The organism is Nocardia amikacinitolerans NBRC 108937, from assembly GCF_001612615.1.
In the GTDB taxonomy this organism is placed as follows: Bacteria; Actinomycetota; Actinomycetes; order Mycobacteriales; family Mycobacteriaceae; genus Nocardia; species Nocardia amikacinitolerans.
In genome coordinates this window covers 341,124-397,142 of the sequence record NZ_BDAU01000011.1, presented here as the reverse complement: position 1 = coordinate 397,142, position 56,019 = coordinate 341,124, and the positions used below count along the sequence as shown (strand labels likewise).

Below are 56,019 nucleotides of genomic sequence, written 5' to 3'. Positions count from 1 at the left end.
TGTCCGAGATCGTCAGGCCTGCGCGCTGCAGAGCGTGTTCGGTGGCGGGTAGGGGAGCGGTGAGGATATTGACCGCGTCGTCGCCGAGCACCGAGATGTGGTGGATGCGCGCCCGCGGAGTCAGGCCGTGGGTTTTGACGGCGTGCTCCGAGGCGACCAGTACGGCGGAGGCGCCATCGGAGATCTGGCTGGAAACGGCCGCGGTGAGTTGTCCGTCCGGACGCACGGTCCGGAGGCGGGCCATCTTCTCCAGGGTGGTGTCCGGCCGTGGGCCTTCGTCTGTAGTGACGCCGGCGAACGGGGTGATCTCGCGATCGAAGCGACCCTCTTGTTGCGCGACGGCCGCACGCTGGTGGCTGGTCAGTGCGAACTCCTCCATATCCAGTCGGGAGAAGCCCCAGTCCGAGGCGATGCGTTCGGCACTGGCGAACTGGGAGACCTCGCCGGCGCCGAAGCGCCGGATCCAGCCGGGCGAGCCGCTCCAAGGATCGGTTGCGCCGTAGGGTTCGCCCGCGGAGTAGGACGAACCGATCGGGAACTGGCTCATCTTCTGCACGCCGCCTGCGACGATCAGATCGGACGTGCCACTCATGACCGCCTGGGCCGCGAAATGCACTGCCTGTTGCGAGGATCCGCACTGTCGATCGATAGTCACCCCCGGCACCGTCTGCGGTAATCCGGCGACCATGGCGCAGGTGCGTGCGATATTGCCGGACTGGGAGCCGATGGTGTCGAGACAGCCGTAGATGACATCGTCGATCGCGGCCGGGTCGAAGTCGCCTTGCTGGACCAGGACGTTGATCGGGTGCGCGCCGAGATCGGCCGGATGAATGGCGGCGAAGCCGCCGCTGAGTTTGCCGACGCCGACCGGTGTCCGGATGGCGTCGACGATGTATGCCTCGGGCATGAGGAACTCCGTGATTCTTGTACTGGGGGTGAACCGTCAAGCGGTGGGTTGAGAAAGGCCGAGGTCCTGGCTGCCGAACGTCTCGCGCAGGACGGTCTTCAGGACCTTTCCGCCCACATTACGAGGAAGCTCGTCGACCACAACGAGATCCTTGGGGTGTTTGAACCGCGCGAGTCGAGCCCCGAGGAATACGCCGACCTCGTCCAAGTCGAAAGTCTGGTCTTCGTGCAATGCCACTACCGCCACGGCGATCTCGCCCCAGCGTTCATCGGCGCGCCCGATGACGGCGACCTCGGCGATGGCGGGGTGGTCCATCAGTGCGTTCTCGACTTCGGCGCAGTAGATGTTCTCGCCGCCGGAGATGATCATGTCTTTTTTCCTGTCCACGATGTACAGGAATCCGTCGTCGTCCTGACGGCCGAGGTCTCCGGAGTGCAGCCAGCCTCCGGCGAACGCTTCGGCTGTGGCATCCGGCCGCTGCCAGTAGCCGGCCATCACCGTCGGCCCTCGGAAGACGATCTCGCCGACCTCACCAACGGGTACATCACGCATCTCGTCGTCGACCACTCGCACCTCGAGCGCTGACGTCGCCACCCCCACGGAGCCGAGCTTGCTGAGGCTGTAGCGACCGTCCAGATAACAGGCGAAGCCGGTACTTTCGGTTTGCCCGAATACCGCGACCGTTTCGGCATCGGGGAACGCCTCGCCCATCGCCCGCAGCAGAGTGTCGGAAGCGGGGGCCGCGCCCCAGCTGAGCACGCGCAGACCTACTGGGCGCGGTCGTCGCAGTTGGGCGTTTGCCACGGCCTGCCATTGCGCGGGCACCAGGAACACCCACGTCGTCCCCTCTTGCTCGAAGACGTCGAGGGTGCGGTCGCCATTGAACTCCCCGATCGGATGGATCACCGACGGACCGCCGAAGTACAGCTGCGGTAGCACCGAGGCGATTCCCCCGATGTGAAAGAGCGGTACTGCGACCGAGACCACATCGCCGCGGCGGCAGGACAGTGAATCGATGAACGCCATGCAGATAGCGTTGAGATTCGTGTGGGAAATCATCGCGCCCTTGGGTTTTCCCGTGGTGCCCGATGTGTAGAGGATCAAGGCGGTGGAGTCGTCGGGCACATCGATGTCGGGCAGCTTGCCCGTGTCGTCAGCGATCAACTGCTCGTAGCTCAGCTGCTCCTGCTCTGCGTCATCGACCGCGACGATGAACTCGATGGCGAGCGAGTCCGCGGCGACGGCTGCTGCCGGTTCGGCCATGGCTCGGTCCGTGACGACGGCCTTCGCGCCCACGTCGGTGGCTATGAAGACGGCCTCGGCTGGGCTCGTTCTGATGTTGACAGGTACTGCGATGGCACCGGCGGCGGTGATCGCGAGGAGCGTCTCGACGTACTCGGGCCGATTGAGCATGAGGACCAGGACGCGGTCGCCGGTCTCGACTCCGCGCTGTCGGAGGGCTCGCGCCAGTGCGGTCGACCGATCGTGGAGTTCTCGCCAGGTCACGGTGCGACCGAGATACCGCAGCGCGGGATGGTCGGGGATCATCCGGGCGTGGCGACAAACCTGGTTGTTCCAATGGCGTCGACGTGAACGGGTGAGGTCGATGCCCGCCTCAACCTCTGGGCGTTGACCTGATGTCGTGATCATTGCTTCTCCACTTCGCCGACCGCCGTCGGCGTCAAATGTCTTTTCAAAAAAGCGACTTGGTCGTTGACATTGGGTGTCCGCCACGGTTCCACGTAGACGTCGAAATGGCCTGCCGGGTAACGGCATACCTCGGCGCGGCTGCCTACTCGTCGCGCGACGCGCTCGAGCGTCGCGGGCGGCGCCACCGCGTCGTGCTCGCCGATTTGGAGAAGTACCGGACACCGTAGTTTGCCGACTTTGGTGATCGGACGGTTGAGCGGTATCGCGAGTAGTTCTCGGGCCGCGAACTCGTTGCGCCACGTCGGCCCGGCGAAGGCCCGCATACCCGACACGGCGTCGGGCGAGTTCATCGCCGCGACGCTACCGGGCGGTCCAACGACGGGCACCAGCAGTGGCGGTCGGCCCATCAGGGACCTCGCGACGTCGCGTATTGCGGCGAGGTTGACCTTCAGGACGAAACCGAAACCGTTCGATTTGACGGCACTTGCCAGCGACGCCATCCCGTCGACGGCGGCCACCTGCGCCACAACCGCGGCGACCCGGGGATCGTCAGCCGCGACAGCAAGAGCATGACCACCGCCGTAGGACGTCCCCCACAAAGCGATTCGGTCGGGGTCGACGCCGTCGAGCGCACGCGCGAACTCGACCGCCGCGAGGTAATCGCGGCGGTGGCGTCGGAACGAGACCAGCTGGCGCGGGGTCCCCGCCGAATCGCCGAAACCGCGGTAATCGAAGAGGAGAACATCGATTCCGGCTCCGGCAAATGCTCGGGCGAACGGCAGCAAACCGCTGTCGCGTGTTCCACCGAATCCATGCGCCATCACCACGCAGGGTCGTCCGTCGCCGACGTCGAGCTCCGAGTCCGCACCAGGCAAATGCCAAGCGGCGCAACGCTGTCCGTCACTGATGAACTCGACTTCGTTCATCTGCACATTCCTTTCTGAAACCGTTGGCCAGGTACCGGTCGCACCCGCTACCGGAAGGCCCGGTCGGTCGGGCCCTTCCGGTCCGCGACGTCGGATCGCGGGCGGGTGAAAACCGGGACTCAGCTGTTGACGGTGACGACCTGCTGCGCGGTGTCGTCCGCTGCGGTGAAGGCGAATCCGGGAAAACCCGCTTCGGCTTCGCTCTCGAGCCGGTCGAAGTACGTTCCCGCGCCACCGAAATAGGCCAGAATTCCACGAGGTTTACCGGGAATATTTGCCCCGAGGAACCAAGAGTTGGCTGTCGCGGCATTGGCCAGGACTGTGCCCTCGAGGATCTCTCCGGCATGCTGGACCCAGGAATCGACCGATTCGGGGGTCGGCTCCATCGCGACCGCGCCGTGTCGCTGCATATGCGAAATGGCGTCGGTGACCCATTCGACCTGTCCCTCCACCATGGTGGGGCCGTTGGCGAAGGGGCCCAATGGACCCGCCACAGTGAACATGTTGGGGAACCCGTCGACTGCCATTCCGAGATAGCTTCGAGGGACGCTCTCCCACACCTCGCTCAGACGCCGACCGTCGCGGCCGCGGATATCGACCCCCTGCGCGGGACCGGTGATGGCGTCGAACCCCGTAGCGAAGATGATGACATCGGCCTCGTAAACATCGGTGGCCGTGCGCAGGCCCGTCGGGAGGATCTCCGTGATCGGGTTCTTACTCACATCCACGAGTGAAACGTTCTCGCGGTTGTACGCCTCGTAGTATCCGTGTCCGCAAGGCGGTCGCTTGGCGGCCAACGGGTACTGCGGGCACAGCAGCTCCGCGGTGGCGGGGTCCTTGACGATGGCACGGATCTTGGATCGAATGAACTCCGAGGCGATCTCGTTGGCCTGCCCGTCGAGCCAGAGATCGTTGAACGTGTCGAACAGGAAGCGGAAACCGCCGACCTCCCAGGCTCGTTCGAGTACGCGCTGCTGGTCGGCCGGACTGTAGTCGGCGGCCCCGTGCTCGCACACCGGCAGATCCATCGCGTAGAACTGGCGGCGAGCCCGCTCCCAGATGTTGTCGTAGTCGGCTTTGATCGCCGCGCGCTCGGCCTCGTCGAGCGGCCGATTCCGCGCGGGCAGTACGTAGTTCGGGGTCCGCTGGAACACGGTGACCTCCGCCGCGGACAGAGCGACCACGGGAACGACCTGAACGCCTGAAGCGCCCGTCCCTACGACGGCGACTCGCTTACCGGTGAAATCGATGTCGTGCTTCGGCCAGAACGCGGTCTGATACCACTCGCCGGCGAAGGAGTCCAATCCCGGAATATCGGGCAGGAAAGGCTTGGAGAGCGGACCTGCGGCGGAAACGAGATACCGGCACTTGAGCGATTGCCCGTCGTTTGTCTGCACCAGCCAGACGTTGGCCGATTCGTCCCACGTGGCACCCGTCAATCGCGTCTGGAATCGGATGTGCTTGCGCAGATCGAGCCGATCCGTGACGAACTGGAAGTATCGCGACATTTCGTCCTGGGTCGGATACCGCTGCGACCAATCCCATTCGGCGAGTACTTCTTTGGAAAACGAATAACAGTAGTACCAGGCTTCGCTGTCTGTCCGTGCTCCAGGATAGCGATTCCAGTACCACACACCGCCGACATCTGTTCCGGCCTCGAGGAGTACCGTCGACAAATCCATTTTCCTGAGATCGTGCAGTGCCCGCAGACCGCCGAATCCCGCCCCGATTACCACAGCGTCGAAGTCGATCGAGTCGCTCATCATTTCTCCTTTCGCGACGTCCGCCGACGCTACGCGTGACCGGCGTCACTCCAGAAGTGTGCGTTGCCCAGAAATGCACCGGGTTGCTGTGCAAATGCCCAACCGCAATTCGGTCAGCGCCGCCCGCCCGACCAATGAACGAGCTCCAGCGCCAAGCCCACGCTGAGATGCCGACCAGACAGCGGCTGCGGTAGTAGCCGCTGCGCGCGTTCCAGGCGGTTCAACACGGTGTTGCGATGGGTGAACAGCCGTGCCGCGGTACGGGCGGTGTTGCCGTCCTCCTGCAGGTAGACCCGCAACGTCTCGCGCAGGTCGGTGTCCGCGTCGGCGAGCTCACCCAACGTGTCGGAAACGAACTGCGCGGCCGTCTCCTCGTCCTGCGATGCCAGCACCGCGATACGCACATCGTCGTAGGCGGTGAACCGTTCCCTCCCGGGGTTGCGCTCGGCCACGCGCCGCGCGGCGACAGCCTCCCGGTGGGTTCGGCGGAATCCGGTCATGTGCGGCCTGCTGGACCCAGCGGTCGCCAGCACTCCCTCCGGCGCCTTCGCCATCGCCTCGCGCAACAGGCGTACATCGAGCCTGTGGTCGCCGCTCAGCCACACCCACGTAGTTGCGGTGGTGGCGGGAAGAATCAGCGGGGGTCGCAGCCCGGCTTCCAGCGCGACGAGGCGGGCCGCCTTCTCGAGTAGACCTTGCTCGTGATCTTCGGCGGCTGACCAGAACACCATCCCCGTGTGCCAGGCCGACAGGTCGTATCCGAGGCGTTCACGTGCCACGTCTTCCCGAATCGGCGCGCCGTCGATGATCAACGTGACCGTTTCCAGACGGCGGGTGAGTACGCCGCCCATCAAATCATCGCGCTCGCGCTCGATCTGGCGATCGATCGAAGCCAGCGCCGCGTCGACCCAGTCGTTGATGGAACGCAGGCCGAAGTCGGCGACGGCGGCGACCTCCCGCGGAGGCACCGCCCCCGCCGCCGCCAGCACCCAACGCCGGCACCCGATATTCTCGGCGCACCGGTAGCCGGTCAGCAGCTGCTGAAAGTCGACCCCGTGCCGGATCAAGTCACGGGCGACATCGAGGGCGGCGGGGGGAACATCGACGGGCACCCGTCCGCCCGGTCGGCGGCGCTGGGCGTCGACCCAGCGCAATGTCATCGCCCGGACGCTCGCGCGCACGCTCTCTTCGAGCGCGGAGTCACCGGCCAGTGCGGGCGCCGCGGTGATCGCCGCCGCCGTCATCTCGTCGACAAGCCCATCCAGATTCGCCACAAACCCGTCGACCGTCGCGGTGATCAACCCGGACAGGTGCGCCGACGGTGGCTCCCAGCCCAACGCCGCGGTGGACATCAACTCACACTATCCCTTCGCACCGCGCGTCCCCGCCGGGATCAGGCGATTGGACCGACGGTCTCGTTCCGGTCAGGGGCAGGCAAACAATCGTTCGCACGGTAGGCGTGGCAACAGTCGGCGCTGCTCGACGGTGCTGCCGATCAGCTCGGCCGAATGCCGGTGCTTGCGCCGCTGCCATTCGTCGATCAGGTTGCGTGCCGCTTTGGCGGTGGCGACATAGTCGAACACCATGTCGGCAAGCCGGATCCGCAGGTGCACCTCGACTTCGGGTGGCTGCCATGCTGCGGCTGCGGTCATGGGTGAACTCCTCGGACGGCGAGTGGTGAGTGCCGGTCGATCTATCCGGCGGTGGCGGTGAGTAGTTCCGCGAACCGCTGTTGGGCCTGGGCTCGGCGGGTGGGCACGTGCTCGGTGGGCACACCTCCCACGGGGGGCGTGTAGCCGCGCAGGATCAGCTTGGCGACGCTGTCGCGGTGCACCTCGTCGGGGCCGTCGTAGAAGCGCGCCGCGCGCGCCGCCCGGTACATTCCCTCCAGCGGCAGATCGGCGGAGTAGCCGAGGGAGCCGCAGGTCTGGATTGCGCGGTCGATGACGTCGTGCAGCACCTTCGCGCCGTAGTACTTGATGAAGGCGATTTCCTTGCGTGCGGCCGCGGTGCCGAGCTGATCGATCGTCCACGCCGCGTTCAAGGTCATCAGGCGGGCGGCCTGGATCTCGGCGGCCGAGTCGGCGATCCAGTTTCGGATGGTCTGCTTGTCCGCCATCGTGCCGGCGTGCAACTCGCGGGAGACGGCGCGTTCGCACATCATGTCGAAGGCGCGTTTGGCTTGCCCGATCCACCGCATGCAGTGGTGGATACGGCCGGGCCCCAGCCGCTTCTGGGCGATTTTGAAGCCGTCGCCGACACCGCCGAGCAGCGCGGTTGCGGGCACCCGGACGTTGTCGAACCGCACCTCGGCGTGGGATGGATAGTGGTTCGGCTGGGTGATCGGGTGCTCCATGGTCGCGAGATCGCGCAGGATCCGCACGCCGACGGCGTCGATCGGGACGATGAATTGCGAGGCCCGCCGGTGCTTCTCGGCTTCCGGGTCGGTCACGGCCACGACGATGACGAAATCCGCGGTCGATGCGTTGGAGACGAACCACTTGTGCCCGTTGATGATCCACTCGTCGCCGTCGCGCACCGCCGTGGTGGACAGGCGAGTCGGGTCCGAACCGGCGTGGCCCGGCTCGGTCAGCGCGAAGGCCGAATACATCTCACCGGCAAGCAGCGGCGCCAGCCACTGCTTCTTCTGCTCGGCAGTTCCTGCGGCGGCGAGGATTTCGCTGTTGCCCGAATCGGGCGCCTGATTGCCGAACACCAGCGGCGCCAGCCAGCTCGAGCCGATGATCTCGTGCATCAGGCCGAGCTTGACCTGGCCGTAGCCTTGGCCGCCCAGTTCCGGATCCAAGTGTGCGGCCCACAGCTCCTGCTGCTTCACCTGCTCCTGCAGTGGCGCGATCGCGCGACGCAGCTGTGTCCAATCCAAGCTCAGCGTCTCCAGCGGAAGCACTTCGCTGCGAACGAAATCCTGGATCCAGTCCAGCTTCTTCTGGAATTCGGGGTCGGTGGAGAAATCCCACGCCATGACGGTCCTCGATTCGTGAATACGGTTAGTGGTGGTCGATGAGGTTGCGTGCCCGGGCGAACAGGGTCGCGGCGGAGTCGTGCAACCGTTGCCCGATGTCGGCGGGGGCAAGGCCGGCGCACGAGCGCGCGTAGGTGCCCTCCAGAATGATGCCGAGTTTGAAACAGGCAAGGACGGCATACCAGTCCGCGGCCGACACATCGAATCCGGTGCGTTCGCCGTAGCGCCGGACCAGTTCTTGCGCCGATGGCAGTCCGCCGGCGCGGGCCAGCGCGGAGCTGAGGACATCGTCGCTCCGATCCGGTTCCGACCAGGTGGCCAGCAGCCAGCCCAGATCCAGCATCGGGTCGCCGATCGTGCACATTTCCCAGTCCACGATCGCCGCGACGTGCGGTCCGTCGGGCGCGAACATGACGTTGGCGATGTGGTAATCGCCGTGCATGAGCCCGATCGGTCCGCTGGTCGGCCGGTTGCGGGTCAGCCACTCGGACACGAGCTCGACTGGTAGGCCGTGGCCCGGGTAGTTGTCCAGCTGCGCGTAGGAGTCCAGTTCCTGCAGCCAACGCGGCACCTGGCGTTCGAGGAAGCCGTCGGGCCGCCCGAAGTCGGCCAGCCCCGCCTGCTTGTAGTCGGCCGTGCTCAAAGTGGCCAGAGCATCGACGAGTGCGAAGCCCATCCGGTAGCGAATGTCTGCGTTCGAGGCATGGAGCGCGGGCAGTTCCACCGCGGCGTTGAAGCCATCCAGCGGCTCCATGAGGTAGAACACCGACTCGCCGAGCACCGATTCGTCGGGACAGGCGGCGATCAGCCTGGCATGCGGTACCGCGGTGCCTGCCAGCGCCGCGAGCAGCCGCATCTCGCGGCGGAGGTTGTCGTTGGTGGTGGCGCGTGGATGCAGCGGCCCTCGACGCAGGACGAACTCCCTCGTGCCGCGGGTGAATCGCAGCATGATGTTCTGGGTGCCGCCGCCGATGGATCGCAGCTCTGTCAGTGGCCCATGCTCGAGGTTCTGGAGGTCCATCCAGCCGGCCAGCGCGGACAACTCGACCCCGGGAACGCCGAAGGTCGGGTTCACGATGGCGCAGGTCATCGGACACCGCCATCGAGCCGTAGGACGGCACCCGTGCAGAAGGACGCCCTTTCACTCGCGAAATACAGGGCGGCTCCGACGATTTCGTCAGGGTTGCCGCATCGGCGCAGGGCCGCCTGGTTGTCGAACAGCACCCGCATCTCGTCGGTCCACGCGTTGGAGATGTCGGTGAGGAACGGACCGCACTGGATCGCGTTGACCCGGACGCCGGACGACCCGAAGGTCTGCGCCAAGCCCTCGGTGAGGTTGTTGAGCGCGGCCTTGGCGGCCGCGTAGGGAATGGCGCTGGGATCCGGGCGAATCGCTTCGATCGAGGAGATGTTGACGATCGAGCCGCCTCCGCTCGCGGCCATCCGTGCACCGATAACGGATGCCAGCCGGAAGGGGCCTTTGAGATTCACGCCGATCACCTTGTCGAAGTACGCCTCGGTGATCTGATCGACCGACGGATACAGCGGTGACAGTCCGGCGTTGTTCACCAGCACGTCCACCTGGCCGAACTGCTGGTAGACAGAGTCGATCAATGCGTCGCACTGCGCCCAATCGCTGACGTTGCACGGAACCGCGAGCGCTCGACGGCCGTGCAGGGCTTCTGCTGCCTTGGCCACCACCTGGCAATCATCGAGCTTGCGGCTCGCCACCACGACATGGGCGCCTTCGGCGGCGAAAGCGCGGACCATCTCCTGGCCCATCCCTCGGCTGCCTCCGGTGACGACTACCACCTTGCCATCGAATTCCATTGTGACCTCGTTGTTTCCGTGGAATTTGGGTTCGGGCCGACGCGGTTTCGTTGTCGGGATCTTCCTCGGTGGTGCGTCCCGGGAGGGACTCCCTTCCATGCCGTGATCCCGATGCGTCTAGCAGACAGTGTATTGAGTGTTCACTACATTATCAACAAACTGGGATTGCTCGCCTAGGGCCCCGGCGTGGCGTCTCTTCCGGGTATGAGAAGCGGCTATCCAACTCAGGTGGCTCACCGCACTCCCGCTGGGTACATCGGTGCGATAGGCAGGAGGCATACGCACACCGATCGAATCGCCGGCTGTGAAGTCGGCGTAGTTGACGAGGAGCTGGCGCTTGGCCGCGTCGATCGGGCTCGACCTTCGAACTCGCACACCCGAGGAGACTGCAGTGGCGATCGGCGCGGAGATCATCCGGTGCCGGCTGCGACGCGTACGCGACTCGACATCAGTGCGGGTGGCGAACCGGTGGCCGGGATCGACTCGGTGAGGTGGCGGTGGCAGCAGCCCTGATCAGGATCGTTCGGATGTGCGAGGGCGAGGCGCGCGGAGGCAAGATTCTCGAAGCCTGACTCTAGACTGTGTCGTCGTGGGTGCATCTGATCAGTCGACTAGCAGCGGTCCGCGACGTCCGGGTCGGCCGCGGGGCAGTGTTGCCAGCAATACCGAGGCGACGCGGGAACGGATTCTCGATGTGGCGATCGAGCTGTTCTCCACGGTGGGCTATCACGCGACGAGTGTCGCGGAGATCGGGAACCGGACGGACCTGCAAGCCGGGGCGCTGTACTACCACATCAAGTCCAAGGAAGAGCTGCTGTGGGAGATCCTCCGGAGGTATACCGAAAAGGCACTGGCAGGGGCGCAGCGCGTCGTCGCCACGGATTCCACCCCGGTCGAGAAGCTCGGACAGCTCATCGACTCTCACGTCCGCATCATCGCGCGGCACCAGAGCGAAGTGCTCATTCAGATGCGCGATGCGGACGCCCTCAGTGACGAGCACATGCGGCAACTGCAGTCGCTGCGGCAAGAAGTGCAGGACTGTTGGGAAAGCGTGCTCGAAGAGGGGTATCGCGCGGGCGAACTGACCCGCGGCAATCGGATCGTGGCCAATGGCTTACTGGGAATGGTGAATTCGGTATCGCAGTGGTACCGGCCCCGACGTGGTGAGAGTGTCGATGAAATCGCACGGGAGTTCCGGGCGATGGTCATCGACGGCCTCGCGCGCTAGGCGGCTTACGCGGCCACGCCGCTGAGGCGCCCATCGGATCGGCGACTCGGACAGGCCGCCGTGCGCGGTATTTAATAGAGTGTACACTCACTATAAATTGAGGGCACAAAACGGACCCGACTAGACATCTTCAGGAGAGCAAGCACATGAGCACTGACACCGTCCGCGCAGCGATCGTCACCGGTGCCGCACGCGGCATCGGCGCGGCAACCGCGAAGCGGTTGGCGGCCGAGGGATTCGCCGTCGCCGTCCTCGATCTGGACGAAACGGCTTGCAAAGCGGTTGTTTCGGAGGTCGAGGCGGTCGGCGGCACCGCGCTCGGTGTCGCCGCCGACGTCGCGGACGAAAGCAGTGTGGAATCCGCGGTGAACCGGGTGGCCGGCGAACTGGGAGCGCCGCTGGTGCTGGTGAACAATGCCGGCGTCATTCGCGACAACATGCTGTTCAAGATGAGCGCGAACGACTGGGACTCGGTCATGAACGTTCACTTGCGCGGAGCCTTCCTCATGAGCCGGGCCGCGCAGAAATACATGACCGAGGCCAAATGGGGTCGGATCGTCAACCTGTCCAGCACCTCGGCGCTGGGCAACCGAGGCCAAGCGAACTACTCGGCGGCGAAGGCTGGACTGCAGGGGTTCACCAAGACTCTGGCTCTCGAGCTCGGCAAGTTCGGTATCACCGCGAACGCGATCGCGCCCGGATTCATCGAAACCGAGATGACCCAGGCGACGGCCGAACGCATGGGCGTGCCCTTTGAGCAGTTCCGTGACGCCGTAGTGAAGGGGATCGCCGTCGGCCGCTCGGGTCGGCCCGAGGACATCGCGAACGCGGTGGCCTTCCTGGCGGGAGATGGAGCTGGATTCATCTCGGGTCAGACCCTGTACGTGTCCGGCGGTCCGGCGGCTTGAGCGAGCAGGAACGCGAAATGAAGGTTTTCGACGGAATCGCCCAGTTCCAGCAGGCGGTCGGCAGCCATCTGGGCTACAGCGACTGGTACGAAGTCACCCAGAAACAGGTCGATCTGTTCGCCGACGCCACCGGTGACCTCCAGTGGATCCACGTCGATCCCGAGGCGGCCGCGAAAGGGCCCTTCGGTGCGCCCATCGCGCACGGTTTCCTCACCTTGTCGCTGCTCCCGGTGCTCACCGAACAGATCTGGCGTATCGACGGGCTGAAGATGGGAATCAACTACGGCTGCAACAAGATTCGCTTCCCGTCATTCGTGAAAGTCGGTGATCGGGTGCGGGTGGGCGCCGAATTGACCGCCACCACCGCGACGCCCGCAGGCACTCAGATCACGATTACGGCGACCGCCGAGATCGAAGGCGGCGCAAAACCCGCGTGCGTGGCCGAATGGGTGCTACTGCTGGTGGATTGACGGCGTAGGCGTCTCGCGGAGTACGAGACCTATATGGAGGCATCGGGCCATGGACTGCACCGAATTCGGATATGTCCTCGCCGGTTCGGCGGCAATCGTTTCCTCGCGGTGCCATGGCCACCCCGACGCGTCGATCCCCACGATTGCGGGCGGGCACTCGCAGCGATACCGGCGTGGTCGGCGTGGTGGGATCGACCGGCCATGACCGAGTCTATGGTCAGGCGGGGATGTCACCACGCGGCGGAAAGCATCGGCTTTCGTGAGACAGGCCGGCGCGCAGCCGACGGTATAGAGAGCACACATCGTGTCCGAGTCGGGCGAGACGCTGTCCACCACGACATCGGTTCCAATGAAGAGCTGCTGTTCGAGATACTGCCCCACTACACCGATCTGCGGGCCAGTCACATCCATCTGATCTCGATCGGTGCCGAACAGCCAGGTGACAGGGTCCTGAATTCGGCAACACTCCGGCACCGCGAAGACGGCGAGCGCTGTCCGCACTGGAACTCTGAGATCCTCACGGTCGCCGGATCGGACGGGTTGATCGGCGACGAGGGGACGTCGTGCGGGTCCCGCCGGCGTCGTCTCGATCACCGAATACTCATCCCGATCATCGCCTTCGGATTGGCGATGATCTTCCTCGTTCTGGCCTTCATAGTACTGGCCCGAGAAGTTGCCCACACCAGCGAGAACGGCCCCGGAGCGGCCGAGCTCGGGAAACGCGCCACGCTGACAGCGACGCCGCTGATGGGTTCGCCGGTGCGGCATTCCTGGACAGGGTCGAGCTGAAACCGCAGCGGCACACCCGACCCGCGCAGACCGCGACCGACCAAGGTGCGGCCACCGAGATTCGCCAATGGCAGATGGGTGATGACCGACAGCAAAAAGTACGTCCGCCCCCGCACCATGCGGGCCGATGCCACCCGCAACCGTCGGCGCATCCTCGAAGCTGCCGACGAACTGCTGGCGCAGTACGCGAGCATGTGACGCTCGATGATGTCGCCAAGGCCGCGGGAGTGGGTGTTGGCACGGCGTATCGGCATCTCGGGAAAAATCTGATCACCGAAATTTTCGAGCACTACCTCGGGCGGATCCGCGAGATCGCTGAAACCGCAGCCCAGCTGGACAATCCGTGGTGCGGTTTGGTCGAAATACTAGAGGACATGTACGAACTCGTCGCCGGGAACCGGGCCTTCATGGCCGCTGTGACGGGATCGCCAGAGCACTCAGCACTTTTCGACCGATAGAAGGCTTTGATCAGTCACCCACTCGGCGAACTTCTCGCCCGTGCACGGGTCGACGAGCTGGTGCGTCCGGAGATAGCGATAGGTGACCTCTTGGCTGTCATCTCGATGGTGCATGGCGTGGCAGTCTTCACCTCAGGTAGTGGACCCGAACCAATGGTGGCGATATTTGATGTTGCTGCTGAACGGAATTCGATCGGATCGCAGCGTAGGACTGCCCCTACGACCGGTGGCGTTGAGCGCCGAACAGGTGAGGCAAGCACGGACGATCGCGGTAGCGGGGCGTCGACGGTGACCGGCTTCGAGGCAACGACCGTGCCCCCACTGACAGTAGTACGGCGAAGTCATCGGCCCGGTGATGGCTGCGCGGGTCGACCGGTCTTCCTCTCCTGTAAGCCCTCTCTCGGCACACGAAACAGAACTGCCGCCACCGCGGGGATAACCGCGGCGGCGGCAGGCGCACCACGGAGGCGGATTACACGGGCGCGGCGCGGGTTTGCGGGGTGTGCCGTCACCGCGCGATGCGGGTAACGCGGTGACGGCACGGCGCGCCACTGACGGGTGTGGCGCGGGCTTCGGATGTGTTTCCTATAGTGCTTTGAGTTCTTCGGTGACGGCGCCGACGGACTTCTTGGCGTCGCCGAACAGCATGGAGGTGGTGTCGGCGTAGAACAGCGGGTTGTCGATGCCCGCGAAGCCGGAGTTCATCGAGCGCTTGAGCACGATGACGCTCTTGGCCTGGTCGACGTTGAGCACCGGCATGCCGTAGATCGGCGAGGACGAGTCCTCGCGGGCGGCCGGGTTGGTGACGTCGTTGGCGCCGATGACCAGGGCGACATCGGTGCGGCCGAACTCGCCGTTGATGTCGTCCATTTCCTTCATCGCGTCATACGAGACCTCGGCCTCGGCCAGCAGCACGTTCATGTGTCCGGGCATGCGACCGGCGACCGGGTGGATGGCGTATTTGACCTCCACACCCTTCTTCTCCAGCAGCTCGGCCATTTCCTTGACCGCGTGCTGAGCCTGCGCGACGGCCATACCGTAACCGGGAACCACAATGACCTGATTCGCGTAGGCCATCTGGATCGCTGCGTCCGCGGCCGAGGTGGCCTTGGCCTGCTTCTGCTCACCGCCACCGGCGCCGGGCGCGGAGCCGCCGCCACCGAAACCACCGGCGACGATGGCCGGGATGGAACGGTTCATGGCCTTGGCCATCAGGTTGGTCAGGATGGTGCCGGACGCGCCGACGATCATGCCCGCCACGATCATCGCGGTGTTGTTCAGCGCCAACCCGGCTGCGGCGGCCGACAGACCGGTCAACGCGTTGAGCAGCGAGATGACCACGGGCATGTCCGCGCCACCGATCGGCAGCACCACCATCAACCCGAGCACGCCGGCGAAGACCAGCAGGCCAACCATCCAGAACCACGGCGCGCCACCGTCGGCCGCGCCGATGCCGATCACCACGGCCGCGGCGATCGAACCCAGCAGAAGCAACAGGTTCAGCGGCTGCTGCAACTTGCCGAGGCCGATCGGACGACCGGGCAGGATCTCCTGCAGCTTGCCGAAGGCGATCAGCGAGCCCCAGAACGACACCGAACCGATGATCGCGGCGAACAGCGAGCCGACGATGATGTGCACGGTCGGTTCTTCCCCGTGTTTGAAGTTGGAGAAGCCGGTGGTGTCGAGGAATTCGGCCCACGCGATGAGCGCGACCGTGCCACCGCCGACACCGTTGAACGCGGCCACCAGCTGCGGCATCGCGGTCATCTTGGTGTACTTCGCGGGCGGCACGCCCAACACCACACCGAGCACCAGACCGGCGACGATCAGGATCCAGTTGCCGGTGTCGCGCACCGCGATCAACGTCGCGACCACCGCGATGCCCATGCCGACTGCGGCGATCCAGTTGCCGCGCACCGCGGTCTTGGGGCCGGTCAGGCCCATCAGACCGTAGATGAACATCGCGAAGGCGACGATGTAGAGAATGTTGACCAAGTTGTCCATGACTCAGTGGCCCGCCTTCACAGTCTCATCGCTGCCCTTGGCTTCGGCCGCGACCGGCTTCTTGGCCTTGAACATGCCCAGCATCCGGTCGGTGACCACGAAACCACCGATCACGTTCAGGGTTCCGAAGACCACGGCCACGAACAGAATGATCTGGATGCCGATCGAGGGATTCTCGACCCGGCCCAGCGTCACCAGCGCGCCGAGCACGACGATGCCGTGAATGGCGTTGGTGCCCGACATCAACGGCGTGTGCAGGGTGTTGGGGACCTTGGAGATGACGGCGAAACCGACGAACCCGGACAGCACCAGGATCGCGATGTTCGCCAGCAGTTCGGTATACATCAGCTCAACTCGCCATCGATCGGATTACGGGTCACACACGCATCGGCCAGCACCTGATCACTGCAATCAGGTCGCAGCGCACCCTCTTTCAACATCAACTCCAGCAGGGCCACAACGTTCCTGGAATACAGCTCGCTGGCGTGCTCCGGCATGGTCGCCGGCAGATTCAGCGGCGAAGCGATCGTGACACCGTGGCGCACAATCGTTTTGCCGGGCTCGGTCAGCTCACAATTGCCGCCGGTCTCACCAGCCAGATCGACGATCACGCTGCCCGGCTTCATACCCTCCACCGCCGCGGCGGTCACCAACCGCGGCGCCGGACGACCTGGCACCAACGCAGTCGTGATCACCACATCGAACGCCGTAATGGCTTCTTCCAATGCCTTCTGCTGACGTGCCTTCTCCTCGTTGGTCAGCTCACGCGCGTAACCGCCCTCGCCCGCGGCATCGATGCCCAGATTCAGCCACTGCGCACCGACCGAACGCACCTGATCGGCGACCTCCGGACGCACGTCGTAACCCGTCGTCCGGCCACCCAAACGCTTCGCGGTCGCGAGAGCTTGCAACCCGGCCACACCGACACCGAGCACCAGCACGGTCGCGGGCTTCACCGTGCCCGCCGCGGTGGTCAGCATCGGGAAGAACCGAGTGGACTCCGACGCAGCCAAAAGGGCGGCCTTGTATCCGGCGACATTCGCCTGCGAGGACAGCGCGTCCATCGACTGCGCACGCGAGATACGCGGAATCGCCTCCACCGCAAAAGCTCGCACACCGGCTGAATACAACGCCTTGATCTTGTTCCCCGGGCTACGCGGCGCGAGGAAGCCGATCAACGTCTGCCCGATCACCATCCTCGCCACCTCGGCGTCGTTGGGCGGCGCAACCTTCACCACCACGTCGGCCTCCCATGGGTCACCGATCGTCGCGCCCGCTTCGGCGTACGCTGCGTCCGGAATCGAGGCTCCCAGACCTGCACCGGACTCTACGATCACGTCAACACCCTGCTTCGCCAAGCTCGGAATGAGCCTGGGCACCAGGGCAACCCGGCGCTCTCCGACATCGGTCTCGCGAACGACGCCGACCCGCGGCCGGTTGCGGAGGCCTGCGTCGGCGCTATGCGGTGTCCCCACTGATCAATGTTCCTTACTCGTCGTGCGGCCGTGGTTCCGGCGATGCCCGGGACCACGGCGGCGTCCGGGGAATCGAGGGAGGTAATTGTAGTGAGTGTACACTACATTAATGAGGCGACCAGCGCGGACCTCGAGGGGAGGCTCGCCGCGGCGATTGGCGGGCTCCTCGGCAGCGCGAACCCCTCGGGTCACAGAGGAGTTCGGACATCGGCGCCACGTTTCGCTGATCGAGAGGATTGATGGAAATGACCGCAGCGTCACCTGGCTGCCGGCAGCGGGCCGGTATCGAGGGGATGGACGAACACAAGGTCCGAGTGAAGCGCGAGCTCCGCCGACGGCATGTCCTTGCGGCGGCAACAGAAGTCTTCGCCACGCGCGGCTATCATGCCGCCAAGATGGATCAGATCGCCGATCGGGCAGGTTATCCCAAACCTGTCCTGTACGAGCACTTTCAGACCAAGCTCGACTTGTACTTGGCGGTGTTGTCCGACCCCATACACGTCCTGGTCGAGAGCGTGAGGCGAGCGCTGCGATCGCCTGTGAGCAATGAGAAGCGCGTTGCCGGAGCGGTCGAGGCGTACTTCGACTTCGTCGACCAGGACATAGAGCGCTTCCGGCTGGTCTTCGACTCCGACGCCGCGTCGGAGCCCTCGGTGCAATGGCGCGTGGGGCGCGGAACCGATGCCTGTGTGGAGGCCATAGCTCAACTCGTCGCGGACGACGCCGGACTCGCTGTCCAGCAGGCTCGCCTACTTGCCGCGGGACTGGTCGGCGCCAGCCGGTTCGCGGCGCAGTACTGGCTCGAAACCGGTCGAGTCATCCCCAAGTCGGACGCCGTCGACGCCGTCGTCACGCTCTGCTGGGGTGGCCTGTCCAGCGTCCCGATCGAGCAGGACTGACGCGCAGCCACCACTGACGACAGCACGGCTATGGAAATCCACAGGTGGTCGAGGTGTAGCTCCGAGACGAATGTGTGCGGTGCGTTCTCGGTGACGCAGGCGGTGCTCGATGTCGTCGTGGCGCCCTGCCTCGGCTGTGGGTGCCACGACGCAGCTCGGCGGTGATGATCACCCGGTCAGAATGCCGCCTCGTCCATTTCCATAACGGCGGTGTCCAGCGACGCGAGGATCGCGCGAGTCGAAGTGAGCTGGGGGAGAAGGTTCTTGGCAAAGAACGACGCAACCGTGACCTTGCCCTGATAGAAGGCGGCCATGTCAGCGTTGCCGTCGATGGCCTCCAGCGCTACTGCTGCTTGTTCGAGCAGTCGCCAGCCGATCAGCAGGTCCCCCACCGCATACAGCAACGGCACCGAGCCGAGGCCGATTTTGTAGATCTGCTCCGGATCGGAATCAGCGGCGCTTCGGTAGTCGGTGAGGGTTTCGATCATCGCCCGAACGGCATCGAGAGCCGTTGCCAGCAACAGCCTTTCGGTAGTGAGGCGGCCCTGCGGGTCGCCGGTGGCGAGGAAAGTGGTGATCAAGCCGAAGACATGACCGAGTGCGCGTCCGCCGTCCCGGATGATCTTGCGGAAGAAGAAGTCCTGTGCCTGGATCGCGGTGGTGCCCTCGTAAAGGGTGTCGATCATTGTGTCGCGGATGTACTGCTCGTGCGGGTAATCCTGCAGAAATCCGGATCCGCCGAGGGTTTGCAGGCTCAGCTTCAATGTGTCGTAGGCGCGTTCGGAGCCAACGCCCTTCACGATCGGCAGCAAGAAGTCGCTGACCCGTGCCGCCAACTCGGGGTCTGCACCCGAAACATGCTGCGCGAGTCGAGGAACGTCGCCTTGATGAGCGGCGGTGAACAGATACAGCGACCGCAGTCCCTCGGCATAGGCCTTCTGCGTCAGCAGAGACCGGCGCACTTCGGGATGGTGGATGATGGTCACACGCGGCGCGGTCTTGTCTGCGAGCTGGGTGAGGTCGGCGCCCTGGACGCGGTTCTTGGCGTACTCGAGGGCATTCAGATATCCGGTGGAAAGCGTGCCGGCGGCCTTGTTGCCCACCATCATGCGCGCACCTTCGATTACCTTGAACATCTGAGCGATGCCGTCGTGGACCCCGCCGACCAGCCAGCCGACCGCGGGAACGTCGGTGCTCCCAAAGGATACCTCGCAGGTCGGCGAAGATTTGATGCCCATCTTGTGCTCCACGCCGGTGACGAAAGCGCCGTTGCGCTCGCCCAATTCCAATGTCTCCGGGTCGAAGTGGTACTTCGGAACGTAGAACAGGCTTAGGCCCTTGGTGCCGGGTCCAGCGCCGACCGGGCGGGCCAGTACCAGGTGAAAGACGTTTTCCGCGGTGTCGCCAACGTCGGCCCCCGAGATGAAGCGCTTGACGCCTTCGATATGCCAGGTGCCGTCCTGCTGCGGGATCGCCTTGGCCCGGCCCGCACCGACGTCGGACCCGGCGTCGGGCTCGGTGAGCACCATCGTCCCCGCCCAGCCGCGCTCCAGACCCGCTGCGGCCCAATGCTTCTGCTGCGGTGTGCCGACTTCGAAGAGCACCTCCGCCATTTGCGGACCCATCTGGAAGAATTTCGCCGACGAATTGGCGGCGCACAACATCTCCCGCACAGCCCATACCAGGGGCATCGGAGCGGGGACGCCACCAAGCTCCTCCGGGAGGCCCAGCCGCCACCAACCCGCCTCGTGGAGTGCCAGCACCGACTTACGCAGCGGATCAGGCACCCGGATCTCGTGCGCGGCGGCGTCGAAGACCACCGGTTCACGATCGGCTCGCGCGAAAGATTCCGCGACCGGTCCCTCCGCCAACCGGGATACCTCGGCGAGAATGTTGTGCGCGGTGTCGGAGTCCAGATCGCCATAGTGTCCGGCGTCGAGGAGTTCACCTATTCCGAGTACATCGAACAAATCGAATTCGATGTCTCGGACATTGCTCTTGTAATGGCTCATCAGGGGTTCTTTCCGTGGCGCGCGGCGTGCGGGTCGGCGCACGGCGACATATGGACAGGGAGTGTCGGCCATTCCGGCCCGGGGAGGGCGCTCAGTCCGCCCAGATACGGTCGATGGTCGTGGCCGCCGACGGCGGCGGTGTCGGCGCGCCGGCGGGGGTTCGCGAGAATCGCGGCGCCGGCGCGTGTTGCACGATGCCCTCGAGTTCGATCAGGCTGCCGCGTGCGGCGATATGAGCGTTCCGCTCGGCTTGGCTCCAGGTCAGAACGGGGGTACAGCACGCGTCGGTGCCGTCGAACACTTCCGTCCACTCGTCTCGGGTCTTGGTCTTGAACTTGTCGGCGAACAGCTTGCGTAGCTGCTCTTGGCTGTTGGGATCGTCCTGCGGGGGCAGGTACTCGGGGTCGAACTCGAGTCCCGCGAGCAGTTGCGCGTAGAACTGCGGTTCGATGGCGCCGACGGCCATGTACTTGCCGTCGGAGGTCTCGTAGGTGTCGTAGAAGGCCATGCCGGTGTCGAGCAGATTGGTGCCGCGCTCGTCCGACCACTGGCCGACGCCCTTGAGACCCCAGATGATGTGTGAAAGGGCAAGCGCGCCATCGATCATCGCGGCGTCGATCACCTGGCCCTTGCCCGAGTTCTGCCGTTCCACCAGCGCGGCGAGGACGCCGAACACGAGGAACATCGAGCCGCCGCCGAAGTCGCCGACCATGTTCAGCGGCGGCACCGGGCGCTCGCCCTTGCGGCCGATCGCGTTCAGCACGCCGGTCAGCGAGATGTAGTTGATGTCGTGGCCCGCGCGGTCGGCCAGCGGGCCGTCCTGACCCCAGCCGGTCATCCGGCCGTAGACCAGCCGCGGATTGCGCGCCAGCGCCTCGTCGGGGCCCAGACCCATGCGCTCGGTGACGCCAGGACGGAAGCCTTCGATCAGCACGTCGGCTTTCTCGATCAGCCCGAGCACCTTCTCGATGTCGGCCGGATCCTTCAGGTTCGCCTCGACGATGGCCCGGCCGCGCCACTGAGGGCGTTCCGTGCGGCCGGGGAATTGGCCGGGACGCTGCACCCGCACCACGTCCGCGCCGAGGTCGGCGAGGAGCAGTGCGGCGTGCGGGCCTGGCCCGATGCCTGCCAGTTCGACAATCCGAATGCCCGCGAGCGGGCCTTGTTCGGGAGTGGATGGACTTCTCACGACCTACCTCGGTTCTGGTTCATACCCCAGTCAATGTAGCGAGCACTCAGTATATATTCAACGATAGGTCGGTTTGGCGGCGTATTCGTCCCGTGAGTCGGGCGCAGAGGCCCGTGGCGGATCAGCTGGGTGGGAGGGGGTGAGCCTGTTGGCGCCTGTTCGGGAGTGTGTGATTCATGCCTGTCGATCGACTTCTGGTCTGGTTTGGTCGCCGATCCGGGGGCGGGTCGGTTCTTGGATGAGTTGAGAGTGGGGTTTGCGTGGCGCAAGGCTGTTGTGACGGTTGTCGATGATTTCGACGGTCGTTCGCAGGCGGCGGAGACGGTGTCGTTTGCGATGGACGGTGTAGATTACGAGATCGACCTGTCGCAGGAGAATGCGGCGCGATTGCGGGATGTGTTCGCACTGTGGGTGTCTCATGGGCGCCGGGTCAGTAGATCCGGTCGGCGGAGCAAGAGAGTGGAGCCCGCGGGCGGGACGGGCCACAGCCCAATCTGGTACGGGGTTGGGCGCGAGCCAACGGCTATGACGTGCCGCGGCGCGGTCGGGTGCCCGCGGAGGTTGTTGCGGCCTACGAGAAGGCCACGTCCTAAAGGGGGAACTATTCTGAAGTGGTGGACCCTTCCTGCAGCGGAAGCGGCGGACCCGCCCTCCGAGGTGGAGGACGGGGCGCGCTTCCCCGTCGGCCGCGGGAACGCCGCCACGTTATCGGCCGAAGGTCCTCGTCACTCGCACCCACCACGGCGGCCTTCGCGACGTCGAGGTGTCCGACGAGTGCGGATTCGACCTCGGCGGTGGAGATGCGGTTTCCGGAGACGTTCATGACGTCGTCGACCCGGCCCAGCACCCACAGATCGCCGTCGGTATCGAGTTTCGCGCCGTCACCTGCGAAGTACCAGCCCTTGTCGCCGAAGCGGTCCCATAGGTGTCCCGATAGCGCTCGGGATCGCCCCAGATGCCACGCGGCATCGACGGCCACGGCTGATCGAGCACCAGATAGCCGTTGGCCTCGGTCTCGCCGAGGACGACCGGATTGCCCTCCTCGTCGACGACCTTCGCCGAGATGCCCAGCAGCGGGGTCATGGCCGCACCAGATTTGTCGGTCGTCAGCCCGGGCAACGGAGAGATCATGATCGCGCCGGTCTCGGTCTGCCACCAGGTGTCCACGATGGGGGCGGTATTCGCGCCGATGACCTCCCGGTACCAGCGCCAGGCCTCGGGATTGATCGGCTCGCCGACGCTGCCCAGCAACCGGATCGAGGACAGATCGTGTGCGTCGGGAATATCCCGGCCCCACTTCATGAAGGTGCGGACCAGCGTCGGTGCGGTGTAATAGATTGTGACGCCGTACTTTTCGATGATCCACAGTCCCCGTGCTCGTCGGGGAAATTCGGGGTGCCCTCGTCTACGACCAGGGTGGCGCGGTTGGCCAGCGGTCCTGACACGAGGTAACTGTGCCCGGTAACGCAGCCGATGTCGGCGGTGCACCAGTAGACGTCGCGTCCCGGCTGGTGGTCGAAGACGTGATGATGGGTGTACGCGACCTGGGGCAGATAGCCGCCCGTGGTGTGCAGGATGCCCTTGGGTTTTCCGGTCGTGCCCGAGGTGTACAGAATCACAGCGGATGCTCAGCCTCGAACGCATGGACCTCGTGCTCGGCCGCGGCCTTCGCGACGATATCGTGCCACCACACGTCGCGGCCGTCGGTCCACGGCACCTCGATCCCGGTGCGGCGCACCACGAGCACTCGTTCGACCCCGGTGCGCACTTCCGGCGAGCGCCTCGTCGACGGCCGCCTTGAGCGGGGCGGCGTCGCGGTCGGCGGCGGCCCGGTTGCACAGGGACGCATCGGCGTTGGCCGCCGCGGTGAACTCCGCGGTCGGCGGATACGCCCTCAGGTGATCAGCTGTGGTCTGGGTCATCTCGCCTCTTTTCTCGCATGCCTTCGGTCGCAGGTGAGCGCGTCCGTGTTCCCAGCCACAGTGAGGGACCCGCACCTGCTCTCCAGGCAAGTCTCGCGAACAGCCGCGCGTCCTTTCGTAGACCGTCGGCTGGGGCGAGGGTGGAGTCGGTGGGTGTCCAACCGGGTCCGGTGCCGATGCGGCGGTAGTCGTCGAGCACGAAGTTCGACAGCTGGCGGACATAGTGCAGCGGTGTCTGCTCGGCACACTTGCGCAAGTTCGGCCCGGTGCGTCGATCTTCGACGCCCCGATTGAAGACCACACATTCGTCGACGAGGACTACGAGTAATCTGCCGAAATCCGCTTTGCTATTAGTGATCTCAGGTAGCAATCGGCAGACGTGGCGCGTGCACTCGACCTCGCTGGCTCCAAGCCAGCAAGGTCTGCAGGATACGGCCACGCGACGCCGACCTGTGGGTCGCGTCTCCTAGACCTTACGCGCACATCGGGCGGTTGCCTGCACCAAACGGCGCCCTGCCTAAGAGGCAATCTCGACGGCCGCTACTCCGGCCATGCGACGCACCGAATGACCTATTCCTAGCGTTTTCCCAGGTCGATCTCTGTGTTTAGCGCATGTGTCCCCCTCCGGACACCAGTGCAAATCGGCCCCGGCAACTTCGGTTGTCGGGGCCGATGCCGTTTGTAGAGGTGGAAGGTCTGGTAGAGCTCCGCTCGGTCGGATCGCGCTCTCGCGGTGTTAACCGCCGGGAATGTCGCCGAGGGAGTCGATGAGCTGGCGGATCTCGGTCTCGGTCAGACGGGGAATGGTGGGCAGGTTGTGTAGCTCCGTTTGTGCTGCCACCTTCTCGGCTCGAGCGGTGTTCATCGCGGTCACAAGGACCTGGGGGTCGACTCCTGCTTCGATGGCGGCGAGGTGGCGTTCGAGTTTGGCTTCGGCGTCGGCGATACGGCGTCGCAGCAGTGCGCGGTGTGTGTCGTGGTCGCCGTCGTCTTGGGCCGCGAGCAGGCTGGCGATAGTGCGGTCGCGATGGGTCCGATGGAACAGGGTGGCCAGCCAGCGGTCGATCGGTGCGACGAGGTGGTCCTCGCGCAAGTTGACCGTGACGGGGTGCTCGGCCAGGGCGGGGCTGCCTGGGGTCAGGTTCTTGGCGCGACAGCGGTAGTAGACGACTACTCGGATCGCTCCGGCCTCCATCTTGCGTCCGCAGATGTCGGTGTTCGGGGCGGGGGAGTTGGCGTATGTGTTGGGGTTGTTTCACGATGCGGGCAAGGCGGGGTGTGTTTGGCAGCGTCGGTTGATCGAGGTTGAGGCCACCGAGGGGCGGGTGGGGGTGCCGCACAAGGAGGTTGGAGCGCGGGCGCTGCGTGGGGTCGCGGGTTTGGCTGCGTTGGCGGTGCTGGGTCACCACGGTGGAACTATGGCTGGCCCGCACCACCGACGAGAAGACTCCCGGATATTTGTCTCCGAAAGAGGATTTCGCTATCGGCCTCTGTTGCGACCTGGCCTACGCCGGGGAGCGCATCTACTCGCACGGGCTGCCCATCGACGACCCGCGCACCGCGGTGCCGATCGGCGCGGGCTGCAAGGTCTGCGAGCGCACCGACTGCGCGCAACGCGCCTTTCCGCAACTGGGTCGCCCGATCCGCGTGGACGACAATAGTTCCCAGAACATCCCTTACGTACCGACGACAGCGAGCTGACCCCAGGTCGTCGGACGTCCGCGCTCGGGAGGATGCTCGTTGTCACCGAATGCCGACGACCACCGCATCGGTGATGGATCGCCAGGCCACACCGGCTTCGGTGAATCCGGCCTCGGCGAGCCGGTCCAGATGCCAAGCGAGCGGCTGGGGCACCCCCGGTTTCCTGCCTTCGAAAATGGCGCGGCTGGCGGTGGTTTCGTCGGCAAGCTCCGGATCGGCGGCGATGTCCGCCCACCATTGGTCCCAGTCACGGGCGCCGTCGGCCCGAGCGCGCTCCTGGTGAGCGCGTTGGATGATCTCATCCAAGGTGTTCAGCATCGGCGTGCGTGGATCGGGCATGTGGTCGGCGTTGACGAGTACCCCGCCCGGACGCAGCAAGGGTCGCGAATCGGCGTACAGCCGGGCCAGGGCGTCGGCCGGCATCCAATGCGTGGCCGTCGCGGTCAGCACGGCGTCGAACGGCTCGGACGGCAGCTGCCGCGTCCACCCCGGTTCCTCGAGGTCGGCGACCACGAACGAGATGCGGGGATCACCGTCGAACGATCCCCGTGCCACCGCCAGCAGCGTGGGATCACGATCGACCGCCACCAAGCTCGCCTCCGGCAGCCGGGCGAAGAGCCGGCGGCTGATGGTTCCGGTCCCGCACGCCAGGTCGAGCACGCGCGGTGACTTCCCCGCCGACGCCTCCACCACGTCGAGCAGCACCCGGAAGCGTTCTTCGCGGTCGGGCAGGTACAGCTCCTGCTGCCGATCCCAGCTCCGCTGCCACGCCTCCCAGTCCATGCGCACTCCCTCCACCGAATCGAGGCTCGCCCACCCGGCGAGGCGGGGCCGATCCTATCGGCGATGCCGTGCGATTCGGCGGAACGAGCGGTCGCGGCCGCGCGGTGGCCGCTCAGGCGCTCAGTGGTGCGGCGGTGACCTCGTAGCCGAGGTTGGTCAGCACCTCGCGCCGCACGGTGCGCAGGGAGGTGATCGGCATGAGCTCCGGGATGAGTGGCGGAACCAGCACTACCGTCGCCTCGGAGAGCGGTCTCGCTGCGTCTGATCAGGTCGTTTCGCCGGAGCCGAGCGTCGGCTACGGCTTTTGGTAGAGGTCTGGGACGCCGTCGTGGTTGTCGTCGCGTGTTTCGTGTTCGGCGATGAGTCGGTAGGTGCGGTTGCGCATGCGCAGCAGGATCGCGGCGAGCGCTGCGGCGGCGAGGGTACCCAGCAGGACGCCGATGCGGACGTGGTCGCCGCGCAGTGTGTCGTCGGTGTAGGCGAGTTCGCCGATGAGCAGTGAGACGGTGAAGCCGATTCCGCCGAGCAGTCCGACTCCGGCGACGTCGATCCAGCGCAGGTCTTCGTCGAGTTCGGCGCGGGTGAGTTTGGCGGTCAGGTAGGTGGTGGCGGTGATGCCGGCCAGTTTGCCCGCGACAAGGCCCACGATGATCCCGACGGTGACTGGGTCGTCGAGGGCCTGAGCCAGGCCGGTGAGTCCGCCGAGGGTGACTCCGGCGGCGAAGAACGCGAAGACCGGTACCGCGAATCCGGCCGAGAGCGGGCGGATGCGGTGTTCGAAGCGTTCGGCGAGTCCTTTGTGGGCGGTGTCGGGTCCGGCGCCGATGGCGGATCGGGCGACGGGGACGGTGAATCCGAGTAGTGCTCCGGCGACGGTGGCGTGGACGCCGGATTGGTGGATCAGCCACCAGGTGAGCACGGCGAGCGGGACGAGGATCCAGAAGGTGCTCAGGCGTTTGTTGACCGCGAGTGCGAAGGCCGCGAACGGGATGACGGCGAGCCCGAGATAGTTCAGGTGTAGTTCGTCGGTGTAGAAGATGGCGATGACGGTGACCGCGAGCAGGTCGTCGACGACTGCGAGGGTGAGCAGGAAGGTGCGTAGCGCGGTCGGCAGGTGGGTGCTCAGGACGGCGAGCACGGCCAGGGCGAAGGCGATGTCGGTGGCGGTGGGGATGGCCCAGCCGTTGAGTGCACCGCCGCCGGTTCTGAGGTTGATGGCCACGAAAATCACGGCGGGGCCGAGCATTCCGCCGATGGCGGCGACGACCGGCAGCGCGGCCCTGCGTGGGTCGCGTAGGTCTCCGGCGACGAATTCGCGTTTGAGTTCGAGCCCGACGACGAAGAAGAAGATCGCGAGCAGCCCGTCGGCGGCCCAGGAGCCCAGTGTGAGGTTCAGGTGCAGGCTTTCCGGCCCGATCCGGGTGTCGCGCAGGGTGTAGTAGGCACTGGACCAGGGAGTGTTGGCCCAGATCAGTCCGATGGCCGCGGCGATGATCAGCAGGACGCCGCCGACGGTTTCCTCGCGCAGGACCGAAGCGATACGGCGCGATTCCGGCCAGCTGCCGGGGGTGAACAGTCGTCGTGGTGCGGGCGAACTCGTCCCTGCCATGAATGCCTCTCAGGTCCGGACCGGCGAAGCGACCGAAGGCTGCGACTCGCGGTCCACAGCGGAAACCGATGCGTAGGGATCCACGGGGCAGGGTGCTCGGGGCCGAAGGCCGTATCTGTCGGATCTGGCTGGGGGATCGAGCGCGGAATGAATCGCGATCACCAGAGCGCACCTCTCGCCGGACGAACCGACCCGGTCCTCCGGGCCGGCTGCCGACCAGACTTCCCGGCGCTCCACCTGTAAAGATGCCGCAAATGTCCAGGCGAGGCAAACCCGGCGAGAACTGTCCTCTCATGCTATGGACACGCGATCGCTCGCCCGAAGCCAGGCATGTCGATGCGTCCACAAGGTGTGCCGAGGAAGGTCATCGGCGCTGGTATTTGAGCGCGCAGCCCGCAATCCGATGAATCGCCGCGGCTCGCAGGTGGCACGGGCTACGGTGTGGACAGCCTGCTACGGCGATGTGGCCGGAGTTGATGGAAGCGGGGAGGGGGCGTTCGGTGGAGCTTCGCAGCGGCGAGGGCCTAGCGGTGGAGTACGTGAAGATGGCGGTGGGATGGGATCCGGCCCGGCGTTCCCGCTTCGGCTTCCGAAGCAAGGACATCGATCTCAACGCCGCCGCGCTGCTGTATGCCGACCGGTCCTTGGTCGACGTGGTCTATCACCAGCAGTTGAGTTCCCGCGATGGCGCGGTGCGTCATCACGGCGACAGCACGACCGGCGAGGGCAGGGGCGACAACGAGGTCATCACCCTCGAGTTGACCCGGCTGTCGCCCCACGTGACCGTGATCGCGCTGCTGGTGAGCTGCTACACCGGGCAGAGCTTCGACCGGATCGACAACGCGTTCTGCCGACTGGTCGACGGCACCACCGACGCGGAGCTGTCCCGCTACGACCTGGGCGAAGCCGGTCCGGTCACCGGATTGTTGATGGGTGTGCTGCACCGCGGCGATCGGGTGTGGAGCTTTCGGCGAATCGAGCGGGGCCTCGCGGCCGGTCATCCGGTCGAGGCGGTTCCCGCGATCGCGCCCTACTTGTCCCGATCCGAGATCTGATCCAGTCGAGGCGACATCGACCGGCAACTGCGGCTCGGGCGGACTCGCTTCGTTCCGCGCCCGTGACGAATCGTGAACTGTGAACACGGATGTCAGCCTCGCAGGTCGCGGCGAGTGTAGCCGTAGAGTCCGATCGTCGTGGTCGCGATCGCGATGGCGGCGAAGGTGAGGTTCGCTGTCCAGTCCGGTGCGGTGTCGGGTACGGCGGCCAGATGCGCGAACGGCGAGATCTCGCGGACCCAGCCGGGTGCGCCGGTGCTCTGGGCGAGGACGTCGAGGAGAAATCCGCCGACGACGGGCACGGCGCCGATCGGCTCGACCGCACTGGGGAACCAGCCCAAGGCCAGTGCCGCGGCGCCGAGCGCGAGCAGAGCGAGCGTGGCGACGTTGGCGGCGCCGGCGATGGCCTCGGGCAGGCTCAGCGGCGCACCGGCCAGTACCGCACCGACCCACATCGCGACCGCCGCGGCGAGCAACAGCACCGCGAGACCCGCTGCGGTGACGGCGATTTCGGTTCCCGCCGACCTGTTTCGGGTCAGCGGAAGCGCGTGCAGGGCGGTCCAGCGGCGCGCGGTCTCGTCGGCGGCGAAGGTGGCGATGCGGGTGGCGGCGTAGAGCCCGGCCGGGATGGCGAGCAGGGCGAACATCGCGGCGGCGAAACCGGTGGCCGAATCGAGGCCGCCGAAGCCGGCCGTCGCGGCGAGTTCGGCGAAACGCGGGTTCTCGGCGAAGAATTCCAGGATCGAGGAGATCAACGCGCCGACGAGCAGGAAGTAGGCGGCGATCCCCACACCCCAGCCCGCAGTGGGCGCCAGCGCGCGCCGAACAGCGAAGCCCAGCACCGATCCGAGCAGCCGAGTGCGAGCGGGTCTGGCGTCGGACAGGGTGACCAGAGCACCGCCGAGATCGCGCCCGCGGACGGCGACCAGCGCCGCCGCGACGGGGACGATGGCCAGTACCGCCAGAACGAACAGCGGTTCGATTCGATTGTCGGCGTATGGGGCGACGCGTGCTGCGAGCCCGAAGGGGGTGAGCCAGGCGGTCCATGCAAGTTCGGGGACACCGTCGGCGAGCATCCGCAGCAGCAGGCTCGCCCCGAGGACGGCCGAGGCGAGCCCGGCGGCCGCCGCCCGAGACGGCAGCAGTTGCGCGGCAAGCAGTCCCACGCTCGCGAAGGTCACCGTCGCTCCGAACACACACAGGCCGTGCAGGAGAGCTCCGGTGGGGTCCGTACCGGTCACCACCAAACCGGCTGCGACTCCCGTCGCGATCACGGCAGCGGCCAGACACAGTGTGGTGGCGCAGCGCGCGACCAGATCGATCGGGCGCAGCCTGCCGCCGAGCAGCAGGTCCCAGTGTCCGGCGTCTTCCTCGCCGCGGGTGAGGCGGGTGGCGGCCAGCAGTGCCCACATACCGCACAGCACCAGCACCGGGGTTCCGGTGCGCCAGACGGTGAACCCGCCGGGATCGTCGAGGGCCAACGGGGTACCGAAAAGGATTCGCACCGCGGGGTTTTCGGCCAGTGCGCGCAGTGCGCCCGCATCGATGCTGTCGGCGAAGGTCGTGCGGTACTGAGCCGCGACGAGAGCCGACAGGCCCGTGGCGGTCAGTGCCACGATCGCCGCGCCGCGGCGTGCCTGGCGGCGGGTCAGCCGAGCTGCCGCCCGCCCGGGTGCGGAAACGTTCACCTGCTGCGGCCGGACCGTCGTGGCGGTCATCGCCGTGCCTGCCCGTAGTAGTCGAGGAAGATCTCCTCGAGTGTGGGTTCCCGAGACGACAGCGCCGTCACTTGCGCCGCGGCGAGCGCGCGCAACGCGGCCGCGGGCGGCCCGGCCAGGGTGAACCGCATCCGGCCCTCGTCGAGCACCTCGATGGCCTCGACACCGTCCCCCTCCGCCAGCGCCGGTGCCTCGCCCAGGAAAGCGACCTCGACGATCGTGCGGTGCAATCGTCGCAGCTCGGCCAGCGTCGCGATCTCCACGAGTCGTCCGGCGCGCAGGATCGCGACCCTGTCGCACAGCGCCTCGACCTCACCGAGCTGATGCGAACTCAAGAACACCGTCTGCCCGCGCTCGCGTGCTTCGGCGACGCACCGACGGAACTCGCGTTCCATCAGCGGGTCCAGCCCACTGGTCGGTTCGTCGAGCACGAGCAGCGGAGCCCGGGAGGCGAAAGCGGCGACCAGGGCGACCTTCTGCCGGTTGCCGGTGGAGTACGCCCTTCCGGGCTTGTCGACATCGAGGTCGAGGCGCTCGATCAGCTCGGCGCGATAGGACAGATCGATGCCAGGGCCGACACGGGCGAGTAGCTCGAGTGTCTCGGCGCCGGTCAACGACGGCCACAAGGCCACGTCGGCGGGCACGTAGGCGAGGTGGTGGTGCGCGCGCCGCACGTCACCGGCGTCGACACCGAACACTCGCGCCGCGCCCACGGTGGGGCGGATCAGGCCGAGAAGCAGCCGGATGGTGGTCGACTTGCCCGCACCGTTGGGGCCGAGGAACCCGAACACCTCACCGGGCGCGACGGTCAGGGTGAGGTCGTCGACCGCGATGGTGCGGCCGAAATGCTTGGTCAAATGCTCGATCGAGATGGCCGCACGGGTATCGACGCGCGCGGACATCGCCGCTGTGGACATGGAAGCCCTTCCAAGGTCGGCGGATACGACACGCCGACCAGACTTCCCGGCTCACCTGAGTCAAAGGTACTCCACCAGCGCAGTCGCCGCGGGCTTTCGACCGACAGGCGCACATCGCGACAGCGAAAGGCCGCCTCATCGGGCCACGTGGCCATCGGTGACCGGTGGCAGGGATTCTTCAGGGTTGGTCACGGTGTCATCGGAGTGACGGTCTCGGTTTCGGCGTTCTGGCTACCGTGTTCTGCTCCCCTGTTGGCGGCTGAGGTTTCGACTTGCGCTCCGGTGAGTCGGCGGGCTGTGTTGATCAGTTCGATCATGCTGTACGCCTGGGGCGTGTTGCCCAGGTGGTGGCCGGTCGTGGTGTCGTACTGCTCGCTGAGCAGGCCGACGTCGTTGCGGAGATCCAGCAGCCGTTCGAACAGTTCATGCGCCTGCCTGGTGCGGCCGGTGCTGTGTAGCGCGTCGGCCAGCCAAAAGGAGCAGGCCAGAAATGCGCCTTCGGTGCCGGGTAGCCCGTCGACTCCACCATCGGCGTCCGGGCGATAGCGGTGCACGAAGCCGTTGTCGCACAGTTGTTTTCGAACCATGTCGACCGTACCGACAACCCGGGGGTCGTTCCATGGCAAGAAGCCGACTCTCGGGATCAGCAACAGCGACGCGTCCAGTCCGTGTGAGCCGTAGAACTGGGTGAAGGTTGCGCGCTCGGCGTCGTAGCCGTTGGCGCAGACCTCGGCATGGATCCGGTCGCGCAGCGCCCGCCATCGCCCGATCGGGCCGTCGAGGCCGTGAGCTGCCACGGTATGCACGGCGCGGTCCAGACCCGCCCACGCCATCACCTTCGAGTGCACGAAATGTCTTCGCGGGCCGCGCATCTCCCACAGGCTGTTGTCCGGATCGTTCCAGTGCCCTTCCAGGTAGTCCAACAGTGCCCTTTGCACGTCCCAGGCTGTCTCGTGCACCGGGAGACCGGCGTCTCGGGCCAGGTGCAGCCCATCGAGGACCTCGCCCCACACGTCGAGTTGGAATTGTCCGGTGGCGGCGTTGCCGATCCGTACCGGGGCGGCGCCGTCGTAACCGGACAACCAGCGCAGCTTCTGCTCGGGCAATCTTCTGGCGCCGTCCAACCGGTACATGATCTGCAGTTTGCTCGGGTCACCGGCGACCGCGCGTACCAGCCACTCCCGCCATGCGCGGGCTTCGTCGACGAAGCCGGTGCCCAGCAACGCCTGCAGCGTGAACGTCGCGTCGCGCAGCCAGCAGAAGCGGTAGTCCCAGTTGCGTACACCACGGGGTTGCTCGGGCAGCGAAGTCGTTGCGGCGGCGACGATTCCGCCGGTGGGGGTGTAGGTCATCGCCTTCAAGGTGACCAGAGCGCGTCTCACTTCCTGCGACCACTTGCCTCGGTAGGTGCAGCGGGCGATCCAGTCCGCCCAGAACGTCTCGGCCTCGGTGACGGCCTGTTCGGCGTCAACAGGATCTGGGCAGGCCAGATGTGATTGTTGGTAGGTGAGGACGAAAGGCACCCGCTGACCGGCGGCCACGTCGAACTCGGCGGTGGCGGACTGATCGTGGATGCGCAGTGGCGCGCCGGTGTGCAGCCATACCGCGTCCGGTCCGGCGATGGCCGAGAACACCCCGTCGAGGTCGCGAACCCACGGGGTGATGCTGCCGTAGTCGAATCGCAGCCGAAGTTCCATGCGCATCGGCACATGACCGGACACACCTTCGACCACTCGCACCACGTCTGCGGCGTCGCCGCGCGGTGGCATGCAGTCGATGACTCGCGCGGTGCCCGAAGGTGTGTGCCAGAGGCTGTCGAGTACCAGCGAGTCGCCGTGATAGGCGCGGCTGCTCGCGTGCCCGCCGCCGGCCGGTGCCAGTCGCCAGCGGCCCGCACGCGAGTCGTGCAGCAAAGCGGCGAAACAGGCCGGCGAATCGAAGCGGGGCAGACACAGCCAGTCGATACTGCCGTCCTTGGCGACCAGCGCCGCGGTCTGCAGATCGCCCAGCAGCGCGTAGTCCTCGATAGCGGATGGCATCCAGACCACCTCCCCGATCACCCAGCGAAGTACCCGCAGACGGGTTCGCTATTCGCCTTCGCGGCCGGACACCCGGCCAGCGGCGACATGACCTCGATCCACGTCCGGACCGACGGGTTCGGCACCCTGGTCAGCTCCACCGATGCCTTCTCACTCGACGACCTGCGCAATGACGGGCAAGGGTTCGTCGTTCGACTGTGACCTCTGCCCGGCCGGCGGCAATCAGAATGGATAGCGATAGCCGGTGATCCAGAACGGCTGCACGCCGTAGTGTTGGTAAAGGTCCTGGTAGAAGACGTGCTCGTCGAGCAGCGGTGGGTCGTACGGCGCGCTGTCCGCGACCTGCTCCTTGGCCCGATCGATACGCACGGTCTTCTCGTCGATTCCGGTGATGGCCTCGACCGGGATCAGCCGTTTCGTCCGGCCGAATCCGAGCAATCCGCCGGAGGCCAGGCGCAGGAATCGGACCCGATTCTCCGCCTCGTCGACGAGTAGCCCGTCGACCTCGCCGAGTTCATCGCCATGGGGGTCGAGCACCGTCCGGCCGCGGATATCGTCGGCTGGGTCGCGCACCGTCAGATCCGCGTCCTCCATGTCGATGAGAGTTGGTAGCCTCTGCTCGGCCATACGCTCCTCCATTGCCTCGAGCCCATCGCGCGACCGCACCCGGACTCACCGTGCCATCGATATCGCGCATGCCCGGGAGCCGCGAAGGAAAACGTCCTCGCTCGGCGTACCGCGTGCCGACGGATTCACTGCCTGTCGATATCCAGTGCGCGCCACTCCCGGTCCAGTTGCGCGTCGCGATGTGCGAGCAGCACTCCGTGGACCGCCGTGGTGAGGATCAAAGCGATGCTCCAGGTTCCGGCGAGCACCCCGAGCGCGGTCGCGACAGCCGTCCAACCTGCGCTGCGGGTCGATGGCGCGGGTTCGGTGATCTTGCCTTCGTCATCGATGTGCAGGGTCAGGGTTCGGCCGCGGATCGCGTTGGGGGCGACCGGGACGCTCGCGGATCCGGTGTGTCCGTCATGTGTCCACCGCACCTTGGCCCTGGCACTGATTTGATCGGATGTGTGTATCGGCTCTGCGACGATGGTGGCGGTCACCGTCGAGGTCGCCGCCTGTTGCTGGCGGATTCGGGTGGCTTCCCGTGCGTAGGTCTCGGTGCCGATCGCGCCCGCGGCCGGCACCGCGATCAGGCAGATGGTCATCGCCAGAAGCCGGATTGCCGACTGGATCCGGTCGCCAGGTCGCATGACCGGGTTCCGGCTCCAGGGCACCATTCGAATCAACCGGGTGGGAGCGGGCGGGTAGGACTCCATGGGGATCACCACCTTGAAATACGAGTGCCCGAGAAGCGGGGTCCTACTCTTCGGATTCAAGGCGCTTTCCGGCGGCTTGGGCCAGTCGGAGGAACTCCAGCGGCAGCGGGAAGATCAGCGTCGAGCTGCGATCGGCGGAGATGTCGGCCATGGTGGACAACACGCGCAATTGCAGTGCGGCCGGCTTTCTTTCCATGACGTCTGCCGCCTTGCCCAGGGTCTCGGCGGCCTCGTACTCGCCTTTGGCGTGGATGACCTTCGCGCGGCGTTCACGTTCGGATTCGGCTTGCCGAGCCATCGCCCGTCGCATGGATCCGGGCAGCTCCACGTCCTTGACCTCGACGTGGTCGACCTTCACACCCCAAGGATTGGTGGCATCGTCGATGATCTTCTGCAGACGCCGGTTGATCTCGTCGCGATTGACCAGCAGATCGTCCAGATCGGTTTGACCGAGAATGCTGCGCAAGGTCGTCTGCGCGAACTGGTAGGTGGCGGTGACGTGGTCTTCTACGGCCACCACCGATCGCACCGGCTCGACGACCCTGAAGTAGGTGACCGCGTTGACGCTGACGGTCACGTTGTCCCTGGTGATCACGTCCTGCGGGGGGATGTCCATCGTGACCGTGCGCAGGGACACCTTCACCATTCGATCCACGATCGGGATGATGAAGAACAGGCCGGGTCCCTTCGCGCCGATCACCCGGCCGAGCCGGAAGATCACGCCGCGCTCGTATTCGTCGACAATGCGAATCGCCGCAGCCAGCAAGGCAAACACGGCCATACCGGCGATCAACACGCCGATCACGGTTGCGTTCATTTCTCCTCCTGTGCAACGGCTTCGACGATCAGGGTCAAGCCGTCGACCTCCACCACGCGCACCCGTTGCCCCGCGTGCAGCGGCTGGTCGTGGCCGCGCAGATTCCACCAAGCCCCTTCCACCTGGGCGCGCCCGCTGTGCCCTTCGGCCTCGTCGACGACGGTGTGCTGCCCGATCATTCCCGTGTCCCCGGTGATGGGAGCGGCTCGGCGCGCGCGCAGCGCGAGCCGGCCCGCGAGCACCGTCCCCGCAGCGACGACCACGACGGTCGGCCACAGCACCATCGGTTCGACCTCGAACGGCCCTTCGAACAGCATCAGCCCAGCCGCCGCCAGGGCGATCGCCCCGCCACCCGCGAACGCGCCGATCCCCGGAGTGAAGAGTTCGGCCGCGAACAGCGCCAGCGCCAGCACCACCAGCAGGACACCCGCGACCTGCACCGGTAGCACTGCCAGCGAGACGAAACCCAGCGCCAGCATCACCACGCCGATGACTCCTCCCACGCTCGCGCCGGGATTGGCCAGCTCGAATATCAGCGCGAGCCCGCCCAGGGAGATGAGCAGGAAGGCCAGGGTCGGGTTCGCCAGTAGTTGCCGCAGCTTGGTGAACATTCCCATCTCGTGGTCCACCGCCGAGGCGTTCGCGGTCCGCAACACGGTTTCGGCGCCGCTGGCCAGGACGACGGTGTCGCCGTCTATCGCGCGCAGCAACTCCGCTCGATCAGCGGCCAGCAGATCCACCGCCGACAACTCGACCGCCTCGGGTGCGGGCACCGCTCGCCCCTCGCGGACCATGTCCTCGGCGAAATCCACGTTCCGGCCCCGCTGCTGGGCCACCGATACCGCGAAGGCCGCCGCGTCCTCGATCACCTTTCGTTCGACCTCACCACCGCCCTCACCGTCGAGACGGACCGGGGTCGCGGCGCCGATCGTCGTGCCCGGCGCCATCGCCGCGACGTGTGCGCTGAGGGTGATCAGCGCTCCCGCCGAGGCGGCGCGCGCCCCGGACGGCGTCACATAGACGATGACCGGAACCTCGGCGCCAAGGAAAGCCTGCACGATGTCGCGCATCGAAACATCGAGACCGCCCGGCGTATCCAGTTCGACGAGAAACGCCGCGTAGTCGTTCGACTCCGCCCGCCGAACCCCTTCGCCGACGTGGTCGGCCACCACGGAGGTGATCGGCCCGTCCACCTGCGCGACCAACACGCTCTCCGCGGGCACGCCCCGCGCTACCGGGTCCACGCCGCCCAACGACTGAGCCAATCCCAGCGCACCCAGCAACAGCATCAGCGCGCGCATGCGAGATCCTCGCTCAGTCATCGAACCGATCCGGGCACGGAGGCCCGGCCACGACGGCCTCTCGTCGGGCTTTGCCGGATGCCGTCGGGCACTATGCGGGCGGACCTGCGCGATCATCTGATTTGGGCGCGGCAGCGCCTGCGGGTAGGGCTCGCCGGGCGTCGACGTGTCCGACGAGGGTGACGCCGATCAAGATGACGCCCACGAGCAGACTGTTGACGATGGCGGGGATCGCTTCGTCGGTGGTGCCGTAGTCGAACAACAGCGGGCTCACCAGAAGCCAACCACCGAGTGCGACGCCGAGCGTCGTGGCGGTGACCACGCGGATAGGGCGGCTGAGCCGGACCAAACCGAGCACGGCGATGGCGGAACCGGTGAGGACCTCGTTCCAGCCTGCCGCGAACCATCCGGCATCGCTGGGATGTGGCCACCGCAGCGGAGCGAGCGCCAGCCAGGTACCGAACAGCAGCGTGATGGTGGAGACCAGGCCGGGCAGTTGCGGCCCCGGCAGGCGTTGCAGCCATCGGACGCGCTGGTCCTCGGTTTCGCGTGAGCCCAGCAGCAGACGTTCGACCAGGCCGCGGTGGCCGACCGGCAAGCTGTGGGCGGCATTCGGGGCGGTGGTCATCGGTTCGTGGTCTCGGCGCGTTGGTGGCGCAGTTGCCAGATGCGGGCGCCTCCGGCCAATGCCATCACCAGCAACCCGCCGATAGCGGCGAATAGCAAAGCCACCCCCAGCGGCATGGTGAAGCTCCACGCCAGGAAGGAGATCTCGGTCTTGGCGGTGTTCTGCAGGATGAAGATCAGCAGCACGATCGCGATGACCGCGCCGACGGCGATCTCGATCCACGCGCGAGCGGTCCAAGTCCTCGCGCGGCCACCCCGGGGACGGGGCTGCGCTTTCGCTTTCGGGTCGCCGTGTTCGCGGCGCAGGAAGTGTCCTCCTGCGGCATTCGATGCTGTCACCGGCTGATTTTTGGCGCTCATCGCGCCCTCCTCGATATCGAGAGCCAATTCGGCGAAAAGGGCACGCCGTGGCTGGCAGGCCGGCCCTGCTGCGGGCAGCGTATAGGTCGGCCCTATACCTTTTGCGTACCCGCCGCTATTGCCTGGCAAACCGCCAACGTCCTATTTACGTGTGAGCGCGACGACTTCAGTTTCTGCAGGAGGCCGCAAGGTTTATCCGTCCGCGTGCCGTGTCATCCCGTCCGCAGGGGACGATTCTCAGGAAGAGGTCGCCTGATGAACGCGATTCGAGCAATCTCCAACGGCGTGGCGCTGACAGCGGCCCTGACTGTGCTCGCGCTCGGACTGGCAGCCTGCGACACGAAAGAGGAAGTGTGCTGCTGGCCTACCGCCGCGATCGGCACACGCTACGCCGAGCTCTCCGGTCCCACCGGCCCCCTCGGCGACTGCCGCAGCGAAGAATACGACCGCGACGGTGGCCGTGTTCAAGACTTCCGCAACGGCGCCATCTACTGGACCGACAAGACCGGCGCCTGGGAAGTGTACGGCCTGATCGGGGACAAGTACGAAAGCATGAACGGCCCCGCATCTGCGTTGCGCTGGCCCGTCAGCGGAGAATTGGCGACGCCGAACGGAGTCGGCCGATTCAACCGGTTCCAGACCGGCAATATCTACCATTCCCCGGCGGGAACCCACGCCGTTCACGGGGCCATTTTCACCGAATGGGCCCGGCAAGGCTACGAGAACGGCCGACTCGGATTCCCCACCTCGGACGAATACGACGTCCCGAGTGGCCGTCGCGTGGATTTCGAACGCGGCTGGATCGAATGGAACGAGGACACCGGCCGAATCACCAGCGGATGAGACGCTTGCCCGGCCAGCCAGAGCACACACCCGCCGACAAAACGCCCACCATCCATCCTGGACCGAGTGGTCCACTATCGGCATACGATCGATGGATGCCGAATGATCCGAAGACCACACGCGGACGCGCCACCCGGGAACGAATCATCGAACGCGCCGCCGACCTCATCGCCGAGCGTGGTGTCGATGCGACGAGTCTTGATGTGGTGCGCGCCGCTTCGGGGGCCAGCAAAAGCCAGTTGTATCACTACTTTTCCGATCGGGACGATCTGGTCGCGGCCGCGGTGGAGTACCGGTGCGGGCAAGTGCTCGATGAGTTGACGCGCCTGCTGGGGCGGGTGGTGTCCCTGGACGAGCTCACTGGTGCGCTGGATGGATTCATCGGGGTGTACGAGCAGACCGCGGCGGGCTGTCCGATCGGCACACTGGCCAGTGAGGTGGCCGACCGAAACGAAGGCGCCAGGCGGCAGGTCGCCGCGGCGTTCGACGCGTGGGAGCGCTTGTTCGCCGACGCCATCGCCCGGATGGTGGAGCGCGGCGAGCTGCGGGCAGACGCGGACCCGGCGACGCTGGCCACCGGCCTGCTGGCCAGCCTGGAGGGCGGGTTGCTGCTGGGCCATGCACGGCGCGACCCGGCCTCGTTGCGGGTCGCCGTGACAGCCGGGCTGACACTACTTCGCTCGTACTCGATTTGACCCCGTCTCGCACGCGGGAGCACGGGCAACACCGAAAAACTGGACCGGTTAGTCCATAGCGTGCTAGCTTCAACTGGACCGAATAGTCCAGTTGAAGGTGAATCATGGATGCCGAACCCGATTCGAAGCTGGCCACCAGCCGTGGCCGACTCGTCCTGCTCCTGCTGTGCGCGGTGCAATTCCTCGATATCGTCGATTCCTCGATCCTCAATGTCGCGCTGCCCTCGATCCGGGCGGATCTGGCGTTCACCGCCCAGAGCGTGCAGTGGGTGCTCAGCGGCTACCTGCTGACCTACGGCGGATTCCTGCTGCTCGGTGGGCGGGCCGCGGACCTGATCGGGCGGCGGCGCATGCTGGTCGCGGGAACGACGCTGTTCGCGGTGTGCTCGCTGGCCGGAGGTCTGGCCGTCAACCCGGAGATGCTGATCGGCGCCCGCGTGCTGCAGGGCATCGGCGCCGCGATGATGGCCCCGGCCGGACTGTCGATTCTCACCACGACCTTCAATTCCGCCACCGACCGCAACCGGGCCCTCGGTATGTGGGGAGCGGTATCCGGACTGGCCGCCGCGACCGGAGTCTTCTTCGGCGGTGTGCTGTCCGAAGGGCCCGGCTGGCGGTGGGTGCTGCTGGTCAATTTGCCGGTGTGCCTGATCATCATCATCGCCGCGCACCGGTTGCTGCCCATCGACGGACCCCGTGACCGGGTCCGCGACTTCGACGCCGCCGGTGCGGTGCTGGCCACCGGAGGCATGCTGGTGCTGGTCTACACCTTGGTGCAGGCGCCAGAACACGGCTGGGACACCGTCGCAACCCTCGCTGGTCTGGCGTCGGCGGCGGTGCTGCTGCTCGCTTTCGTCGGCAACGAACTGCGCCACCGCAATCCCTTGTTCCCCTTCACAATCTTCCGGATCCAGGGACTCGCCGCCGCCGACGCCACCCAGATGTTCGCCTTCGCCGGATTCGTCTCGATGTTCTTCTTCCTCACCCTCTACATGCAAAATGTGCTGGGCTATTCGCCGATCGAGGCCGGCGCCGCGTATCTGCCGGTGACCGCGGGGATCGGGATCGCCGCGGGTGTGTCCGCCCGATTGTTCGACCGCATCGGCACCCGTCCGGTGATCGTCGGGGGCGGGTTGATCGCCGCGACGGCGATGTTCTACCTCTCGCGTATACCGGTCGACGGCGCTTACCTGCCGGATCTGCTGCCCGGCCTGCTGATCGTTTCGATCGGCCTCGGCGCGGTCTTCGTCGGCGTGACGACCGCCGCCAACGCCGGGGTGCCCAGCGACCGGGCCGGCTTGGCGGCCGGGCTGCTCAACAGCTCGCAACAACTCGGCGCCGCACTGGGATTGGCGATCCTGACCGCTATCGCCACCTCCCGGACCAACGATCTACTGGCCGCCCGAGTACCGCAGCCCGAGGCGTTCACGTCCGGATTTCAGCGAGCACTGCTGGTCTGCGGCCTCTTCGCCCTCGCCGCCGCGATGATCGGCCTGCGCGCGGGCAGCACAAGGCATCCGAGGCGGGCAGGCGAACTCGGCGCCCCGGTGCCCGCCGGGCAGCGTCTGGAATCGGAGGGCGTCGCATGAGCACGTCGCGCCGCACGCGGGTCCTGGTCACGGGAGCCACCGGCTTCCTCGGCACCCAGGCGCTGCGCGCCTTGGCCGCGCATCCAGAAGCCGAACCGATCGCGGCCTGCCGCACCCCGGCCCGGCTGCCCGACTGGTTCACCGGGCAGGTGCGCCCCGGGGACCTGCTCGACCCCGGCTACCGCCGCGCCGTCGTTCGAAATGTCGACGTGGTATGCCATCTCGGCACGTGGGGAGCCTTTTGGGCGCATCGAACCCAGGAGCGCACGCACTTCATGGAACCCGCGATCGACCTCGCGGACCAAGCCAGGATGGCCGGCGTGCGGCGGTTCGTTCTCGCCGCCACCGTGGCCATCGGCACACCGAGCCGTGACGGTGAGCCGGTCGACGACTTCTCCCCGCCGCGATACACCGGCTTCTGGCCGCACGCCGACCGCCTGATCGACGTGGACCACCACCTGAAGGAGACCAGCGGTGAGGGCACCGGCATGGTCACCCTCCGACTCGGGCACTTCGTCGGTGCGGGTAACACGCTGGGACTGATTCCCGCCCTCGTGCCGCGGCTGCGCACCAGACTCGTGCCATGGATCGACGGCGGACGCGCCCGCCTCGCGTTGGTCGGCGACACCGACCTCGGCGCGGGAGTCGCCGCAGCCGCACTCGCCGAGCGACTGGCCCCCTACGAGTCGTTCAACATCTGCGGGCCGGAATTCCCGACAGCGCGTGCGGTCATCGAATTCGTCGCATCCGAAATCGGTGTTCCCGCACCCTGGTTCAGCGTGTCCTATCGCACCGGCTACGGCTTCGGCAAGCTGATGGAGACGCTGCACCCGATCCTGCCCGGCGCCGATCCCTTCCTCACCCGATCACTGGTACACGTCGCCGAGGACTGGCCATGTCCCAGCGACTACGCCACACGCAAGCTCGGCTACATCCCCCACAAGGACTGGCGAACAGCCGTCCGGGAAAGCTTGCGGTGGTTGGGAACCCAACGCCAGGGCTGGCCGCGGCTCGCGCAGCAGGTCTGAGCGCATGCACAGAGAACGAGCGAATCACTCGCATAGGTCGTGCCGAAGTGACGAACCTGTGGTCGAATGGGCTGGCACTGTGGCCCAGTCGCTGCATGCTCCCCACTCGAGCATGCGAATCCACCGACGGTCGGCGGGCACTGCCGCACGTGCGCGAGGAATGAGTATGGGTAGCAGCCTCCTGATCGTGGAGGACGATGATCGCGTCCGAACCGCCCTGCGGATGGCGATGGAAGACGAGGGCTATGACGTTGCCGAAGCCGAGGAAGCCGAGATCGCGCTGACTCATGTGCGGCGAAGGGGCGCACCGGATGTCATGATCGTCGACCTTCGGTTGGGAGAAATGGACGGATTCACCTGCATCCGGGAAGTTCGACGAGACCACGATGTCCCGATTATCGTGGTCAGTGCACGCGACGACACCCATGACGTGGTCGCCGCCCTCGAAGCCGGTGCCGATGACTTCGTCACCAAGCCGTTCCAAGTCGAAGAGATCACCGCGAGGATGCGAGCCCTGCTGCGACGCGCGGGAACGAGCACGGCACGGGAATCGCCACCGGACATCGTCCTCGACCCCGAATCGGACGCGCCCGTAGTGCTGTCGCCGAGCCGAGGCGCGGTCCGCCGCGGCGACGAACAACTTCATCTGACGCTGACCGAGTTTCGCCTGTTGTGCGAACTCGCCGACGCAGCGGGACGGGTTCTCTCCCGCGCGGCACTGCTCGAGCGAGTCTGGGATCGCGGGTTCTTCGGCGACCAGCGAATCGTCGACGTCCACATGCGGCGACTGAGAACCAAGATCGAGCGCGATCCATCGGATCCACGCCTCGTGATCACGGTCCGAGGCCTCGGATACCGGCTCCACATCCCGCACTGACAACCTGGCGGGCATCCGCTCATCCTCCGAAGTCTCGACAGATCCCAAGGGGCTGACTGGTGGCGTCAGAGCGCCGCGTTGGAGTTTGTCTCCACGTTTATGACAGACACGAAGACGTTGATCGTTAATCTCAGCAAGTACATGGTCGACACAGGCGGCAAATCGAAAGTGCCTGCGGCTCTGACCGTTCCGGGATGGCAACCACGCAATCCGACGGGACCTGGCTGGGGCGTGCCGTCATGAGGCCGGGTACGACGTGGTTGCGAATCGGGAGCCTGGCCTCGGGCTGCTGCCTCGCCCTGATGGGTTGCAGCACAACGAAATCCGACGTGGCAGCGCCGCCGTACACCGACCCGCCCGCCGACTGCTCGCCGGTCCATGCTGTGGGTAGGGACTCGGTGTCGCGCTTCGCCGGCAACCTCTATGACCCGAGCATCGAGCTTCGGAGCGAGCGGCCCGAGCAAGAAGGCATAGGTAACGCCGTAGTGCACATCCGGTTGAACAGGACCTACGCCAAAAGCCCGACACCGCAACAAGAAACAGACGTGGAAACCAGCGCGTTGGCATTCGCCCACGCACTCGCGGACCATCTCGACAGCTTCATGCCCTAGCCTCGACCTTGGGCGAGCCGCCAACCACGATCACCGGCCGCAGCGCTGCGTGTTTGACGCCGCCGCCATCGCTGACCAGGACGACCTCGGAGGCGAGCACGTCCAGCAAAGAGCGGTTCCGGATCGCTGCGATGGCAGCGCGTGCGGTGGCACACATCACGCCGTTGTCGTGTCACAAGAGCCGAGTAAGTGGCGTCTCGTGTCAGCCCAGGGAATTCGACCCTGGTTCAAGAAGGGACGCGATTGATGACGACGGAGCAGGGAATCGTTTCGCTCGGCGGGAAGGTGGCGGTCGTGACCGGGGCCGGGTCCGGCATCGGTGCTGCGACCGCAGCCGCGCTGGCGGCGCTGGGAGCGCGGGTGTGCTGCGCCGGACACAACGTCGAGAATGTCGAGCGGACGGCCGCGGAGATCAGGGCCGCTGGTGGAGAAGCGTTCGGCCTGCGGGTCGATGTCGCATCCCCTGAGGACAACGATGAAATGGTCAGCGAGACCGTTGCCCGTTACGGCGCTGTGCACATCGCGCATCTCAATGCTGGAACCGGACATTGGGCCGGTGTTCTGGAATACCCACTGGACGAGTGGGACAGGACAATGGCGGTGAACCTGCGCGGTGTCCTGCTCGGTCTGCAGGCCGCGGGCCGGGCGATGCGCGACGTCGGTGGCGGCTCGGTGGTGGTCACCGCGTCGGCGGCCGGGCTCACCGGCGGCCGGATGTCATCGGCGTACTCGGCGTCCAAGCACGGTGTGCTCGGTTTGGTCAAATCCGCTGCCCTGGAGCTGGGTCCGATCGGCATCCGAGTCAACGCCATCTGCCCGGGGTTTATCGCCAGTAGCGACCTCATGCGGAAGATGGGGCAGGAACTCGACCTTGCCAGCCGATTTCCATTGCGCCGACCAGGGCGTCGTGAGGAGGTCGCCGACCTGGTCACGTTTCTGGCAAGTGATCGCGCGTCGTTCATCACCGGAAGTGTGTTCACCATCGATGGCGGCTGGCTGGCCGGCGGCATCGACCTCCGGGACGATTCCGTGGATCAAGCGACCAGCGACGCCCGGGTCACCGCCCTTGCCAACACGCGCGGTGATGACCTGGGTCCGGTGTAAATCGGTTGGCGCAGCTCCCGTTTCGCTGGTGACGTTACGCAGTGCCGCTTGTTCCCAGGTCGACCGTCTCATGCATGACGTGGACTCGATCTCGGAGGCGAGACGGGTATTCATAGTCCGGGTCCCCCGTTCGCAGGACGTCGCTGTCGTTGTCGACGGCTTCGGTCCGGTGGCGCCGCATGTGCTGCGGCGCCCCGGTCCGACTCGGCATCCATAGGGTCTCCGAGCAGTAGGCCCAGTGGCGTTCGCTTTTCAGCCGAGGTCGCGGTGATTGAATCGGTAGCTGCCTGCGGCGACCAGGGTGATCGAGGCGGCGGCGAGGACGGTGATGCCGCTCCAGCCCACACCGTTCCGCAGGGGTTCGCTGTCGATGTAGTAGTGGAACGGGGACAGGTAGGTGGCCCAGTCGAGGCCGATCTGGCCGGCGAAGGCGTGTGCCGCGTAGGCGGCCACGCCGACGACAGCGGTGACGGCGAAGACTACGCTGCGGCGGCCGAAGGCGGCGCCGAGGCCGGTGGCCAGGGCGCCGAACGCGACAGCGAGCAGGATCAAATGCAGGCACTGGGCGGCGAACTGGCCGGGGCTGACCGCGGAGAGGTCGGCGCCGCCGCGGATGGCGAGCATGGCCAGCCAGAGCACCGCGCCCAAGCCGGTGGCGGCGGCGACGAGGGCGGCGAAGCGCTGCAGGATCAACGATGTCCGGGTGATGGGGTGTGCCAGAAGCAGATCGAGGGTGCCGGATTCCTCGTCGGCGGCGCTGACACGGGCGCCGAGGGCCGCGCCGAAGAACATCGCCAGCAGCGGCACGATCAGCCCGAATACCGTGGAGCCGAGATAGCCCGGCGCTGAGGCGATGTCGTTCATGTTGAGGGCTTCGCGCAGGCCTTCGGGCAGGTTCTCGGTCTGGCTGCCACCGGATTTCGCCATCTGCGGGTAGAAGCTGGCGTAGATGACGGCCGCGAGGGTGACACCCGCGGTCCAGCCGAGCAGGCTGCGGCGGTTCACGCGCAGGGTCTTGGTGAGCACCACGGTGTGGGCGGTGGCCGCAGCGCGGTCGATCATCGGGGCTGCGGCGGTGGAGACTGTGGTCACGCGTTTTCCTTTTGCGAGAAGTTGTGGCGGACTGGGTAATTCCGCGTGCGGTTGTCAGACGGCGGTTTGTGGTGCGGCTTCGGCGCCTGCGTAGTAGCTGTGGAAGATCTCGTCGAGGTGGGGTTCGGTGGTGTGCAGTGCGAGCACGGTGTGCCGGGCGGCGGCCTTGACGATCGCGTCGGGTGTGCCGGTCAGTCCGGCGCGCAGCGTGGTGCCGGCGTCGTCGAGTGCGGGGTCGACCAGTCCGGGCAGACCTCGGAACTCGTCGACCGATACCGGTGCGGCGAAACCGATTTCGATCCGACGGGTGGCTGCGGCGCGCAGATCGGCGACGGTATCGAGGGCGACGAGGTGGCCGTCGCGCAGAATGCCGATGCGGTCGGCGACGGCTTCGACCTCGTCCATGATGTGGCTGGACATGAAGACTGTCTGCCCGTTCTCGGCGGCCTCGGTGATCAGTTCCAGGAAGGTTTGCTGCACCAAGGGATCCAGGCCCGAGGTGGGCTCGTCGAGTATGAGCAGTTCCGGTGTGTGCATGAACGCCTGCACCAGCCCGACCTTCTGCCGGTTGCCCTTGGACAGGCTCTTGATCGTCGCGGTCTGGTCGAGACCGAGGCGGCCGGCGAGGTCATCGATGCGGCGCTGGGGTACACCGCCGCGCAGATCGCCGAGGAACCGCAGGCAGTCACGCACCCGCTGCCGTCCGTCGACGACGAAATCGCCTGCCAGATAACCGATCCGGCGGCGCATCTCGACCCCGTCGGCGCGCGGGTCCAACCCGAGCACGGTGGCGGTGCCCGACGTGGGACGGATCAGGTCCAGCAGCAGCCGGATGGTGGTGGACTTGCCCGCGCCGTTGGGCCCCAGGTAGCCGAACACCTCACCGGCGCGGACGTCGAGGGTGAGACCGGTCAGGCCCCGGCGAGTGCCGTACGCCTTGGTGAGGTCACGGATTTCGATGGCGTTGCTCATGACTCATACATTAACGAAGTTTCAGAGATTCGTGAAGGCTCTGAATAGTTGGAGTTGTCTGTACTATGTGACGCATGGACTCCAAGCAGCGACTTCGCGATGCGGCCGAACGGCTGGCTCTGACCCTGGCGCAGGGCGGGATGCAGAAGGCGACGGCGCGGGTGATGACCGCCCTGCTGTACACCGAGCAGGAGACGATGACCGCCGCCGACTTGTGCGAGCAGTTGTCGATCAGCACCGGGGCGGTATCGACGGCGATCAAGCAGTTGGCCCAGTCGGGGATGGTGGAGCGGGTACCCGCACCGGGAAGCCGCCGCGAGCACTACCGCTTCCCGAAAGGCGTATGGGCACACCTGTTCTCACAGCAGAACGCCATGCTGAAAGTGATGCAGGACGCCGCCCAGGACGGCCTCGACGCCGTCGCCGAGAACACCGCGACCGCCGCCCGGATGCATGAGATGCAGGACTTCTACGGTTATATGGCGCAGGAGATGCCCGCCCTCATCGACCGCTGGCGCGACGAGCACTGACGCCGCGCATGGCCGCACCGATGCCGTGCCAGGCGGTTGTGTGAAAGCTGCCAGTCGAGGCAGTGGCGGGATGAAGCGATTGCTGCTCACCGTGCGCACGGCCTTGATATGGCGGCGGCGTTGGCGTCGAGCCCGACCCGGTGCGCGCATTCACGCACCGAGATCGGCACTCGTGGCACGGCCCGGCTTCTAGAGGCCTGGCGCGGCCAGGGCGTCACGAACGAACCCGTCGCGCGTTCGTCACCGCCATCGCGTTGGGTTCGTTCGATCGCCGTCACCGCCCGAGGTGTCGGCCGGCACCGGCGATGCCTCGCCGCCGAGTCGGTACCCACGTTCGGCACTCACCGATCCGCGGGCGTTCTCGAGACTGCGACCGCGGCTGCCACTATCGGAGCGGCGATAGGCTCTGCCCCGCTTCTACTTTGCCGGGAACGGGCTGTTGACAGTGGTGAAGTACTGGATCGCGGCGCCGATTGCCACGGGGGCGGTGACCAGGATCTGGCCCGCGACGGTACCGAGAGCACCGACCGCGGCGATGCCGACGAGGCAGCCGACGCCCGCGGCGGGGATGAACGGACCGAACAGACCCGCGATGGTTCCCGCGGCGATGGTCGCGCCCGCGATGCCGCCGAGCACACAGCCGACCGCGGCTCCACCAAGGCCGCCGACCAAGGTTCCGATGGTGGCGCCCATGCTGATCGTGCTGGTCATCCGGGACCAGGCGGCTTGCTCGCGCTCGTATTCGGTCTTCCACGGCGCCTTGTCCTCGTAGGGCAGCGCGACGGGCTTGTAGACCGCGCGGTCCATCGACAGGTCCGGCGTCAGTGTCGCGGTGCGGCCGGAGATCGCGGCGTCGATCGGGAATTCGAACTCGTCGAGAGTGAACTTCAACGGCGTCCCGGCGACCGTAACGCCATCTCGGGACTTCACTTTCAGCGCTCCATCCTCGACAACCAATGCGCCGGAGTCGATTTCGATGACCGAGGACGTGTCGGTGGCATGAGCGGTGAAGGAGATGGCCTGGTCGTCACCCGGGTCGGCGTGTACGGTGCCTGTCGCGGCGATCAGGGCGGTCAGCGCCAGTGCGGGCGCGGCAAGGGTCCTCAGCAACATGGTGGTTCCTCATCGTGATTCGGCCGCACAGGTAGCGCGGCCGGATCATTATCGGTAATGATTATCATTATCAGCAACTTCTTCGTGAAATTCGTTGTGCAGCAACACTTCTCGTTGAGCCTTCATCGAAGCCAGTTGCGCTCTTGGTGGAAATGGTTATCATTATGTGCCGCTCGAGCTTGGAGGGTTTGTGGGACATCTACTGATGGTGGAGAGCTGGGTCGGCTCGATGAGCACACTGCTTCCGGCCGGGATACGGGAGAGCGGACACACGTTCAGCTTCCTCACCCGAGATCTGAGTCATTACCTGCGCGGAAAGCCTGGCACGCATCCGCTGCTGACGGCGGCCAACGTACTGACCGCCGAGACCAACGACGAGGCCGCGCTCGTGCCGTACGTGCGCAGGCTGCACGAGGTGCTGGCCTTCGATGGGGTGCTGTCCTCGTGTGACTACTACTTGCCCACCGTGGCGGCGATCGCAGCCGACCTTGGCTTGCCCGGCCCCACCCGGGAGGCCGTCGCGGCGGCCTGCCAGAAGCATCGGACCCGCGCGCTGTGCCGGGACGCCGAGGTACCGGGACCGGCCTTCGCCGTAGGCGAGGAATGGGACGAATTAGCGCACGCCGCAACGGAAATCGGATACCCACTGGTCGTCAAACCGGTCGACCTGTGCGGCGGCATGTATGTCTGTCGCGTCGACGACGAGGAGCAGTTGCGTGCGGCTGTCGAGCGGATCGCCGGTTTCCCGGTGAACGCGCGGGGGCAGGCGCGCGCGCCGCAGATCCTTCTCGAAGAGTGTTTGGTAGGACCGGAATTCAGCGTCGAAACGGTCACCGTGCGTGGCCACACCACGGTGGTCGGCGTGACCGACAAGCGGCTGACCGGAGCACCGGCGTTCATCGAGGCGGGGCACATGTTCCCTGCCGCGCTGACCGCCGCCGAGCAGGCCGCTCTCAGCGCGGTGGCTCGTGCGGCGATCGCCGCGCTCGGTCTCGACGACACCGTCGCGCACACCGAGATCAAGCTCACCGCCGACGGCCCCCGGCTCATCGAGGTCAATCCCCGTCCGGCGGGCAATCGGATCACCGAACTGGTTCGCCTGGTGACCGGCATCGACCTGGCAGCCGTTCATGCCGAGGTGGCCGCGGGCGGCACCCCCGATCTGACCCCACGTCCGACCGGTACGGGCAGCGCCGCCATCGCCTTCGCGGTCGCCGACCGCGCCGGTGAGCTGACGGCCGTATCCGGTGCCGAGCAGTGGGACGCCGATCCACGCATCGTCGAGCACGTCATAGCGGAGCCCGGCACGCGGGTACGGGTCGCGACCGACAACAACACGTATCTCGGCCATGTCATGGTGGTCGACGAAAAACCGGGTACCGCTGGCGATTTGGCGCGTGACCTGATCGACAAGCTCATCGTCGACGTCGCGCAGGTGACGGCATGACTACAACGGATATCACCGTGCTGCCGCGTCCGCGCTCGGTCGGTGAACTCACCGACTTGGCGAGGAAGGGTCGCCTGGGGGCCGACCCGGCCGACCTGGCGGTGGCCACCGCGTTCCATACCCGCTACGGCACTCGGCACGCAGGCCGTCACGGCGGCTACCGGAACGAGGTGCTCAGCATTCGCGTCGGCGCGGCCGTCGGCTCGTGCGGGCTCGAGCCCGGCGACGATTCCGCACACGCGGACCTGCTCGACGACTGTGTCGGCGCGACGGTCGCGCAGCTGCTCGACCATCCACTGGCTGCGATCCGAATCGCTGTCTTGGATGCCTACTTGATGCATTCGTGGCCGCACCCTGCCGCAGGTGGTGTCGCTGCCGAGTCCGTCGGTTTGACCGCGGGCAGCTCGCTCGAGAAGTCCCGGCAGCGCGCGGAGGCCGTGGTGGACCTGCTGCCCTCGGACGTGCGGCGCGTGCTGGTCGTCGGCGTGGTCGGCTCGCTGCTCGCGGCACTGCGTGCCCGTGGCATCGGTTACTACCCGTGCGATCTCCTCGGGGGGCGAACCGAATGGGATGAGCCCGTGCACCGAAACGTCGCCGATGCGCCGTCGGACTACGACGCGATGCTGGTCACCGGAATGACGCTGGGTAACCGAACATTCGACGCACTGCTGAGCCAAGCGAACGCCCGAACGATCCCCCTGGTGCTGTTCGCCCAGACCGGCAGCGCGGTGCTGCCGTGGTTCCTCGGCAGGGGCGTCACGGCGATTTCGGCCGAACCGTATCCCTTCTTCTCCCTCGACGGTGGCCCGAGCACCCTGTATCGCTACCGTGACGGGGGGCTCCCGTGCACCCGATGATCGGCCCTGCCCCGCAGCCTGCGCTCCTCGGGTTGGTCGGCGGCACCCCCGTCGTCCCGATCCCGGCCGGAGCGAGCAGCTACTTGGCCAAGTTGGAGGCCGCGAGCATCGCGGGCATGAAGGCGCGGGCGGCGGTGTCCATGCTCAGCGCGGCCCGCGCCCGCGGCGAACTCGCCCCGGGTGCGACGGTGATCGAATCGACCAGCGGCACACTGGGTCTCGGCCTTGCCCTGGCAGGGAAGGCACTTGGTCACCCAGTCGTGCTCGTGGTCGACGACGAACTCGAGCCGGAGATGCGCGCGCTGTTCACCGCCTTCGGCGTCGGTCTGGAAGTGGTTGATGAGCCACATCCCGAGGGTGGCTGGCAGCGCGCCCGGCTCGACAGGCTGGCCGAACTGCTCGACGCTACACCGGGCGCGTACTGGCCCGACCAGTACGACAATCCCGACAACGCCGCCGGTTACGCGGACATGGCACATGAACTGCTCGAACAGGTCGACCACGCGGACGTGCTCGTCGCGGGCATCGGCTCCGGCGGCCATTGCGCCGGACTGACCCGGGTGCTGCGCGCCCATTGGCCGAGTCTGCGGGTCATCGGCGTCGACTCGGTCGGCTCGCGCATCTTCGGTCAGCCGGCCCGCCCACGACTGATGCGCGGCCTCGGCAGCAGCATCCTGCCGCGCAACGTCGCCTACGACGACTTCGACGAAGTGCACTGGGTCGGTGCGGCCGAAGCCGTGGCCTCCTGCCGGAGGCTGGCCGCCGATGTGGGTCTCGCGGGTGGTTGGAGCACCGGGGCGACCTCGCTGGTCGCCGCCTGGATCGCACGGCGCGAGCCTGATGCTCGCGTACTCACCGTCTTCCCCGACGGCCCGCATCGCTACCTGCGCAGTATCTACGACGACGAATGGTGCCGAGGCAACGGACTGCTCGGACCGACCGTCACCGAGCCGGTCGAACTGCCGACGCCCGACGCGGAGGAGGCGCGGGGGTGGGCGCGGTGCGCCGTGGTCCGGGACCCGTTGGGCAAGGAGATCCACGCGTGAGAATGACGTGGACGGCTACCACCTTGAAATTGTCCCGCCCGCTGCGTATCTCGCGTGCGTCGATGGGGGAGCGAGACGCGGCGTGGGTCACGCTGACCACCGACGGGCATACCGGACACGGTGAAGTCGTCAGCAGTCCACGCCTCGGCCTCGACCTCGCCGCGATCGACACCGCACTAGGCGGGCTCGCCGAGCGGATCGCGGCCTGCACCGATCCTGAGCATGTCCGCACGCTGCTGCCGCGCCTGCGCGCGGACTTCCCGCTGCCGGTGGTCGCCGCACTCGACAGCGCGGTGCACGACGTGCTCGCCCGCCGCGCGGGACTGCCGTTGTGTGAGTACCTCGGTCTGCCGCAATGGGATTCGGTACCCACCGCGTACACGATCGGCTTGATGAGCCCCGTCGAGGCAGAGGCCACCGCACACCGGTTGACGCGGGCGGGGTTCACCGTGCTCAAGATCAAAGCGGGCGCACCGGAACCGGCCGAGGACGTCGAACGCGTCCGGGCGATTCGCGCGGCTGCGCCGACCGCGGAAATCCTGCTCGACCCCAACGGCGCCTGGGACGTCCGCACCGCCGTCGCGGTGCTCGGCGCGCTCGCCGACGAGGGCATCGCGGCCGTCGAACAACCCGTGGCCGCAGGTGATCCCGCCCAGCTCGCCGTGGTCGCCCGAGAGGTGCCGATGCCGGTGCTCGCCGACGAGGACGCGGGCTCGGTCCTCGATCTGGACCGGCTGCCCGACGGCATCGGTGGCATCAACATCAAGCTCGCCGAGTGCGGCGGCCTCGACGCGGCGCGCACGATGCTCGACTGGGCGAGGGCACGCGCGCTGCCGGTGCTGCTCGGCTGCCAGGCATCGAGCTCGCTGGGCATCGCTCCTGCTGCCCAGTTGATCGGGGCCGCGCGCTGGGTCGATCTGGACGGTCATCTGCTGCTGGCGGATGATCCGTGGACGGGTTTGGGTGGTGCGGACGGCACACTGCGTCGACCGGCCGGGGCCGGGCTAGGCGTGCGGCGCGTGCGAGCGGCCGCATGACGGGGCTCGGGCTGTTCGGCACGTTTCCGCTCTCCGTGCGCCTGTTGCTGGTCAACCAACTCGGCGGCAACATCGGGTTTTTCATGCTGGTGCCGTTCCTGGCCGAATATCTGCGCACCGATCTGGCGCTGTCGGCGGCTGTGGTCGGCGTGGTGCTCGGCGTGCGGAATCTGAGCCAGCAAGGCCTGTTCCTGGTTGGGGGCTCGGCATCCGATCGCCTCGGCGCGCGGGGGGTGATCATCGTCGGCGCAGGCATCCGGGCGGCGGGGTTCGCCCTGTTCGCCGTCGGCGGCTCCCTGCCGGTGGTATTGCTCGCCTCGGTGCTCACCGGATTCGCGGGCGCGCTGTTCAACCCGGCGGTGCGCGCCTACATCGCCCGTGACAGCGGCGACCGGGCAGCCGAAGCGTTCGCCCTGTTCAACGTTTTCGGCAATACCGGCGCGGCGGTGGGGCCGGTCGTCGGGATGCTGCTGGTCGGGGCAGGGTTCCGGTTGACCGCAGTTGCCGCGGCCGCTGTCTTCGCCGGATTGACCATCGCGCAGCTGATCCTGCTGCCCGCCCGGCCCGCCCCGCGCCGAGACACCGCGCTGCGCGCGGATTTCGCGCGGGTATTCGCCGATCGCCGGTTCTGGGCTTTCGCGCTGGCGTTGATGGGCATGTTCGCCCTGCAGAGCCAGATCTACTTCCTGTTCACCCTGCAGGTGCAGGATCTCGCTGGGCCGTCCGCGGGCTCCGCGGCCGTCGCGGTGCTGTTCATCGTCGAGACGATAGCGGTGGTGGCACTACAAGTTCCGACAACCAGGATGCTCTCCCGGCGAACCGATCGGGGTTCGGCGATGGCACTGGGCATGGCCGTGTTGGGTGCGGCGTTCCTCGTCCCGCCCGCCGCCGCGGCGATTCTGTCACCCGGCGGCGACGGCTTCGTCGCGGTCGCGGCGCGCGTCGCGCCGGTCGTGGTCGCCGCGGTAGTACTCGCCTTCGGTGTGATGGCCGTACAGCCTTTCGTGAACGAGGCGATTCCCCGCTTCAGCGGACCGCACTTGACCGGCACCTACTTCGGCGCGTTCTACCTGGCCTCCGGTGTGTTCACCGTGGCGTCCACCAGTCTCGTCGGGACGGCCGTCGACCACGCGGGCGGTCCGCTGACCTGGCCACCTGCCCTGCTGTGCGCGGGTACCGGATTGCTGTCGGCCGTTGCGGTGCTAGTGCTGCGCAGCCGCGGCTACCTCCCCGAGGCCACCACAGCACAACCCCGACCGATCACCGCGACCACGAGTCGCACGGCGAAAGGCGAGTCCGCTCGATGACCGCTCACGATCAGGGCCCGGTTCTGCTCAGCGAGAACCTGCTGACCGACAATCCCGCGCTCTACGAACGCACCTTCCCCGACACCGGCGAACGCAACGCGCGCTTCGTCGCGGACCTGGTGGCACGCTTTGGCGTCGGCGCGCTCGACGATCTGCTCGACGTCGGTTCCGGCACCGGTCGCGACGCGGCCCGCCTCACCGAACTCGGCTACCGAGCCCGCGGCGTCGACATCTCACCCCGTATGGTCGAGTACGCCCGGATTCGCTACCCGGCAGTGGATTTCAGCGTCGGCGACGCCCGCACGCTGCGGGCGGAGACGCCGGTGGACGTGCTCACCTGCTTGGGCAGCACGCTGCTGCACCTGCACGACACCGCCGAGATAGTCGCGGCGCTCGACCGTTTCGCCGCGTGCCTGCGTATCGGCGGGCTGCTCATCCTGGAGATGCGCAACGGTGCGTTCCTGCTCACCGATCGCGGCAGGCGCGAACTGCTCGACGAGGAAATCGTCCGGCGGGTCGACTGGGAAGGCGTCGCCTACACCTCGCGCACCTCGCTCACCGTCGACCTGCCCGCGCAACTGCTACGCAGACAGCGGACCTGGACGTGGCCCGGGTGTCCCGAGCCGGTCGTCCAGCACACCGCCTGGCGATTGCTGTTCCCGCAGGAGCTGCGCCACCTGCTGACCGGTGCGGGATTCGAGGTGCTCGCCCTGTTCGACGCACCGGGCCCGTTGACCACACCCCGCTGGCCCGCCGACGGCGTGCTGTCCGAGCGCCTCGACGGCGACCGTGTACACGTGGTCGCCCGCCGCACCGGCTCGGGCCCGCGATGACCGCCCTACCCCAGGTCGGCGTCGGCAGCGCGTTCGGCAGTTGCGGCGAACTGCTGCAAGGCGCCACCGCCGAGCACGACCGCGACTTCCTGGTGACCCTGCCCATCGCCCGCGGCGCGGTCGCGGTGTTCGAGCCCGACCCGCAACGCCACACCGTCACCGTGATTCCCGCGCACAAGACCAAGTCCCGCGCCCTGGCCAGCGCGCTACTCGCGCGCTCGACGGTCGTGCGTGGTGGTGTGCTCACCCTGCTCGGGGATCTGCCCGAGGGCAAAGGGCTGGCCAGTTCCACCGCCGACCTGGTCGCCACCGCGCGGGCAGTGGCCGACGCCGAGGGCCGAGACATCAGCGCGGCCGAGATCGAGACCGAACTGCGGCGCATCGAACCCTCCGATGGAGTGATGTATCCGGGCGCGGTCGCCTTCTACCACCGCGAAGTTCGGCTGCTGGGCATGCTCGGTGCGCTGCCGCCGCTGACCATCGTCACCGGAGACGAGGGCGGCCACGTGGACACGGTCGCCTTCAACCGCAATCGGCCGGCATTCACCGCGGCCGCCAAACGCGAATACAGCGATCTGCTCACTACTCTCGCCGTCGCGGTCGCGCGCCGCGATGTGACAGCGATCGGCGCGGTGGCCACCCGCAGCGCGGAACTGAGCACCGTGCTGCGGTCTCGGCCTCATCTGGACACGACCATCAGCGCGGCCAGAGATTTGGGCGCGGCCGGAGTGGTCGTCGCGCACAGCGGCACAACCACCGGCATCCTGCTGGATGAGGCAGACCCGGATCTACCCGTGAAAGTGGCTGCCGCACAGCGAATCTGCGCCAGCTTCGGCACAGCGGTTACGGTCCACCACACGTGGCGACCCGCACCACCGGACTGGACCGCGCCCCCACGGCACGCCGTGGAGGTGGTGACTCGATGATCACCGTGGACGACGTCGGCTTCTCCTACGGCGGTCGAATCGTGCTCGACGGCGTCGGGTTGGTCGCCGAACCCGGCACCATGGTGGGCCTCATCGGGCCCAACGGCTCGGGTAAATCCACGCTGCTGCGGCTGCTCTATCGCGCACTGCGGGCCCGGTCCGGCTCGGTGGTCATCGATGGCACTCCGGTCGAAGCACTGCGCGGCCGGGCGCTGGCGGCGCGACTGGCCGTCGTCGCGCAGGAATCGCCGGCCGAGACGGCGATCACCGTCGCCGAGACGGTGCTGCTCGGTCGCGCCCCCTGGGCCAGTGCGCTGCAGGGATACTCGCGGGCCGACCGCATCGCCGCCGCCGCCGCGCTCGATCGGGTCGGCGCCCGCCACCTGGCCGACCGCGCCTACTCCGCCCTCTCCGGCGGAGAGCGACAGCGGGTGCTCATCGCACGGGCGC

General features: G+C 66.7%; 53 protein-coding genes and 3 pseudogenes (2 of these 56 running past the window's edge). 26 read left to right on the top strand and 30 right to left on the bottom strand.

Annotated elements, in window-relative coordinates; translation table 11 throughout:
* The 9 genes from NAM01S_RS12095 to NAM01S_RS12055 all read right to left on the bottom strand — a co-directional run.
* Window positions 1-907 carry the 5' portion of an acetyl-CoA C-acetyltransferase gene (locus NAM01S_RS12095; RefSeq protein WP_067783862.1) on the bottom strand. The gene continues 251 nt to the left of window position 1, outside the view, so 907 of the gene's 1,158 nt are visible here — the first part of the coding sequence; it begins with the start codon at window positions 905-907; its stop codon lies beyond the left edge, outside the window.
* Between the two features lie 36 nt (window positions 908-943).
* Entirely contained in the window at window positions 944-2,557 is a 1,614-nt protein-coding gene (locus NAM01S_RS12090) for a long-chain-fatty-acid--CoA ligase (RefSeq protein ID WP_067783860.1), read from the bottom strand.
* Complete coding sequence (locus NAM01S_RS12085) at window positions 2,554-3,483, bottom strand: alpha/beta hydrolase (protein ID WP_067783858.1); 930 nt, start codon at window positions 3,481-3,483, stop codon at window positions 2,554-2,556. The genes NAM01S_RS12090 and NAM01S_RS12085 overlap by 4 nt, the downstream gene beginning before the upstream one ends.
* A 119-nt stretch (window positions 3,484-3,602) precedes the next feature.
* A complete protein-coding gene (locus NAM01S_RS12080; protein ID WP_253798724.1) occupies window positions 3,603-5,246 on the bottom strand; it encodes a flavin-containing monooxygenase in 1,644 nt (547 codons plus the stop codon).
* 113 nt (window positions 5,247-5,359) lie between these two features.
* On the bottom strand, window positions 5,360-6,598 hold the full coding sequence (locus NAM01S_RS12075) for a PucR family transcriptional regulator (protein ID WP_067783854.1): 1,239 nt from the start codon (window positions 6,596-6,598) through the stop codon (window positions 5,360-5,362).
* Window positions 6,599-6,670: 72 nt separating this feature from the next.
* Entirely contained in the window at window positions 6,671-6,898 is a 228-nt protein-coding gene (locus NAM01S_RS12070; protein WP_067783852.1) for a hypothetical protein, read from the bottom strand.
* Window positions 6,899-6,939: 41 nt separating this feature from the next.
* Window positions 6,940-8,229, bottom strand: a complete 1,290-nt coding sequence (locus NAM01S_RS12065) for an acyl-CoA dehydrogenase family protein (protein ID WP_067783850.1) — start codon at window positions 8,227-8,229, stop codon at window positions 6,940-6,942.
* 25 nt (window positions 8,230-8,254) lie between these two features.
* Window positions 8,255-9,319 carry a phosphotransferase family protein gene (locus NAM01S_RS12060; RefSeq protein ID WP_067783848.1) on the bottom strand — a complete coding sequence of 355 codons (1,065 nt, stop codon included), beginning with the start codon at window positions 9,317-9,319 and terminating at the stop codon, window positions 8,255-8,257.
* Entirely contained in the window at window positions 9,316-10,059 is a 744-nt protein-coding gene (locus NAM01S_RS12055) for an SDR family NAD(P)-dependent oxidoreductase (RefSeq protein ID WP_067783846.1), read from the bottom strand. Before NAM01S_RS12055 ends, NAM01S_RS12060 begins: the two co-directional genes overlap by 4 nt.
* Before the next feature lie 694 nt (window positions 10,060-10,753).
* Between NAM01S_RS12055 and NAM01S_RS12050 the strand changes: the two genes are divergently transcribed.
* The 5 genes from NAM01S_RS12050 (at window position 10,754) to NAM01S_RS12030 (ending at window position 13,912) form a co-directional block, all read left to right on the top strand.
* A complete protein-coding gene (locus NAM01S_RS12050; RefSeq protein WP_253798726.1) occupies window positions 10,754-11,287 on the top strand; it encodes a TetR/AcrR family transcriptional regulator in 534 nt (177 codons plus the stop codon).
* A 146-nt stretch (window positions 11,288-11,433) separates the two neighbouring features.
* Window positions 11,434-12,195 (top strand): 3-oxoacyl-ACP reductase FabG, encoded by a 762-nt coding sequence (fabG, locus tag NAM01S_RS12045; RefSeq protein WP_067783842.1) that lies wholly within the window; start codon window positions 11,434-11,436, stop codon window positions 12,193-12,195.
* A gap of 17 nt (window positions 12,196-12,212) precedes the next feature.
* Window positions 12,213-12,665 carry a MaoC family dehydratase gene (locus NAM01S_RS12040; RefSeq protein ID WP_067783840.1) on the top strand — a complete coding sequence of 151 codons (453 nt, stop codon included), beginning with the start codon at window positions 12,213-12,215 and terminating at the stop codon, window positions 12,663-12,665.
* 201 nt (window positions 12,666-12,866) lie between these two features.
* Window positions 12,867-13,454: a hypothetical protein gene (locus tag NAM01S_RS12035; protein WP_067783838.1), complete on the top strand. Its 588-nt coding sequence runs from the start codon at window positions 12,867-12,869 to the stop codon at window positions 13,452-13,454.
* A 194-nt stretch (window positions 13,455-13,648) separates the two neighbouring features.
* Window positions 13,649-13,912 (top strand): TetR/AcrR family transcriptional regulator, encoded by a 264-nt coding sequence (locus tag NAM01S_RS12030; RefSeq protein ID WP_067783836.1) that lies wholly within the window; start codon window positions 13,649-13,651, stop codon window positions 13,910-13,912.
* 585 nt (window positions 13,913-14,497) lie between these two features.
* Here NAM01S_RS12030 and NAM01S_RS12025 read toward each other — a convergent pair.
* Genes NAM01S_RS12025 through NAM01S_RS12015 form a run of 3 tightly spaced genes read right to left on the bottom strand, consistent with a single transcriptional unit; the run spans window position 14,498 to window position 17,391 of the window.
* Window positions 14,498-15,916, bottom strand: a complete 1,419-nt coding sequence (locus NAM01S_RS12025; RefSeq protein WP_067783834.1) for an NAD(P)(+) transhydrogenase (Re/Si-specific) subunit beta — start codon at window positions 15,914-15,916, stop codon at window positions 14,498-14,500.
* 3 nt (window positions 15,917-15,919) lie between these two features.
* Complete coding sequence (locus NAM01S_RS12020) at window positions 15,920-16,261, bottom strand: NAD(P) transhydrogenase subunit alpha part 2 (RefSeq protein ID WP_067783832.1); 342 nt, start codon at window positions 16,259-16,261, stop codon at window positions 15,920-15,922.
* A complete protein-coding gene (locus NAM01S_RS12015) occupies window positions 16,261-17,391 on the bottom strand; it encodes a Re/Si-specific NAD(P)(+) transhydrogenase subunit alpha (protein ID WP_067783830.1) in 1,131 nt (376 codons plus the stop codon). The genes NAM01S_RS12020 and NAM01S_RS12015 overlap by 1 nt, the downstream gene beginning before the upstream one ends.
* A 245-nt stretch (window positions 17,392-17,636) precedes the next feature.
* Between NAM01S_RS12015 and NAM01S_RS12010 the strand changes: the two genes are divergently transcribed.
* The gene (locus tag NAM01S_RS12010) at window positions 17,637-18,290 is read left to right on the top strand and encodes a TetR/AcrR family transcriptional regulator (RefSeq protein WP_253798728.1); all 654 of its coding nucleotides are present in this window, start codon (window positions 17,637-17,639) and stop codon (window positions 18,288-18,290) included.
* A 176-nt stretch (window positions 18,291-18,466) separates the two neighbouring features.
* Here NAM01S_RS12010 and NAM01S_RS12005 read toward each other — a convergent pair whose 3' ends face one another.
* Both NAM01S_RS12005 and NAM01S_RS12000 read right to left on the bottom strand, forming a co-directional pair.
* On the bottom strand, window positions 18,467-20,302 hold the full coding sequence (locus NAM01S_RS12005) for an acyl-CoA dehydrogenase (protein WP_067783828.1): 1,836 nt from the start codon (window positions 20,300-20,302) through the stop codon (window positions 18,467-18,469).
* A 91-nt stretch (window positions 20,303-20,393) separates the two neighbouring features.
* Window positions 20,394-21,491, bottom strand: a complete 1,098-nt coding sequence (locus tag NAM01S_RS12000; protein WP_067783826.1) for a CaiB/BaiF CoA transferase family protein — start codon at window positions 21,489-21,491, stop codon at window positions 20,394-20,396.
* A 249-nt stretch (window positions 21,492-21,740) separates the two neighbouring features.
* Here NAM01S_RS12000 and NAM01S_RS35715 point away from each other — a divergent pair.
* A pseudogene (locus NAM01S_RS35715) lies at window positions 21,741-22,084 on the top strand (histone-like nucleoid-structuring protein Lsr2).
* Between the two features lie 128 nt (window positions 22,085-22,212).
* Here the strand turns inward: NAM01S_RS35715 and NAM01S_RS11995 are convergent.
* Both NAM01S_RS11995 and NAM01S_RS11990 read right to left on the bottom strand, forming a co-directional pair.
* Window positions 22,213-23,299: pseudogene (locus NAM01S_RS11995) on the bottom strand (AMP-binding protein); the annotation flags it as partial.
* An 850-nt stretch (window positions 23,300-24,149) separates the two neighbouring features.
* The gene (locus NAM01S_RS11990) at window positions 24,150-24,608 is read right to left on the bottom strand and encodes a hypothetical protein (RefSeq protein WP_067783824.1); all 459 of its coding nucleotides are present in this window, start codon (window positions 24,606-24,608) and stop codon (window positions 24,150-24,152) included.
* Between the two features lie 13 nt (window positions 24,609-24,621).
* On the opposite strand from NAM01S_RS11990, the pseudogene NAM01S_RS37280 reads away from it, so the two are divergent.
* Window positions 24,622-24,801 (top strand): annotated as a pseudogene (locus NAM01S_RS37280) (hypothetical protein); the annotation flags it as partial.
* A complete protein-coding gene (locus NAM01S_RS11985; RefSeq protein WP_253798733.1) occupies window positions 24,779-25,114 on the top strand; it encodes a short-chain fatty acyl-CoA regulator family protein in 336 nt (111 codons plus the stop codon). The pseudogene NAM01S_RS37280 and the gene NAM01S_RS11985, both read left to right, overlap by 23 nt.
* 42 nt (window positions 25,115-25,156) lie before the next feature.
* On the opposite strand, the gene NAM01S_RS11980 is transcribed toward NAM01S_RS11985, so the two are convergent.
* The gene (locus NAM01S_RS11980; RefSeq protein WP_253798736.1) at window positions 25,157-25,912 is read right to left on the bottom strand and encodes a class I SAM-dependent methyltransferase; all 756 of its coding nucleotides are present in this window, start codon (window positions 25,910-25,912) and stop codon (window positions 25,157-25,159) included.
* A gap of 280 nt (window positions 25,913-26,192) precedes the next feature.
* On the bottom strand, window positions 26,193-27,506 hold the full coding sequence (nhaA, locus tag NAM01S_RS11975) for a Na+/H+ antiporter NhaA (protein ID WP_067783815.1): 1,314 nt from the start codon (window positions 27,504-27,506) through the stop codon (window positions 26,193-26,195).
* A 500-nt stretch (window positions 27,507-28,006) separates the two neighbouring features.
* Here nhaA and NAM01S_RS11970 point away from each other — a divergent pair, with 500 nt between their 5' ends.
* Complete coding sequence (locus NAM01S_RS11970; RefSeq protein ID WP_253798740.1) at window positions 28,007-28,561, top strand: TerD family protein; 555 nt, start codon at window positions 28,007-28,009, stop codon at window positions 28,559-28,561.
* A gap of 92 nt (window positions 28,562-28,653) precedes the next feature.
* Here the strand turns inward: NAM01S_RS11970 and NAM01S_RS11965 are convergent, their stop codons facing one another.
* The 9 genes from NAM01S_RS11965 to NAM01S_RS33965 form a co-directional block, all read right to left on the bottom strand.
* A complete protein-coding gene (locus NAM01S_RS11965) occupies window positions 28,654-30,279 on the bottom strand; it encodes an efflux permease Rv1217c-related protein (protein WP_067783812.1) in 1,626 nt (541 codons plus the stop codon).
* Entirely contained in the window at window positions 30,276-31,196 is a 921-nt protein-coding gene (locus NAM01S_RS11960) for an ABC transporter ATP-binding protein (RefSeq protein ID WP_067783809.1), read from the bottom strand. Before NAM01S_RS11960 ends, NAM01S_RS11965 begins: the two co-directional genes overlap by 4 nt.
* Window positions 31,197-31,384: 188 nt before the next feature.
* Window positions 31,385-33,256 (bottom strand): glycoside hydrolase family 15 protein, encoded by a 1,872-nt coding sequence (locus NAM01S_RS11955; protein ID WP_255284302.1) that lies wholly within the window; start codon window positions 33,254-33,256, stop codon window positions 31,385-31,387.
* A 201-nt stretch (window positions 33,257-33,457) separates the two neighbouring features.
* Entirely contained in the window at window positions 33,458-33,862 is a 405-nt protein-coding gene (locus NAM01S_RS11950) for a PRC-barrel domain-containing protein (protein ID WP_067784000.1), read from the bottom strand.
* Window positions 33,863-33,987: 125 nt separating this feature from the next.
* Window positions 33,988-34,557: an Rv1733c family protein gene (locus tag NAM01S_RS11945; protein ID WP_157107710.1), complete on the bottom strand. Its 570-nt coding sequence runs from the start codon at window positions 34,555-34,557 to the stop codon at window positions 33,988-33,990.
* A gap of 43 nt (window positions 34,558-34,600) precedes the next feature.
* Window positions 34,601-35,374 carry a slipin family protein gene (locus tag NAM01S_RS11940; RefSeq protein WP_067783803.1) on the bottom strand — a complete coding sequence of 258 codons (774 nt, stop codon included), beginning with the start codon at window positions 35,372-35,374 and terminating at the stop codon, window positions 34,601-34,603.
* Window positions 35,371-36,675, bottom strand: coding sequence for an NfeD family protein (locus NAM01S_RS11935; RefSeq protein ID WP_218018386.1), 1,305 nt, complete (start codon window positions 36,673-36,675; stop codon window positions 35,371-35,373). The genes NAM01S_RS11940 and NAM01S_RS11935 overlap by 4 nt, the downstream gene beginning before the upstream one ends.
* 91 nt (window positions 36,676-36,766) lie before the next feature.
* Window positions 36,767-37,303 carry an SPW repeat domain-containing protein gene (locus NAM01S_RS11930; RefSeq protein ID WP_067783798.1) on the bottom strand — a complete coding sequence of 179 codons (537 nt, stop codon included), beginning with the start codon at window positions 37,301-37,303 and terminating at the stop codon, window positions 36,767-36,769.
* On the bottom strand, window positions 37,300-37,791 hold the full coding sequence (locus tag NAM01S_RS33965) for a LapA family protein (RefSeq protein WP_253798748.1): 492 nt from the start codon (window positions 37,789-37,791) through the stop codon (window positions 37,300-37,302). Before NAM01S_RS33965 ends, NAM01S_RS11930 begins: the two co-directional genes overlap by 4 nt.
* A 126-nt stretch (window positions 37,792-37,917) precedes the next feature.
* Between NAM01S_RS33965 and NAM01S_RS11920 the strand changes: the two genes are divergently transcribed.
* The 7 genes from NAM01S_RS11920 to NAM01S_RS11890 all read left to right on the top strand — a co-directional run bounded on the left by NAM01S_RS11920 (window position 37,918) and on the right by NAM01S_RS11890 (window position 44,409).
* Window positions 37,918-38,505: an LGFP repeat-containing protein gene (locus NAM01S_RS11920; RefSeq protein WP_084482869.1), complete on the top strand. Its 588-nt coding sequence runs from the start codon at window positions 37,918-37,920 to the stop codon at window positions 38,503-38,505.
* A 95-nt stretch (window positions 38,506-38,600) separates the two neighbouring features.
* Window positions 38,601-39,200: a TetR/AcrR family transcriptional regulator gene (locus NAM01S_RS11915; protein ID WP_067783795.1), complete on the top strand. Its 600-nt coding sequence runs from the start codon at window positions 38,601-38,603 to the stop codon at window positions 39,198-39,200.
* Window positions 39,201-39,304: 104 nt separating this feature from the next.
* Window positions 39,305-40,789: an MFS transporter gene (locus NAM01S_RS11910; protein WP_067783792.1), complete on the top strand. Its 1,485-nt coding sequence runs from the start codon at window positions 39,305-39,307 to the stop codon at window positions 40,787-40,789.
* Entirely contained in the window at window positions 40,786-41,817 is a 1,032-nt protein-coding gene (locus tag NAM01S_RS11905; protein ID WP_067783789.1) for an NAD-dependent epimerase/dehydratase family protein, read from the top strand. The genes NAM01S_RS11910 and NAM01S_RS11905 overlap by 4 nt, the downstream gene beginning before the upstream one ends.
* A gap of 166 nt (window positions 41,818-41,983) precedes the next feature.
* On the top strand, window positions 41,984-42,694 hold the full coding sequence (locus tag NAM01S_RS11900; protein ID WP_067783786.1) for a response regulator transcription factor: 711 nt from the start codon (window positions 41,984-41,986) through the stop codon (window positions 42,692-42,694).
* 194 nt (window positions 42,695-42,888) lie between these two features.
* The gene (locus NAM01S_RS11895; RefSeq protein WP_067783783.1) at window positions 42,889-43,305 is read left to right on the top strand and encodes a hypothetical protein; all 417 of its coding nucleotides are present in this window, start codon (window positions 42,889-42,891) and stop codon (window positions 43,303-43,305) included.
* Between the two features lie 285 nt (window positions 43,306-43,590).
* A complete protein-coding gene (locus NAM01S_RS11890; protein ID WP_169810840.1) occupies window positions 43,591-44,409 on the top strand; it encodes an SDR family NAD(P)-dependent oxidoreductase in 819 nt (272 codons plus the stop codon).
* A 252-nt stretch (window positions 44,410-44,661) separates the two neighbouring features.
* Here the strand turns inward: NAM01S_RS11890 and NAM01S_RS11885 are convergent, their stop codons facing one another.
* Both NAM01S_RS11885 and NAM01S_RS11880 read right to left on the bottom strand, forming a co-directional pair.
* A complete protein-coding gene (locus tag NAM01S_RS11885) occupies window positions 44,662-45,501 on the bottom strand; it encodes an ABC transporter permease subunit (RefSeq protein WP_253798754.1) in 840 nt (279 codons plus the stop codon).
* A gap of 54 nt (window positions 45,502-45,555) precedes the next feature.
* Entirely contained in the window at window positions 45,556-46,473 is a 918-nt protein-coding gene (locus NAM01S_RS11880; RefSeq protein ID WP_067783777.1) for an ABC transporter ATP-binding protein, read from the bottom strand.
* A gap of 74 nt (window positions 46,474-46,547) precedes the next feature.
* Here NAM01S_RS11880 and NAM01S_RS11875 point away from each other — a divergent pair, with 74 nt between their 5' ends.
* A complete protein-coding gene (locus NAM01S_RS11875; RefSeq protein ID WP_067783774.1) occupies window positions 46,548-47,003 on the top strand; it encodes a GbsR/MarR family transcriptional regulator in 456 nt (151 codons plus the stop codon).
* A 417-nt stretch (window positions 47,004-47,420) separates the two neighbouring features.
* Here the strand turns inward: NAM01S_RS11875 and NAM01S_RS11870 are convergent, their stop codons facing one another.
* The gene (locus NAM01S_RS11870) at window positions 47,421-48,116 is read right to left on the bottom strand and encodes a DUF8020 domain-containing protein (RefSeq protein ID WP_067783771.1); all 696 of its coding nucleotides are present in this window, start codon (window positions 48,114-48,116) and stop codon (window positions 47,421-47,423) included.
* Between the two features lie 190 nt (window positions 48,117-48,306).
* Between NAM01S_RS11870 and NAM01S_RS11865 the strand changes: the two genes are divergently transcribed.
* The 8 genes in view from NAM01S_RS11865 to NAM01S_RS11830 are tightly spaced (at most 2 nt apart) and all read left to right on the top strand, a layout consistent with a single transcriptional unit that may run on beyond the window.
* On the top strand, window positions 48,307-49,563 hold the full coding sequence (locus NAM01S_RS11865) for an ATP-grasp domain-containing protein (protein WP_174554797.1): 1,257 nt from the start codon (window positions 48,307-48,309) through the stop codon (window positions 49,561-49,563).
* A complete protein-coding gene (locus tag NAM01S_RS11860; protein ID WP_253798757.1) occupies window positions 49,560-50,420 on the top strand; it encodes a hypothetical protein in 861 nt (286 codons plus the stop codon). Before NAM01S_RS11865 ends, NAM01S_RS11860 begins: the two co-directional genes overlap by 4 nt.
* On the top strand, window positions 50,417-51,466 hold the full coding sequence (locus NAM01S_RS11855; RefSeq protein ID WP_067783991.1) for a PLP-dependent cysteine synthase family protein: 1,050 nt from the start codon (window positions 50,417-50,419) through the stop codon (window positions 51,464-51,466). The genes NAM01S_RS11860 and NAM01S_RS11855 overlap by 4 nt, the downstream gene beginning before the upstream one ends.
* A gap of 2 nt (window positions 51,467-51,468) precedes the next feature.
* Window positions 51,469-52,503 (top strand): mandelate racemase/muconate lactonizing enzyme family protein, encoded by a 1,035-nt coding sequence (locus tag NAM01S_RS11850; protein WP_067783766.1) that lies wholly within the window; start codon window positions 51,469-51,471, stop codon window positions 52,501-52,503.
* The gene (locus NAM01S_RS11845) at window positions 52,500-53,810 is read left to right on the top strand and encodes an MFS transporter (RefSeq protein ID WP_067783764.1); all 1,311 of its coding nucleotides are present in this window, start codon (window positions 52,500-52,502) and stop codon (window positions 53,808-53,810) included. The genes NAM01S_RS11850 and NAM01S_RS11845 overlap by 4 nt, the downstream gene beginning before the upstream one ends.
* Window positions 53,807-54,643, top strand: coding sequence for a class I SAM-dependent methyltransferase (locus tag NAM01S_RS11840; RefSeq protein WP_067783761.1), 837 nt, complete (start codon window positions 53,807-53,809; stop codon window positions 54,641-54,643). The genes NAM01S_RS11845 and NAM01S_RS11840 overlap by 4 nt, the downstream gene beginning before the upstream one ends.
* Entirely contained in the window at window positions 54,640-55,569 is a 930-nt protein-coding gene (locus NAM01S_RS11835; protein WP_067783758.1) for a GHMP family kinase ATP-binding protein, read from the top strand. Before NAM01S_RS11840 ends, NAM01S_RS11835 begins: the two co-directional genes overlap by 4 nt.
* Window positions 55,566-56,019, top strand: the 5' portion of a protein-coding gene (locus tag NAM01S_RS11830) for an ABC transporter ATP-binding protein (RefSeq protein WP_067783989.1). The gene runs 356 nt beyond the window's last position; the window shows 454 of its 810 coding nt (coding positions 1-454); it begins with the start codon at window positions 55,566-55,568; the stop codon falls past the right edge of the window. The genes NAM01S_RS11835 and NAM01S_RS11830 overlap by 4 nt, the downstream gene beginning before the upstream one ends.

Bases quoted from the DNA above. Each gene is read 5' to 3' on its own strand.
- NAM01S_RS11920 (WP_084482869.1), top strand. From the start codon at position 37,918: ATGAACGCGATTCGAGCAATCTCCAACGGCGTGGCGCTGACAGCGGCC.
- NAM01S_RS11845 (WP_067783764.1), top strand. From the start codon at position 52,500: ATGACGGGGCTCGGGCTGTTCGGCACGTTTCCGCTCTCCGTGCGCCTG.
- NAM01S_RS12020 (WP_067783832.1), bottom strand. From the start codon at position 16,261: ATGTATACCGAACTGCTGGCGAACATCGCGATCCTGGTGCTGTCCGGG.
- NAM01S_RS11875 (WP_067783774.1), top strand. From the start codon at position 46,548: ATGGACTCCAAGCAGCGACTTCGCGATGCGGCCGAACGGCTGGCTCTG.
- NAM01S_RS11930 (WP_067783798.1), bottom strand. From the start codon at position 37,303: ATGACCACCGCCCCGAATGCCGCCCACAGCTTGCCGGTCGGCCACCGC.
- NAM01S_RS11870 (WP_067783771.1), bottom strand. From the start codon at position 48,116: ATGTTGCTGAGGACCCTTGCCGCGCCCGCACTGGCGCTGACCGCCCTG.
- NAM01S_RS11905 (WP_067783789.1), top strand. From the start codon at position 40,786: ATGAGCACGTCGCGCCGCACGCGGGTCCTGGTCACGGGAGCCACCGGC.
- NAM01S_RS12065 (WP_067783850.1), bottom strand. From the start codon at position 8,229: ATGGCGTGGGATTTCTCCACCGACCCCGAATTCCAGAAGAAGCTGGAC.
- NAM01S_RS12005 (WP_067783828.1), bottom strand. From the start codon at position 20,302: ATGAGCCATTACAAGAGCAATGTCCGAGACATCGAATTCGATTTGTTC.
- fabG (WP_067783842.1), top strand. From the start codon at position 11,434: ATGAGCACTGACACCGTCCGCGCAGCGATCGTCACCGGTGCCGCACGC.
- NAM01S_RS11960 (WP_067783809.1), bottom strand. From the start codon at position 31,196: ATGTCCACAGCGGCGATGTCCGCGCGCGTCGATACCCGTGCGGCCATC.
- NAM01S_RS11860 (WP_253798757.1), top strand. From the start codon at position 49,560: ATGACTACAACGGATATCACCGTGCTGCCGCGTCCGCGCTCGGTCGGT.
- NAM01S_RS11855 (WP_067783991.1), top strand. From the start codon at position 50,417: ATGATCGGCCCTGCCCCGCAGCCTGCGCTCCTCGGGTTGGTCGGCGGC.
- NAM01S_RS12025 (WP_067783834.1), bottom strand. From the start codon at position 15,916: ATGGACAACTTGGTCAACATTCTCTACATCGTCGCCTTCGCGATGTTC.
- NAM01S_RS12085 (WP_067783858.1), bottom strand. From the start codon at position 3,483: ATGAACGAAGTCGAGTTCATCAGTGACGGACAGCGTTGCGCCGCTTGG.
- NAM01S_RS11895 (WP_067783783.1), top strand. From the start codon at position 42,889: ATGGCAACCACGCAATCCGACGGGACCTGGCTGGGGCGTGCCGTCATG.
- NAM01S_RS11850 (WP_067783766.1), top strand. From the start codon at position 51,469: ATGACGTGGACGGCTACCACCTTGAAATTGTCCCGCCCGCTGCGTATC.
- NAM01S_RS11935 (WP_218018386.1), bottom strand. From the start codon at position 36,675: ATGCGCGCGCTGATGCTGTTGCTGGGTGCGCTGGGATTGGCTCAGTCG.
- NAM01S_RS11900 (WP_067783786.1), top strand. From the start codon at position 41,984: ATGGGTAGCAGCCTCCTGATCGTGGAGGACGATGATCGCGTCCGAACC.
- NAM01S_RS11835 (WP_067783758.1), top strand. From the start codon at position 54,640: ATGACCGCCCTACCCCAGGTCGGCGTCGGCAGCGCGTTCGGCAGTTGC.
- NAM01S_RS11945 (WP_157107710.1), bottom strand. From the start codon at position 34,557: ATGGAGTCCTACCCGCCCGCTCCCACCCGGTTGATTCGAATGGTGCCC.
- nhaA (WP_067783815.1), bottom strand. From the start codon at position 27,506: ATGGCAGGGACGAGTTCGCCCGCACCACGACGACTGTTCACCCCCGGC.
- NAM01S_RS12070 (WP_067783852.1), bottom strand. From the start codon at position 6,898: ATGACCGCAGCCGCAGCATGGCAGCCACCCGAAGTCGAGGTGCACCTG.
- NAM01S_RS11965 (WP_067783812.1), bottom strand. From the start codon at position 30,279: ATGACCGCCACGACGGTCCGGCCGCAGCAGGTGAACGTTTCCGCACCC.
- NAM01S_RS12060 (WP_067783848.1), bottom strand. From the start codon at position 9,319: ATGACCTGCGCCATCGTGAACCCGACCTTCGGCGTTCCCGGGGTCGAG.
- NAM01S_RS11940 (WP_067783803.1), bottom strand. From the start codon at position 35,374: ATGAACGCAACCGTGATCGGCGTGTTGATCGCCGGTATGGCCGTGTTT.
- NAM01S_RS12035 (WP_067783838.1), top strand. From the start codon at position 12,867: ATGACCGAGTCTATGGTCAGGCGGGGATGTCACCACGCGGCGGAAAGC.
- NAM01S_RS11910 (WP_067783792.1), top strand. From the start codon at position 39,305: ATGGATGCCGAACCCGATTCGAAGCTGGCCACCAGCCGTGGCCGACTC.
- NAM01S_RS11880 (WP_067783777.1), bottom strand. From the start codon at position 46,473: ATGAGCAACGCCATCGAAATCCGTGACCTCACCAAGGCGTACGGCACT.
- NAM01S_RS12090 (WP_067783860.1), bottom strand. From the start codon at position 2,557: ATGATCACGACATCAGGTCAACGCCCAGAGGTTGAGGCGGGCATCGAC.
- NAM01S_RS11840 (WP_067783761.1), top strand. From the start codon at position 53,807: ATGACCGCTCACGATCAGGGCCCGGTTCTGCTCAGCGAGAACCTGCTG.
- NAM01S_RS12055 (WP_067783846.1), bottom strand. From the start codon at position 10,059: ATGGAATTCGATGGCAAGGTGGTAGTCGTCACCGGAGGCAGCCGAGGG.
- NAM01S_RS11990 (WP_067783824.1), bottom strand. From the start codon at position 24,608: ATGGAGGCCGGAGCGATCCGAGTAGTCGTCTACTACCGCTGTCGCGCC.
- NAM01S_RS11950 (WP_067784000.1), bottom strand. From the start codon at position 33,862: ATGGCCGAGCAGAGGCTACCAACTCTCATCGACATGGAGGACGCGGAT.
- NAM01S_RS12080 (WP_253798724.1), bottom strand. From the start codon at position 5,246: ATGAGCGACTCGATCGACTTCGACGCTGTGGTAATCGGGGCGGGATTC.
- NAM01S_RS12010 (WP_253798728.1), top strand. From the start codon at position 17,637: ATGACCGCAGCGTCACCTGGCTGCCGGCAGCGGGCCGGTATCGAGGGG.
- NAM01S_RS12040 (WP_067783840.1), top strand. From the start codon at position 12,213: ATGAAGGTTTTCGACGGAATCGCCCAGTTCCAGCAGGCGGTCGGCAGC.
- NAM01S_RS12075 (WP_067783854.1), bottom strand. From the start codon at position 6,598: ATGTCCACCGCGGCGTTGGGCTGGGAGCCACCGTCGGCGCACCTGTCC.
- NAM01S_RS11915 (WP_067783795.1), top strand. From the start codon at position 38,601: ATGCCGAATGATCCGAAGACCACACGCGGACGCGCCACCCGGGAACGA.